General features: G+C 35.7%; 49 protein-coding genes, 8 tRNA genes and 1 other RNA gene (2 of these 58 cut by a window edge). 36 read left to right on the top strand and 22 right to left on the bottom strand.

Features of this window, described 5'->3' with window-relative positions; translation table 11 throughout:
- The 6 genes from ACKX2A_RS08925 to ACKX2A_RS08900 form a co-directional block, all read right to left on the bottom strand.
- Nucleotides 1–903: the 5' portion of an NHLP bacteriocin system secretion protein gene (locus ACKX2A_RS08925; RefSeq protein WP_415329008.1), read on the bottom strand. 366 nt of this gene lie to the left of the window's left edge; the window shows 903 of its 1,269 coding nt (coding positions 1–903); the start codon lies at nt 901–903; its stop codon lies off the left edge, out of view.
- Nucleotides 904–925: 22 nt separating this feature from the next.
- Complete coding sequence (locus tag ACKX2A_RS08920; RefSeq protein ID WP_415329007.1) at nt 926–2,500, bottom strand: TolC family protein; 1,575 nt, start codon at nt 2,498–2,500, stop codon at nt 926–928.
- A 13-nt stretch (nt 2,501–2,513) separates the two neighbouring features.
- Nucleotides 2,514–3,035 (bottom strand): cyclic nucleotide-binding domain-containing protein, encoded by a 522-nt coding sequence (locus ACKX2A_RS08915; protein ID WP_415329006.1) that lies wholly within the window; start codon nt 3,033–3,035, stop codon nt 2,514–2,516.
- A gap of 102 nt (nt 3,036–3,137) precedes the next feature.
- Entirely contained in the window at nt 3,138–3,452 is a 315-nt protein-coding gene (locus ACKX2A_RS08910) for an NHLP leader peptide family RiPP precursor (RefSeq protein ID WP_415329005.1), read from the bottom strand.
- Between the two features lie 50 nt (nt 3,453–3,502).
- Nucleotides 3,503–4,141: a helix-turn-helix domain-containing protein gene (locus ACKX2A_RS08905; protein WP_415329004.1), complete on the bottom strand. Its 639-nt coding sequence runs from the start codon at nt 4,139–4,141 to the stop codon at nt 3,503–3,505.
- Nucleotides 4,142–4,226: 85 nt separating this feature from the next.
- On the bottom strand, nt 4,227–4,850 hold the full coding sequence (locus tag ACKX2A_RS08900; protein WP_415329003.1) for a hypothetical protein: 624 nt from the start codon (nt 4,848–4,850) through the stop codon (nt 4,227–4,229).
- 241 nt (nt 4,851–5,091) lie between these two features.
- Here ACKX2A_RS08900 and ACKX2A_RS08895 point away from each other — a divergent pair, with 241 nt between their 5' ends.
- Nucleotides 5,092–5,853, top strand: coding sequence for a response regulator transcription factor (locus tag ACKX2A_RS08895; RefSeq protein WP_415329002.1), 762 nt, complete (start codon nt 5,092–5,094; stop codon nt 5,851–5,853).
- A 24-nt stretch (nt 5,854–5,877) separates the two neighbouring features.
- Here the strand turns inward: ACKX2A_RS08895 and ACKX2A_RS08890 are convergent, their stop codons facing one another.
- The 13 genes from ACKX2A_RS08890 to ACKX2A_RS08830 all read right to left on the bottom strand — a co-directional run bounded on the left by ACKX2A_RS08890 (nt 5,878) and on the right by ACKX2A_RS08830 (nt 15,365).
- On the bottom strand, nt 5,878–6,618 hold the full coding sequence (locus tag ACKX2A_RS08890) for a DUF3667 domain-containing protein (RefSeq protein WP_415329001.1): 741 nt from the start codon (nt 6,616–6,618) through the stop codon (nt 5,878–5,880).
- Nucleotides 6,619–6,729: 111 nt separating this feature from the next.
- Nucleotides 6,730–7,383: a hypothetical protein gene (locus tag ACKX2A_RS08885; RefSeq protein ID WP_415329000.1), complete on the bottom strand. Its 654-nt coding sequence runs from the start codon at nt 7,381–7,383 to the stop codon at nt 6,730–6,732.
- A 24-nt stretch (nt 7,384–7,407) separates the two neighbouring features.
- Nucleotides 7,408–8,589 (bottom strand): hypothetical protein, encoded by a 1,182-nt coding sequence (locus ACKX2A_RS08880; RefSeq protein ID WP_415328999.1) that lies wholly within the window; start codon nt 8,587–8,589, stop codon nt 7,408–7,410.
- Nucleotides 8,590–8,645: 56 nt separating this feature from the next.
- Entirely contained in the window at nt 8,646–10,205 is a 1,560-nt protein-coding gene (locus ACKX2A_RS08875) for a type 2 lanthipeptide synthetase LanM (RefSeq protein ID WP_415328998.1), read from the bottom strand.
- A 92-nt stretch (nt 10,206–10,297) separates the two neighbouring features.
- The gene (locus ACKX2A_RS08870; RefSeq protein WP_415328997.1) at nt 10,298–10,495 is read right to left on the bottom strand and encodes a hypothetical protein; all 198 of its coding nucleotides are present in this window, start codon (nt 10,493–10,495) and stop codon (nt 10,298–10,300) included.
- 107 nt (nt 10,496–10,602) lie between these two features.
- The gene (locus ACKX2A_RS08865) at nt 10,603–10,953 is read right to left on the bottom strand and encodes a class IIb bacteriocin, lactobin A/cerein 7B family (RefSeq protein WP_066440811.1); all 351 of its coding nucleotides are present in this window, start codon (nt 10,951–10,953) and stop codon (nt 10,603–10,605) included.
- Nucleotides 10,954–10,998: 45 nt separating this feature from the next.
- On the bottom strand, nt 10,999–11,337 hold the full coding sequence (locus ACKX2A_RS08860; RefSeq protein ID WP_415328996.1) for a class IIb bacteriocin, lactobin A/cerein 7B family: 339 nt from the start codon (nt 11,335–11,337) through the stop codon (nt 10,999–11,001).
- Between the two features lie 29 nt (nt 11,338–11,366).
- Nucleotides 11,367–11,735: an NHLP leader peptide family RiPP precursor gene (locus tag ACKX2A_RS08855; protein WP_415328995.1), complete on the bottom strand. Its 369-nt coding sequence runs from the start codon at nt 11,733–11,735 to the stop codon at nt 11,367–11,369.
- Nucleotides 11,736–11,763: 28 nt separating this feature from the next.
- Nucleotides 11,764–12,132, bottom strand: a complete 369-nt coding sequence (locus ACKX2A_RS08850) for an NHLP leader peptide family RiPP precursor (RefSeq protein ID WP_415328994.1) — start codon at nt 12,130–12,132, stop codon at nt 11,764–11,766.
- Nucleotides 12,133–12,163: 31 nt separating this feature from the next.
- Nucleotides 12,164–12,490, bottom strand: coding sequence for an NHLP leader peptide family RiPP precursor (locus tag ACKX2A_RS08845; RefSeq protein ID WP_415328993.1), 327 nt, complete (start codon nt 12,488–12,490; stop codon nt 12,164–12,166).
- 18 nt (nt 12,491–12,508) lie between these two features.
- Nucleotides 12,509–12,841 carry an NHLP leader peptide family RiPP precursor gene (locus ACKX2A_RS08840; protein WP_415328992.1) on the bottom strand — a complete coding sequence of 111 codons (333 nt, stop codon included), beginning with the start codon at nt 12,839–12,841 and terminating at the stop codon, nt 12,509–12,511.
- An 84-nt stretch (nt 12,842–12,925) separates the two neighbouring features.
- The gene (locus tag ACKX2A_RS08835; RefSeq protein ID WP_415328991.1) at nt 12,926–14,932 is read right to left on the bottom strand and encodes an adenylate/guanylate cyclase domain-containing protein; all 2,007 of its coding nucleotides are present in this window, start codon (nt 14,930–14,932) and stop codon (nt 12,926–12,928) included.
- Between the two features lie 94 nt (nt 14,933–15,026).
- Complete coding sequence (locus ACKX2A_RS08830; protein WP_415328990.1) at nt 15,027–15,365, bottom strand: NHLP leader peptide family RiPP precursor; 339 nt, start codon at nt 15,363–15,365, stop codon at nt 15,027–15,029.
- 205 nt (nt 15,366–15,570) lie between these two features.
- Here ACKX2A_RS08830 and ACKX2A_RS08825 point away from each other — a divergent pair, with 205 nt between their 5' ends.
- The 3 genes from ACKX2A_RS08825 to ACKX2A_RS08815 are packed head-to-tail and all read left to right on the top strand — an operon-like array spanning nt 15,571 to nt 17,825.
- Nucleotides 15,571–16,467 (top strand): oxidoreductase, encoded by an 897-nt coding sequence (locus ACKX2A_RS08825; protein WP_415328989.1) that lies wholly within the window; start codon nt 15,571–15,573, stop codon nt 16,465–16,467.
- A gap of 57 nt (nt 16,468–16,524) precedes the next feature.
- Nucleotides 16,525–17,331 (top strand): AraC family transcriptional regulator, encoded by an 807-nt coding sequence (locus ACKX2A_RS08820; protein WP_415328988.1) that lies wholly within the window; start codon nt 16,525–16,527, stop codon nt 17,329–17,331.
- An 8-nt stretch (nt 17,332–17,339) separates the two neighbouring features.
- On the top strand, nt 17,340–17,825 hold the full coding sequence (locus ACKX2A_RS08815; protein ID WP_415328987.1) for a thermonuclease family protein: 486 nt from the start codon (nt 17,340–17,342) through the stop codon (nt 17,823–17,825).
- A 42-nt stretch (nt 17,826–17,867) separates the two neighbouring features.
- On the opposite strand, the gene ACKX2A_RS08810 is transcribed toward ACKX2A_RS08815, so the two are convergent.
- Nucleotides 17,868–18,329: an Lrp/AsnC family transcriptional regulator gene (locus tag ACKX2A_RS08810; RefSeq protein WP_415328986.1), complete on the bottom strand. Its 462-nt coding sequence runs from the start codon at nt 18,327–18,329 to the stop codon at nt 17,868–17,870.
- Between the two features lie 953 nt (nt 18,330–19,282).
- Between ACKX2A_RS08810 and ACKX2A_RS08805 the strand changes: the two genes are divergently transcribed.
- Nucleotides 19,283–21,277, top strand: coding sequence for a T9SS type B sorting domain-containing protein (locus ACKX2A_RS08805; protein ID WP_415328985.1), 1,995 nt, complete (start codon nt 19,283–19,285; stop codon nt 21,275–21,277).
- A 139-nt stretch (nt 21,278–21,416) separates the two neighbouring features.
- Here ACKX2A_RS08805 and ssrA read toward each other — a convergent pair.
- Nucleotides 21,417–21,817: a transfer-messenger RNA gene (ssrA, locus tag ACKX2A_RS08800) on the bottom strand.
- Between the two features lie 364 nt (nt 21,818–22,181).
- Here ssrA and rpsU point away from each other — a divergent pair.
- The 16 genes from rpsU (at nt 22,182) to ACKX2A_RS08720 (ending at nt 33,816) form a co-directional block, all read left to right on the top strand.
- Nucleotides 22,182–22,379 carry a 30S ribosomal protein S21 gene (gene rpsU / locus ACKX2A_RS08795; RefSeq protein WP_062697349.1) on the top strand — a complete coding sequence of 66 codons (198 nt, stop codon included), beginning with the start codon at nt 22,182–22,184 and terminating at the stop codon, nt 22,377–22,379.
- Between the two features lie 224 nt (nt 22,380–22,603).
- Nucleotides 22,604–23,491 carry a tyrosine-type recombinase/integrase gene (locus tag ACKX2A_RS08790; RefSeq protein ID WP_415328984.1) on the top strand — a complete coding sequence of 296 codons (888 nt, stop codon included), beginning with the start codon at nt 22,604–22,606 and terminating at the stop codon, nt 23,489–23,491.
- The gene (locus tag ACKX2A_RS08785; RefSeq protein WP_039365235.1) at nt 23,488–23,778 is read left to right on the top strand and encodes an HPF/RaiA family ribosome-associated protein; all 291 of its coding nucleotides are present in this window, start codon (nt 23,488–23,490) and stop codon (nt 23,776–23,778) included. The genes ACKX2A_RS08790 and ACKX2A_RS08785 overlap by 4 nt, the downstream gene beginning before the upstream one ends.
- Before the next feature lie 111 nt (nt 23,779–23,889).
- Nucleotides 23,890–23,963 (top strand) — tRNA-Thr (locus ACKX2A_RS08780).
- A 20-nt stretch (nt 23,964–23,983) separates the two neighbouring features.
- Nucleotides 23,984–24,064: transfer RNA gene (locus ACKX2A_RS08775), tRNA-Tyr, on the top strand.
- A gap of 87 nt (nt 24,065–24,151) precedes the next feature.
- Nucleotides 24,152–24,224, top strand: a tRNA-Gly gene (locus tag ACKX2A_RS08770).
- Nucleotides 24,225–24,314: 90 nt separating this feature from the next.
- Nucleotides 24,315–24,388, top strand: a tRNA-Thr gene (locus ACKX2A_RS08765).
- Between the two features lie 19 nt (nt 24,389–24,407).
- A tRNA-Tyr gene (locus ACKX2A_RS08760) sits at nt 24,408–24,488 on the top strand.
- A gap of 88 nt (nt 24,489–24,576) precedes the next feature.
- Nucleotides 24,577–24,649: transfer RNA gene (locus ACKX2A_RS08755), tRNA-Gly, on the top strand.
- A gap of 43 nt (nt 24,650–24,692) precedes the next feature.
- Nucleotides 24,693–24,764: transfer RNA gene (locus ACKX2A_RS08750), tRNA-Thr, on the top strand.
- A 210-nt stretch (nt 24,765–24,974) separates the two neighbouring features.
- Nucleotides 24,975–25,532, top strand: a complete 558-nt coding sequence (locus tag ACKX2A_RS08745; protein WP_415328983.1) for a chorismate mutase — start codon at nt 24,975–24,977, stop codon at nt 25,530–25,532.
- A gap of 116 nt (nt 25,533–25,648) precedes the next feature.
- Nucleotides 25,649–26,329, top strand: coding sequence for a response regulator transcription factor (locus ACKX2A_RS08740; protein ID WP_415328982.1), 681 nt, complete (start codon nt 25,649–25,651; stop codon nt 26,327–26,329).
- A gap of 1 nt (nt 26,330) precedes the next feature.
- Nucleotides 26,331–27,695 carry an ATP-binding protein gene (locus ACKX2A_RS08735; protein WP_415328981.1) on the top strand — a complete coding sequence of 455 codons (1,365 nt, stop codon included), beginning with the start codon at nt 26,331–26,333 and terminating at the stop codon, nt 27,693–27,695.
- Between the two features lie 411 nt (nt 27,696–28,106).
- Nucleotides 28,107–29,348: a TolC family protein gene (locus ACKX2A_RS08730; protein WP_415328980.1), complete on the top strand. Its 1,242-nt coding sequence runs from the start codon at nt 28,107–28,109 to the stop codon at nt 29,346–29,348.
- Between the two features lie 3 nt (nt 29,349–29,351).
- Nucleotides 29,352–30,437, top strand: a complete 1,086-nt coding sequence (locus ACKX2A_RS08725) for an efflux RND transporter periplasmic adaptor subunit (protein ID WP_415328979.1) — start codon at nt 29,352–29,354, stop codon at nt 30,435–30,437.
- Nucleotides 30,438–30,717: 280 nt separating this feature from the next.
- Entirely contained in the window at nt 30,718–33,816 is a 3,099-nt protein-coding gene (locus ACKX2A_RS08720) for an efflux RND transporter permease subunit (RefSeq protein WP_415328978.1), read from the top strand.
- Between the two features lie 89 nt (nt 33,817–33,905).
- On the opposite strand, the gene ACKX2A_RS08715 is transcribed toward ACKX2A_RS08720, so the two are convergent.
- Nucleotides 33,906–35,405, bottom strand: coding sequence for a DUF4394 domain-containing protein (locus ACKX2A_RS08715; RefSeq protein WP_415328977.1), 1,500 nt, complete (start codon nt 35,403–35,405; stop codon nt 33,906–33,908).
- Nucleotides 35,406–35,734: 329 nt separating this feature from the next.
- Here ACKX2A_RS08715 and tuf point away from each other — a divergent pair, with 329 nt between their 5' ends.
- The 15 genes from tuf to ACKX2A_RS08640 form a co-directional block, all read left to right on the top strand.
- Nucleotides 35,735–36,946 (top strand): elongation factor Tu, encoded by a 1,212-nt coding sequence (gene tuf, locus ACKX2A_RS08710; RefSeq protein ID WP_415328976.1) that lies wholly within the window; start codon nt 35,735–35,737, stop codon nt 36,944–36,946.
- Nucleotides 36,947–37,000: 54 nt separating this feature from the next.
- Nucleotides 37,001–37,071, top strand: a tRNA-Trp gene (locus ACKX2A_RS08705).
- Nucleotides 37,072–37,083: 12 nt separating this feature from the next.
- A complete protein-coding gene (gene secE / locus ACKX2A_RS08700; RefSeq protein ID WP_029295580.1) occupies nt 37,084–37,290 on the top strand; it encodes a preprotein translocase subunit SecE in 207 nt (68 codons plus the stop codon).
- Nucleotides 37,291–37,311: 21 nt separating this feature from the next.
- Complete coding sequence (gene nusG / locus ACKX2A_RS08695; protein WP_415328975.1) at nt 37,312–37,854, top strand: transcription termination/antitermination protein NusG; 543 nt, start codon at nt 37,312–37,314, stop codon at nt 37,852–37,854.
- A 377-nt stretch (nt 37,855–38,231) separates the two neighbouring features.
- A complete protein-coding gene (locus tag ACKX2A_RS08690) occupies nt 38,232–39,095 on the top strand; it encodes a hypothetical protein (RefSeq protein WP_415328974.1) in 864 nt (287 codons plus the stop codon).
- A gap of 243 nt (nt 39,096–39,338) precedes the next feature.
- The gene (gene rplK, locus ACKX2A_RS08685; RefSeq protein WP_076390708.1) at nt 39,339–39,785 is read left to right on the top strand and encodes a 50S ribosomal protein L11; all 447 of its coding nucleotides are present in this window, start codon (nt 39,339–39,341) and stop codon (nt 39,783–39,785) included.
- A 14-nt stretch (nt 39,786–39,799) separates the two neighbouring features.
- Nucleotides 39,800–40,492, top strand: coding sequence for a 50S ribosomal protein L1 (rplA, locus tag ACKX2A_RS08680; protein ID WP_027380917.1), 693 nt, complete (start codon nt 39,800–39,802; stop codon nt 40,490–40,492).
- A gap of 18 nt (nt 40,493–40,510) precedes the next feature.
- The gene (rplJ, locus tag ACKX2A_RS08675; RefSeq protein WP_415328973.1) at nt 40,511–41,110 is read left to right on the top strand and encodes a 50S ribosomal protein L10; all 600 of its coding nucleotides are present in this window, start codon (nt 40,511–40,513) and stop codon (nt 41,108–41,110) included.
- A 44-nt stretch (nt 41,111–41,154) separates the two neighbouring features.
- The gene (gene rplL / locus ACKX2A_RS08670; RefSeq protein ID WP_027375534.1) at nt 41,155–41,523 is read left to right on the top strand and encodes a 50S ribosomal protein L7/L12; all 369 of its coding nucleotides are present in this window, start codon (nt 41,155–41,157) and stop codon (nt 41,521–41,523) included.
- Between the two features lie 555 nt (nt 41,524–42,078).
- Nucleotides 42,079–43,287 carry a hypothetical protein gene (locus tag ACKX2A_RS08665; RefSeq protein WP_415328972.1) on the top strand — a complete coding sequence of 403 codons (1,209 nt, stop codon included), beginning with the start codon at nt 42,079–42,081 and terminating at the stop codon, nt 43,285–43,287.
- A gap of 35 nt (nt 43,288–43,322) precedes the next feature.
- Nucleotides 43,323–45,911, top strand: a complete 2,589-nt coding sequence (locus tag ACKX2A_RS08660; RefSeq protein WP_415328971.1) for a T9SS type A sorting domain-containing protein — start codon at nt 43,323–43,325, stop codon at nt 45,909–45,911.
- Nucleotides 45,912–46,451: 540 nt separating this feature from the next.
- A complete protein-coding gene (gene rpoB / locus ACKX2A_RS08655) occupies nt 46,452–50,273 on the top strand; it encodes a DNA-directed RNA polymerase subunit beta (protein WP_415328970.1) in 3,822 nt (1,273 codons plus the stop codon).
- 107 nt (nt 50,274–50,380) lie between these two features.
- A complete protein-coding gene (gene rpoC, locus ACKX2A_RS08650) occupies nt 50,381–54,646 on the top strand; it encodes a DNA-directed RNA polymerase subunit beta' (protein WP_415328969.1) in 4,266 nt (1,421 codons plus the stop codon).
- Between the two features lie 87 nt (nt 54,647–54,733).
- Nucleotides 54,734–55,039 carry a DUF3467 domain-containing protein gene (locus ACKX2A_RS08645; protein WP_415328968.1) on the top strand — a complete coding sequence of 102 codons (306 nt, stop codon included), beginning with the start codon at nt 54,734–54,736 and terminating at the stop codon, nt 55,037–55,039.
- Between the two features lie 226 nt (nt 55,040–55,265).
- Nucleotides 55,266–57,671, top strand: the 5' portion of a protein-coding gene (locus ACKX2A_RS08640; protein WP_415328967.1) for a T9SS type A sorting domain-containing protein. 426 nt of this gene lie beyond the right edge of the window; 2,406 of the gene's 2,832 nt are visible here — the first part of the coding sequence; it begins with the start codon at nt 55,266–55,268; its stop codon lies beyond the right edge, outside the window.

Raw genomic sequence — 57,671 nt, 5'->3', positions numbered from 1 at the left:
ACCGTCTTTCGATGGAATGTAAAGAACTCCTTTTAAACCTGCTAATTTTGTGTTGGCTGTACCTTCATTTTTTACTTTAAATAAAGGTGTTCCCAATCCTACAACAACACCTCTGTCGGTAAGAACCTCAACAACATCGCCATCGTATGGACTTCTGATGTTTTTCTGAGTGTCGTATTTTTCGGTTAAAAATTGTAATGTTCTTTCTGCTTCTGCAATTCTTTGATTTTGTAAAGTTACTTTCTGCTGAAGATCATAGCCCAAAGTATGTTGTTGGCTGGAAGTTTCCACCATTTGACCTTTCAGTCTTTCGATGTTGTTTTTGGAAGCTTCTATTTGTTGTTTTGTATTGGCTACCTGAGATTTTACAATTAATCCTTTTGATAATAATCCGTTTTCAGATTCTAGCTGATTGTTTAAAAAAGCTAATTTTTTTCTTTCAGATTCTATTTCTCCCTGAATGCTTACTCTTGTCTGGTTGATGTATTCACCCTGTAAATGATTTCCCTGATTTCCATAAGAAACTAGTTTTCCCATTTCAAATTTTCTGTCGGAAAGGACTGCTTTAGCATCTTCAATCTGCTGAGAAAGTTCCGGTTGCTGAATAGTTGCAATGATGTCACCTTTTTTTACTTTGTCTCCGATGGCTACTTTTAGTTCAACCAATTGCCCCTGTGCTGTAGAAACCACTTCATGAACATCGCCTCCTAAAACCACACCCACTACATCCAGCTTGGTTTTTACTCTGCCGAAGACAGACCAGGTAATTCCTACACCTAATGCCAAAGCGATAGTGACAAGAGCGATCCATGCTTTTGGACCGGTAACTTTAATGAGCTGATCCAGCTTTTCCGGAGTGGAGAGCTTTTCTAATGCTGATTTTCTAAAAAAACTTGCTGACATCGTGAATATATTTATAAGGTTATTAGTTATTTGGAATAGTATAATATGATTTTGGATCTACAGTAAAACCTTTTTCCTGTTGAGAAATAAGCGTCCCTGTATCGTGTCTTAAAGTAACAATCTGGGTGGCAAAAATCTGTTGTGCCTGAAGATAATCCAGCTCGGATGAGGTAAGACGCTCCTGAAATAAAATGACATTCAAAAGTGTTGTAAGACCTGTCTGGAATTTTTCCTGTTCGTTTTTAAAAGCTTCTTTGTAAAACATTAAAGCCTGTTCTGCTTTGTTTAAAATAATAACACTGCTGTTGAGATTATTAATATCTGTATTAATATTCAAAGCGATGTTTCGTTTCAAGTTTTCGTTGTTTACGGTCTGATCTTTTGATGCAACGACAGCTTTAGCATAATTTCCTTTTGCCAAATTGTTATTTAATGGGAAATTAAAAGTCAATCTTGCGCCTCCGCCAATATTTCTTCCGTGATAATTTGAGAAAGAATTAAAAGTATTTTCAAGACCATTTCCTACGCTTGCACTTCCGTAGAATACAAATCCTGAAAGATCAAGTTGAGGTCTGAGATTGTTATGGGCAATATCCACTTCCATTTTGATGGCCTCTGCAACATTGGCTACAGCTTTTATATCTGCTCTTTTATCTAAGGCGGTATTAATTAAAGCTTCTTTATCAATCGTTCCTCCAAATCCGGATTCTGCAACGGACGGAAAATCATTAACCGGAATATCCAACATTGCACTTTCATTTTCCGAAAGTCCGACTGCTCTTCCTAAATTTAATTTGGCATTAAATAAATTCTGTTCGGCAGCAATCGTTAATCTTTCCTGATTGGCAAGGTCTGCATTTACCTGGGCAAGATCTCCCGCAGGTTTTTTGTCTGCTTTTACCAATTCTTTGGTCATTTCCAACACATTTCGAACTCTGGATTCGTTTTGTCTGTAAATGTCTAAACTTTTATAAGCGGTGTAATAGCTCCAGTAGGCGTTTGCGATCTGAAGAATTTCATAAGAATTAGAAAACTCAAAATTGTGCTTTGAGTTTTCGATGTATAAAGAAGAAATTTTCTCGTAAAGTGTATTTACATTTCCTCTTCCTCGCAGTAAAGGCTGGCTTAGTGTAAAACTCATGTAGCTGGAATGATTTCCAACATTGGGTCCTACAAACTGGCTGAAATCGTTAAAAGGGTAATTGTTTTTGTTGTATGAATACTGCAACCCAAATTCTGCAGTCTGTCCGGTACGGAACTTTTTGGATAATGTACTGGTAAGATCTACATTGTCGGTAAGTATTTTATTGATGTATTGGTTTCTGGGATCATTTTCAAAAAGATTATATCGACTTTTCTTATATGATAATTCTGATCCTAGATTGAAATCGAACATGCTTTTTTGTATCAAAAGACCAGCTTCGGCATCTTTAATGGAAAGGAAACTTCTTTGGATTGATGGATTTTTATCAAAAGCCATTCCTGATAATACAAACAAATCGCATGTGATTTTGGATTGAGCCACAACATGACCGCCAATACAAAATACAGAAGCAATACAGGCACATTTTGCAAGTACCCCTTTAAAATTTTTCATCCTTAGTAAATATTTAAACTTCCGAAAATCTGTTTAAAATTTGTCCGAATCTCGATCCTGCCTGTGCAACACCGTCCAGAACATTAACGTCGATTAAATCCTCTTCTTCAGGTTTTCCGTATCCCATCTGGTCTGTTGTTTTACGAAGCCTGTTGGAAAGGAAAAGTGCTAAAGCGTAATAGAAATTGGCTCTGAAATCTGAGTTGGTAGAAAGCCTTGAATCCATGGCGTTTCTGGAAATTACATAAGCAATAGTTGGTTGTGTAGCAATCACAGAAACGGAAGGCGATCTCGATTCCAGGAAAGACATTTCACCTACGATTTCACCTGCTCCAAGTGTTGCAATTGTTTCGTTATTCGCACCGTCCGTACATACAACTAGCTGTCCGGAAAGTACGATATATAAATTGTCGATAGGCTGCCCTTTTTGGATAAGTTTGCTGCCTGTTTTTAATTCAATTTTACTTCCATTTTTGATCATCCACTCCACATCAATGTCGTTTAATTGTCCTAAGAAAAAAAGTACGCGTTTCATTATCTTTTAGTTTAAATGGTTATGCCAAATTATTTAATTATCAGTTTACGGATTTGCCATATTGTATGAGATAACGGACATGGTTTTCCGTTTTTTTTGTATTTAATTTTTACTCAGATCATCAAAATCAGGCGATTCTGTTCTTTGTACACTGCTTACCACTTTATTCAGTTTTTTTTCTTTTATTTCAAAATCTGAATAAGGCTTAATAGGAATGTTGATGTACAGATATTCGGGATCTGACTGATCTGTCACCTTGATTTTTTTACCATTAGGAAGACTTTTTCCGAAGAATGCCTCTAATGTTTTTTCGGGATCGGAGAGAAGAGACTGTTTGAAAGTCTCGTTGTTCCATGCCTCTTCAATAATTTTGTGGAGCACTTCTTTTCCTTTCCTTTGTTCATTCGTTAGTTTCATATTAGTAGATATTTTGTGTAATGCTTTTCTTCGCACTACCTGAAATTCTTTTATTTCAAAGAATGAATAAGCTCTTTCGGGGAGACATTGTACTGGGCTACAAAAAGTTTAGAGAAATAATGAACATCGTTGTAACCGACAGCATATGCAACCTGCGAAATAGAATTTTGGATATAATTATCGATCAATTCTTTGGCTTTGTGCAGGCGAAGAATTCTGATGTATTTATTGGGTGAAAGAGACAGCAGGCTGTTAATTTTTCTGTGGAGCTGTCTCTCACTCACTGCCATTTTGTAAGATAAATCGTAAATGTTGATATCATTTTGGTTGATGGATCTGTAAATTTCTTTCTCAAGATTTACCAGCCAGTTTTGATCCAACTTTGTGATTTTGGCAGGGTTGATTTTTTTGGTACACATGCACTGAACATTTTCATTGGCTTCATAAATACTGAAGATATCGGGAAGCTCGTGGAAAGTCAGGCTAACAGATTTGGATTTTATCTCTGTTAAAATTTCCTCTATAAGATTATTAATTTGTTTACTGCTGTTGAAAATGATTTCATTACCCAGCTTTTCGTTGTGTCTGCTTGCCGTGATAATTGTTTCCAACGGATTTTTGATGGTAAGAACAATCTGGCTCAATACATCCGGAGAATTCCAGTCAATAGTGTTAGTAATGGTGTTCATAGCCTAGTGCTTTTTATATATTTGATTCGGTTATTGGCTCTTTTCTATATATTTCAGAGGTTTTGGCTGAAACTTGAAACTTATTTTAAGCTACAGAAGCAAGTTTTCTGCGTCTTATTAATTTTTTGTTTTGCTGATAGAATTCTTTTAAACCTTCATAATCCAATGAAATAGGAATGGTTTCTGATCCTAAATAATTGATGGATTTTCCTAAAACTTTTGCTTTTATTCCTAAAAGTCTCATTACTTTCAGAAGCTTGCTGTCGCATTCTGCAAAGGCAAATCCTCTTTTCTTTTTGCATAAAGGTGCAATGGCGCAAACCATTAATTTTTTAAATAAAAATCTGTCACCAATATCTTTTTTCGTTGCAAACCTACCGATGTGCCAAATCGGAGTACGGCGTTTGCTGTTGGTTACCTGTAAAGGATTGATCTGGAATAATTTCTGAATAGGCAATTCCTGATTATAATCCCACTTTACAATTCTTATAGCTCCTTCTATTTCCCCGGAAGATCCTTTGGAAACAAAAAATTCGGAATTGAAAAAAAGGTTGAGATCTTCGTAGTAAATTTTTTTCACAAGGTCTTGGATGTTTTCCGTTTCCTCTTCTTCGCCTGTGTGGTGCGTCATGTTCTCATTAACTACAAAATTTGCTAACTCGGACAATTGCTCCATTTCAAGCCTTTCTAAATAGTTTTGTGATTTCATGGTTATCAGTTTATATAACAAATCTATCTCATGAAAAAATCAAAGTCATTACACTAAATGGTAGTATGTGTTTGGGAATCAGAAAACTATTCTTTAGTGTAGTTTTTCATTTTAGTGTGAAAAATGTGAGAGAAAAATTTTAATTAATAAATATTTAATTGCGAATTAAAAAGAGTTAAAAATTTGAAAAAAATGTAAAATTTTAACTTCTTTTCACTACTTTTGGAAAAAACCTAAGCGGATGAATTCAAATAATATAAACTCTTTTTTCGACTCGAGAAATACGGTCGAGCCTTCACCAGATTCGGCAGATGAAACGCTGAGCTATCTAGAACCCATAAAGTCTTTTGCACGCGCAACATACACCAGTATCTATGTAATTGATTACGAAAAACAGGGTTTTGAATTTGTCTCGGACAATGCACTTTTTCTTTGCGGAAATACCCCTGATGAGGTACTACAAATGGGATATGCTTTTTACTTTAAGCATGTTCCGGAAAATGATCTCCAAATGTTATTGAAAATCAATACGGCTGGGTTCGATTTTTATGAAAAAATTCCTTTTGCAGAAAGAAAAGAATATAGTATTTCTTATGATTTTCATATTAAAAATCAGGAAGGAAGAATGATTTTAATTAATCATAAACTGACTCCGATGTTTTTAACGAAACAAGGAAAGATCTGGAAAGCGATCTGCATCGTTTCTCTGTCTTCCGGAAAAGAAGCGGGAAATGTAAAGATTTATAAAAAAGGAGAAAATAAAGTCTACAACTACGACCTGAAAGCCGACGCATGGAAGGTTTCTGAGCAGGTTTCTTTATCGAAAAGAGAAAAAGAAATTTTGCAGCTTTCTACAAGAGGTCTTACCATCAATGAAATTGCAGATACGATTTTCGTTTCACCGGATACTGTGAAATTTCACCGAAGAAAACTGTTTGATAAACTGGAAGTTACCAATATCTCAGAAGCAATTATTTTTACGACGAATAATATGTTGATTTAAAATTTTAGTTTAAACTTTAATGCATTAATGATGTAAAAATACGCCTACTTTATTGGCTAAAACATTGATTGCTCCGTTGATTAATAAGATACAAATTGTGATAAGAATTGTTCTGATAATCAATGAAACCTTTTTATATTCAAACGCTGAAAAATATTGATAATAAAACCAGAATATATAAATAATATTCAGGATTGGCGTGATGGCTTTTAAATAGTATAAAGCATCTACATTCGTATAAAATATGGTGATAATGGGAAAAACAAGCCCTAAAATCAACATTCCGATGGTAAGATACGTATTCAGAACAAGATTTTCGGTATAATTTTGCTTTGTCTTTTTGAAAAGAAAATAGCTTACCAACGCATAGAAAGGAATACCCGATAAAATAATTAATTTATAATACTCCTTTAGAACTTTAGAATATTCACTCAATTGTTCCTGATTATAAATTTCAGCGGCCTTTACTTTTGTCGCTCCGGTAATTACCAAAGTAATGGTAAGGACAAAAATAATCGCTGTAAAAGCATTGAAATGTTTTACTCTTTTCCCCTGAACATATTCTCTGATGCTGTGTCCTGGTCTTGTAAATAGCTCTTTAACAGTAAACAGGAAACCTTTATCCAAATGAAATACACCATGAACAAGATCATGTGCCAAAAAATGTTGCAGTGAAAAGCGGTGTGTAGAAGTTTTTTGTCCGCAATTAGAACAATAGTTGTTTTGTATTTCACTATTGCAGTTCAAACATTTGTTGTGATTCATGTGGTATTAATTTTTTGTGGCTTTGCGAAAACAATGATGTTTGTTGCAAAACTATTAAAAATTTTTATTTAGACGTTTAAGAATTGATTAATTAAATTCTATGATTTTTCATTAGGATGTAAAAATTTCGAATCTATATTTTCTGTCAAAATATAATTGTTCTTCTTCGGTTCTTTTGGTAATAATGATGCAATTTTGTCCGTAAGTGACTGTTGAGATCTTCAGTGTATTCTGGATTTTCGAAAATTCATGGTTAATCATATCCGGAAAAGAGCTTATGCTTTTTATTAAATTAAAATCTCCGACAAAACGTCCGTAAAGTCCGGCATTAGGTTTCCAGTAATTGGTTTCAATATCTTCGATAATATAAATGCCACCTTCTTCTAATAGATTTTCAAACAAATACATAAAAGTATCGAACTGATGTCTGGGATTGTGACTTCCATCATCAATGATGAGCTTTGCAGATCTTATCTGTCCTGTTATTTTTTTTAAATCCTCTTTCCTGGATTGGTCTGCTTTTATTATTCGGCATCGGTCACTGTGTACAGCTTCAGTATCAATATCAATACAGAAAAAGTTGGTGTAAGGAAAATATTCGCACCACATTTTTGCAGATTCCCCGGAACCATATCCAATTTCCAGCATGGTGAAGTTCTCATTTCTTAGTTTTTCTAAAAAAGGAGGATAAAAAAAATGATAGCCATGATGCATTACCTTATCGGTACCGGCATCTTTACACAATTCGTAAAATGATTTTTTCATGGTAATAATTTTGTTTGATTGGGATTATGCTAAGGCGTATTCGATAACTTTTTCTATTTTGAAACCGGACATTATTTCTTCTATTTCAGTTTTTAGCTGATCCATCATTTCGTAATCGACTAATGTATTTTTTTCAAATTTATCTACCATATCAAGAAAAATATTCCAATAATCGGAATTATCGTCGGGATGAGGAATATGTGCGGAAACTCCAAGCTCCTGCAGTCTTAGTGCAACATCTTCGCGGTCGTAACATTGTGTTCCTACCGTAAGAGAAGGAACCCGGTTCATAATAGGATAGTGGTACATGCCGGAACCGCATTGGTGGATAACCAGATTTGAAATTCCGCAGATGTAATTCAGTGGAAGCAATTTATTGTATAAAACTTCCTGTTTATATTTTTCGTTGACAGGATGATCGCAGGTTGTAATCACCGCATAATTTTTTTGAACAAAGAACTCAATATAATTTTCAATTGGTGTTTTGTCTATTGTACCCGTTGTGATAAATACAACGGATTTTTTTTCATTGATCTTTAAAAATTCATCTAGTCTTTCGCTTAAATTTTTTGAAGGCTTATCCATTACAATAAGAGGTCCAGAATAGAAATAAGAATCTTTGTTTTCTATATTTTCCGGCAACCGTTCGATGGAAGGTATTCCCGGGACGATTTTGGCTTTTGGCTTTGCATATTGCTGAAGAAAATACAGGTCAGATTCCATATTTGTTTCTGTTTCTGTTTCGTGAGAGCCAGAAAAACCATCAGATTTGCTGCTGTTATTTCCTTTTTCCAGAGAATGAACATGATTGGCATTTCTAAATCGCTTGTCGATGGATCTAAAAATTCCCGTCCTTTGAATTGAAATTCGAGGCAGATTATTTTTTTCAGCAATAAGAGGAGTAAAAAAAGAAGTATCTTCAATAATTACTGATGGTTTCACCATTTCATAGGCTTTTTTTTCCATTTCCAGCAATTGCCCTTTTATTTTCTCCGAGTTCTCGGGAATCAGTGGATTTTCTTCTAAACTATAATTTAGTGGTACACAGGCGACTCCCTGCATGGTTAGAAAATTTTGAGAACCGCTGTTTACTAAAAAATGATTTTTTATTCCGATGCTGCGTTTCAGGTATTTCTGCTGCAAAACATATAAGGGAATCAGGTGTGAAAGCCCTCCTGCGAAATAAGGAATGGTAAGAATATTCATCAGAATTAATTATAAATGTTAAAAAAGGAATGATGTTTTTTTGAATTTAATTAAATCTATACAGAGGTGTTGATGTTCAGCCAATTGCTGATGAATTCTATCTGCTCCTCCTTATGATTTGTAGAGAATAGGTTTATTCTCTGTTCAATATTTTCAATACAGTTTTGGCTGAAGATCTTGAAAGTGTCATTTCCTCCAAGATGATGATCCAGGCTCTCCAGATTGAAGAAAGGAATATCCCCTTTCAGCATTTGCTGCATTTCATGATTAAGAATGAATTTATAATTTTCACAATCTTCTTTTTGGTAAGCTTTCGACATCAGCTCATATAATTTAGATTCGTATGCTTCGAAACTTCTCATAAAAACAGAGCCTCTCATATATTTTAAAATCCTGAAGTACACAAATGTCGGTCGCCATACATACCTTATTTTTTGTTTTTTGAAAATCTGAATCGGAGAATCTGTAGACATCAGTTCATCTTTTGAAGATATAAACAGATCATAAGCTTTGGTAAAGCCTTCAACGAAAAAAGTTCGATAATCATCGGCAAATAGATGCTTGTCTTCGTAGAAAGGAATGTTTTCCTTGACCAGTTTTCTGAAAACAAAACGGGTATCTCTTTTAGAATCTATCGTATTGGGATGTATAACCTTTTTTTCCAGATCCATCACTTCGATATTGCCCTTAATGCCGTATCCTGCATATTCCGTTGGAACTCCGGTATCCTTATTAATAATGAGCATACTTTCCAATACAGAGAAAGGAGCTATTTTATGCTGCTCATCCCAGGTACGGATAGACTGCTGTGATAAAACCGGTTGAATAATCGTTTCATGATCTATAATGACAGGGTTTTTTCCTGATGCAATTACATTTTCATAATGACAATCTTTGCTTCCTAAAAGAAGAGTAACCGCTAAAAGGACTCCGGCTTTTTTATAATACTCCTGAAGGTCGGTGGCAGAGTCTGCAGGATGATGATCTGCAAATTCCAGCCAGCCATAATGTTCAAAATTTAGACATCTTAAAGTTTTTAGATTAAAATTTAATTTTTGATTTATCCAATCGATAAACACATTGTATGATTTGGCAGTATCAATATTTCTTGGTTTATAAATGAGTTTCGTATCATCGGATAATGTTACGGAAGCTGTACTTTCCCCACCATGTCCGTCACCAAGACTCAGATTGATGTCTTTAATGATAATATCACTGTCTAATGCTAAAGAAAATGTCTTTGAGATAAGATGAAGATCTTTGCTGAAATTTGAAAAAATATTTTGAATGTGGATGAGATAATTGTTGACAACCGTTTTTAAAATTTTATCTAAAACAGGATATTTTAAGGCTAATGTTGAATACATTGTTTCTACAAATTCACTGTAAATACTTAGGCCATTCTTTTTAAGCTCATTTAGTTCATCCTGTAATGTTACTTCTGCGACCATACTCATTTCATTCAAAAGTCCTGTATGAAGTTTGTTTACTAGTAAAACCGAAATATCTGTTTTTTTAAGTTCATTTACAAAACCTTCGGTATATGGTACCAGAACGTCTACAAAAGGTATATCTGCATGCTCATCTTTTATCAGATTTATTGTTGGATTATCCATTTTCAATTTGTGATTTTTAGGCATTAGTAATAGAATCAATAGATGATGTAATCTACTGACAGATAGAGTGAAAAGGATTTTTTATTTAAATCTTATTTTTCCAGTTCTTTTGAGCTTTGTCCTCTGCTTCTGAACAGCAGGAAAAGACAGATAACAAAAGTGATGATGTATAAAGTATCCATCCAAGGATCTTTCAATGTCATTGTGCGAAGATCGAGGTGCTTATATATTACAAAGCCTAAGATTATTGCAATAAGTCCTAAAACAGGTTTGAAGGCATTTTTATTCATGATTTCGGTATTATTTTTTTGTAAATATACAGTGAAAAAACTATCAAACAACCACTCAAAAGGGTGGTTGTTTGATTGATATAAAATTAAAAAAGGATCGTATTATCTTACCAGTGAGAAACCACCCAGCTCACACCAATACCTAGAGCAACACCTGCTACATAAGCTGCAGCGATAGGAGTAGCTCCTCCGGCGATCATTTCCAGCTGCTCTTCTGTTAATTCCAATTCATCCAAACTTACTTTTGTAGGAATATTTAAATAGATTACAGATTCATCTGTTTGGTCTTCAACGATAATTTTCTTATCTGTCGGTACAGCCTTTCCTGTAAGCTGCTCGATTGTAGAAGCAGGATTTTTAATTAACTGCTCTTTGAAAGAAGCACTTTCCCACGCTTTTTGTGCCAAGGTTTTTAAAAGCTCAGCCCCTTTTTCTTGTTGTTCTATTGTTAAGTTCATTGTTCTTATTTTTTTTAAATGATTAATTTTTTTAGTGGACGTTTTTTATTGGTGTGTTGCAGCCCATACTGCTACTCCAGCCATAAATCCGTAACCAACAGCGATGAATGTTGGCGTAAGTCCACCAGCTACCTGCTCAAGTTGCTCTTCGGTAAGCTCCAAAGTATCAAGATCCAGTTTTTTCGGGATGTTGAAATAAACTGTAGAATCATTTGATTGATCAACGACTACCAGCTTTTGGCCTTCCGGTAAGTTGATTTTATGACCTGTAAGTTTTTCCATTGCCTGTACAGGATTTGCAATTAATTCGTTTTTGAATTCAGCATCTTCCCATGCTTTTTGTACTACTTGAGCGTTCAGTTTTTGTTCTAGTGTTAATTCCATGTTTGTAATATTTTGTTGTTAGTTTTAAATTAAATTGTTGTTAAAATTGGGATAGTAGGAATGAAAGGTCCTGTTGTTCCGCCAGGGAAAGGAAAAGTAGTATCTCCACCTTTTGGAGGCCAGATTACATTTGCCCCACCAGAAACAGCTTCCAGTTGTTCTTCGCTTAGCTCTGCATCTACAGTGCTTTTAGCAGCGGGGATATTAATGTAAACCACAGACTCATCACTTTGATCTCTTACAACTAGTTTTTTACCTTCCGGTAAATTCAGTTTTTTCCCTGTGAATTTTTCGATAGTGGCAACAGGATTGTTTACAAGCTCATTTTTGAACTCTGCATCGTCCCATGCTTTTTGTACGATTTCTGCGTACATTTTTTGTTCTTGAGTGAATTCCATGTTTGTAATATTTTGTTAGTTTTATAAATTACATAGTTTCTGTAAAAATGATGGGTGGGAAAGGATTGAAAGGTCCTGTCGTTCCACCACCAGGGAAAGGATAATCTGGAAGGCATCCTCCCGGACCGATTCCTCCTGCTACTGCTTCCAGTTGTTCTTCGCTTAGTTCTGTATCTACAGAATTTTTAGGAGATGCCGGAAGATTGATGTATACGACAGATTCGTCGGTTTGATCTCTTACTACCAATCTCTTTCCTTCCGGTAAATTCAGTTTTTTGCCTGAGAATTTTTCGATAGTGGCAACAGGATTTTTTACAAGTTCATTTTTGAACTCCGCATCTTCCCATGCTTTTTGTACGATTTCAGCGTACATTTTTTGTTCTTGAGTGAATTCCATGTGTATTAATTTTTTTGTATTTGATTTTAAATTATTTTGGAGAAAAAAGGCTGAATGAGTATAAAAAATCAACAACATCCTTTACTGTTCCTATTGTTCCTCCCGAAACCATTTCCAGTTGACTTTCACTAAGTTCAACATCTTCATTTGGTTTTGCAGGAATATTGATGTAAATAGCAGAATTATCCATTTGATCTCTCACTACCAGTTTTTTACCTTCAGGTAAATCTAATTTTTTACCTGTGAATTTTTCAATAGCTTCAATCGGGTTGTGTATAAGCTCATTTTTGAACTCAGCGTCTTCCCATGCTTTTTGTACAATTTTAGCGTACATTTTTTGTTCTTGAGTAAATTCCATAATATTTGTTCCTTTGTGTTATAGTTTTATAAAATTTTGTATTGTAGGAAACAGAGTATCAACAATGTTGCTCATAATATTTTGTCCTCCTCCGGCAATGGCTTCCAATTGATCTTCGGAAAGTTCCATATTTTCTAAATCCGGTTCAGAAGGAATGTTTACGAAAATCTTAGAATTGTCAGATTGATCTGCTACCACCAACTCTTTTCCTTCCGGTAAGATGATTTTTGCTCCGGTGAAATTTTCAATTGCAGTTACCGGATTCTCAATTAATTCTTTTCTGAAGTTTTGGTCTTCCCAAGCTTTAGAGATCACTAATTGTAATACTTGTTGTGCAGTTTTTACTTCCATTGTTTCGTTGTTCTGTTGATGTAAAACTACGCAGAATATTCATGATAAATTTGCCAAAATTGCCGACAAGAGTGTCAATTTAAATTAGATTTTTTCATTCCCGATAAAGGCTACAGCAGCGTAAGAAGCCGATGTTTCCACGTTTCTTTCTACAAAATACATCTTGATTTCGCCCTTTCCTTTCACCTGTATGTTCCCTCTGTAGTGAAATGAAAAGTCTTTTTCATCTTTAATATGATCATATAAAAACTCGCTGATATTTACTTTCCCGATCATTCCGTTGCTCTCCATTCTGCTTGCTGTATTTACAGTGTCGCCCCAAACATCATACTGGAATTTTTTTACCCCAACAATTCCGGCAACAATCGGTCCTACATGAATTCCAAGACGCATTTCAAAAACAGGTTTATTGTCATTATTTTCCTGCTTTCTTTTAAGCATAAATTCCTGCATTTCGATTCCGGCCGAAACGATATTTTTTAAAGAGTCTTTGTGTGGCTGAGGAATTCCGCCTGCTGCCATATAAGAATCGCCGATGGTTTTTATCTTTTCAATCTTGTATTTTTCTGAAATATTATCAAATGCCTTAAAGCAGATATTAATTTCCTCAACCAATTCCTGAGGTGAAAGTTTTTCTGAAGTTTCTGTAAACGATTTAAAATCTGTAAATAAAATCGAAACCATGCTGAAATTTCTGGCATCAACATAGCCTTTTTGCTTTAATTCATCCGCAATTTCCTGTGGAAGGATATTCAATAACAATCTTTCAGAATTATCTTTTTCCACACGAATGGCTTCTCTGGATTTTTTCATGAAAGACAAACGGTTCAGTAAACCTGCTGCAATAATTAGAATAAATATTAAAGTAAGAATGATATAATTTTTCTGTCTTTCCTTTTTCTCAACTTCTTCTTTGTGTTTGGTTTCAATTAAATGTTCTTTTTTAACGAAAGAAATGCTGTCCAACAATTGTTTCTGTTGAAATTCCATGCTCATGATTTTGTTGGAAGTCTGCTCCGATTGTAAACTATCTTTGAAAGCCTGATTTTTTTCGTAATAATCCAGAGCTTTTTTATCGTTTCCTAATAATTTATAGGTTTTGTAGAGACAATCGCACGCATCTTTTTTTACACTCACAGCACCTAATTTTTCCGCCATTGAAAGGGCTGTTTCGCATTTTATTTGGGCTTCTTTGGCTTTGCCTTTTTGTAAAAAAATATTACCGATCGCGATTTGCGAGATACTTGTGTATTGAAGATTATTGATTTTTATCGCAGTATCTAAAGATTGATTGTAATAATTCTGAGCTTCTTCAAAATTGTTTTGCATTCTGAAAAGTTCTCCAAGATTGAATAAAACTTCCGTTATTTTCTGTTTATCGTTTAAAGATTTTGCAATGTTTAAGGATTTTAGAAAGTTATCATGAGCGTTTTTAAAAAAGTGTTGTTTCATGTAAATTTCACCAATTCCGTTGAGGTTTTGAGCCAAAGATTTATTATCCTTTAAGTTTTGATAAATAGCATTCGCCTTCTTGTAATACTTCATCGCATTGTTGAAATCTTTAATGTTCAAATAGATTCCACCAATATTCTGAGTTGTCGCCGCAATGATTTTCTGATCCCCAAGCTTCTCTTGAATCGCAACTGCTTTTTTATAATATTCCAACGCTTTAAGATGATTTCCCAGATAATAATGAATTGCTCCAATATTATTCATCGCAGAAGAAACGCCTTTAATATTGTTGATTTTTTGATAAACGACAGCACATTGATTAAAATAATTCATCGCCTCCAAGTATTTTCCTTGATAATAATACATGGTTCCGATCTTATTTAAAGCGTCTCCTATCCCTTTTTGGTTGTGATTTTCTTTGTAAATATCAAGGCTGTTTTCAAAAGAAATCAATGCTTCTGCATAATTTCCGGCATTTTGAAAGTCTTCACCTTGCTTATATATTTCATCTCCATTTTGTTTTTTATTTTGGACTAATTTTTTTGCCGGATCAGCACTTACCTGACCGAAAAATCCTAATTTCTGAGTTCCCAGAATCAGAAAAAAGATAAGCATTAAAAGTATCTGAAACTTTTTCATAATTGTTTTGTACTTTAAATTTTTAAACAAAAACGTATACATTCAAGGCTGAATATATACGTTGAGTTGTTTTTAGTAAATGGAATTTTTTTCATTAATTCCCACCAAATAAATCGCCATTCGAATTGCTTACAATAAGAATTACCGGTGGCGGATCAGCCTGTCCTGTACCTCCGGCTACGATATCCAATTGGTCTTCGTTCAGTTCCATGTCGTCCATATTAGGCTCTGCCGGTATATTAATGAATATTGTTGACGGATTGGATTGGTCAACCACAGCAATGTTTTTACCTTCAGGAATAATCATGGAACGGCCTAAAAAACTTTCGATCGTTTGTTTAGGATTTGCAATCAGATTCTGCTTGAATACAGGATCGTTCCACGCCTTCTGTACGATAGACTGTAGAACTTCTTGTTCACTCTTAGTGCTCATTATGCTAGTTTTTGGAGATATTTACATGTGTAAAATTACCCTAATAACGACTGACATACCCGCCAATTAATCTGATGAAAATTTTTAATTGGACTATTTTTTTAGTAAAAAATGACTTTTTAAACAAACCAATATTGAGCTTTTCAACAAAATAAACACCTCTTGTTTTAGCGGAACTTTGTCTCAATAAAAATCAGTAAATACAATGAAAAAAGTTTGGTTTATCACAGGAAGCTCAAAAGGATTAGGAAAAAGCCTTGTAGAAGCAGTTTTATTAAAAGGAGACAACGTTGTAGCGACAGCAAGAAATCCTCAACAATTGAATGATTTGGTTGAAAAATATCCGGAACAAATTCTTGCGCTGGAATTGGATGTTCAAAATAAAGAACAAATTTATTCAACAGTAGAAGAAGCTGTAAATCATTTTGGAAAAATTGATGTTTTAGTCAATAATGCAGGTTTCGGAATTACAGGTGCGGCAGAAGCATTTACCAACGAACAGGTAAGAAGCCAGCTTGAAGTCAATTTATATGCGCCAATTGAAGTTACAAGAGCCGTTTTGCCTTATATGAGAAAAGAAAGGTCAGGGAGTATATTGCAGATCAGCTCAATTGGAGGTAGAGTGGGGAATGCCGGACTTTCCATTTATCAGGCAGCGAAGTTTGGTTTGGCTGGTTTTTCTGAATCTTTAAGCAAAGAAGTTGCCCCGCTTGGAATAAAAGTTACCTGCATTGAACCGGGTGGCTTCCGTACAGAATGGGCAGGCTCTTCCATGAGTTTTGCCAAAGATATTGAAGGGTATGAATCGACTGTTGGTGGAATAAAAGAACATTTAACTTCAGGGAAATTCCTTCCGATGGGTGATCCTGAAAAAGCAGCAAAAGTAATGACAGAGCTTGTTGATAAAGAAAATCCACCATTACATTTGGTTTTGGGAAGTGAAGCAGCTGCAATTTTGAGAGCAACCGACGAACAAAGAAAACAAGAATTTGAAAAATGGCTGGATGTAACAATTTCTACAGATCATGATGAAGCAGTAAATTTTTTTGATTCGGAGTATGGTGAAAAATATTTAGCCAATAAAGGGTTGAATATGAAATAAATTTTAATATTGAGACTGTAAATATTGCAGTCTCATTTTAATTATCTTTGTACTACAATGAAATCTAAAAGAGAAGACTTCGGAAATATTGTTTATTCATGCTACAATCAGGTGAGTCGGCAGGGAGAACATTTTGTGTCTGATCATGTTTTGAGTTATCAGATTGCAGGTGATTTGGTGCTGAATGACGGTTTTAAAGATTATTCCGCAAAAGACGGATCGATTCGTTTTTTGAAGAGAAATCAGTTGTTAAAATTTACAAAACAACCACCTCCGGATGGAGATTTTAAATCGTTATCGATTTATTTGGATCAGCAGATTTTAAAGGATTTCAGTCTGGAATATGGAATTATTTCGGAGAAGAAACATTTTGATCAACCTTTATTAATGTTAACTGAAAATCCGGTTTTGCAGAATTTTATGCAGTCTTTACTAGTGTATCAATTTTCGGATAAATTATCGGATCCAAGATTGGTTGAAGTGAAAATAAAAGAAGTTTTAATCTTATTATTACAAGAAGAACCGGATTTAAAAGATATTTTATTCGATTTCAACGAACCCGGAAAGATTGATATCGAAGCTTTTATGAATAAAAATTATCATTTTAATGTTAATTTAGATCGTTTTGCGTATCTCACTGGAAGAAGTTTGGCAACTTTTAAAAGAGATTTCGAAAAAATATTTGGAAGTACACCTGGAAAATGGTTGCTTCAAAAAAGGTTGAAAGAAGCACATTATCTTTTAGAAAAAGGAAAAATGGCTTCGGATATTTATTTAGATCTTGGTTTTGAGGATCTTTCACACTTTTCATTTGCTTTCAAAAAGCAGTTCGGGATGTCGCCGAGCAAAATTATTTCAGCTTAAATTTATTGATGAAGAAGATTTTATATATTACTTTATTTTTTATTTCGAATGTCGTTTTTTCTCAGCTTAAAGGAAAAATTATAAAAATCAAAGATGGAGATACTGTGGTCATTTTATTATCAGACAAAACTCAGGAAACATTAAGATTGGCAGATGTTGATTGCCCTGAAAACAAACAGGCTTTCGGGAAAAATGCAAAACAATTTACAAGTTCGCAGGTTTTTGGTAAAAATGTAACTTTTTACAGAACCGGAAAAGACCGTTACAGAAGAACGATTGCGAAGATTTTTTATGATAAGGATAAATATTTATCCAAAGAAATTATAAAAGCAGGTTTCGGTTGGTGGTATTTTAAAGCATCAAAAAATACAGAGCTACAGAAATTTCAGGATGAAGCAAAAGCGAAAAATCTGGGACTTTGGGCAGATCAAAATGCGATGTCCCCGTGGGATTACAGAGCGAGTAAAAAGAAAAAGAAAAAAGAGGTTTCATAATTTGGAACCTCTTTTTCTTTATTTTATAGTATTTTATGAAGGTTAAATCGTTAATCCATGTGTATTTTTCACCTGAGCCATTACAAAAGTACTGTGCGTACTTCCGATTGACGGAACTGCTCCCAAAATGTTGAAAACAAAATTCTGATATTGCTTCATATCGCGAACATATACTTTTAGCAGAAAATCAAAATCTCCGGAAATACTGTAGCATTCGGCAACTTCTTCAATTTCTAAAATTTCCTGTTCAAATTCTACTGCAAGATAGCTGTCGTTACTTTTTAATTTCAACTGACAAAAAACTGTAAAACCAAGATTAAGTTTTTCAGCATCTAAAATAGCTGCATATTTTTTTACATATCCTTCTTGTTCAAGACGTTTTACTCGTTCGAAAACTGGTGATGGAGAGAGGTTTACTTCTTTCGCGAGTTCTTTTACGGTCAGTTTAGCATCTTTTTGAAGTAATCTAAGTAACTGCAAATCTTTATCATCGAGGTGCTCCATAGAATATTATTCTTTTAGGTGTTAGTATTTTGTCAAAGATACAGAATTATATTCTGTTTAATTTTTGTTTTAAAGGTTAATTTGCTTAATTTTTATATAATCGTTATTATTTTGTTCTTTATATCTATTTTTAAACAAGCAAAACGCAGAATGACAATGTTGTTTGGAATTAAATGAAATAAATAAAAAGTAAAAAGGGAATATTTTATAATAAGAGGTCACTCCTCGTAAAGGAGTGGTCTCTTTTTAAAGAACCCGCTCATAGCAATAAATTTAAAGTTTTACTTATTAAATAATCTTAGGGAAGGCAGCCGTACAGTGTATGGCTGCTTTTTTATTAATATGTTTATAAAATTACATTGATGTCATGTTTTGTGTATTTTTTATTAAGGTCTAAGTCTTTGTAAACCTTTATTTTATAATGATATTCAGAATAATATTCTACTAAGTATTAATTTTTATTAATGTTAAAGAATTATATCCTTTTTCGTGTGGTATTTGCAGATTAATTTTCTTATTTATTATCGAATTTTAATTGAATTATTCTTTCTGTTTATTTTTAGCCAAAATAATTAACTGCGATTTGAGAATTTGTGAATGAAGTTTATTGTTTTAATATAAAATTCAGATGTTAGTTGTGCCACGGAAGATTTTTATAGATAAACTTATTTTCAATTTATTTTTACAGTTTCCTATTTTATCAACGAAAATATGATTCATCAAAGTTGATATTTAAAATTTATGTTGTTGAACATAGAAGATTGTACCGGAAACAATGTTATTAAATTTTCTAATAAATAGATGTGGATCGAATGAAAATGATAAAAATGATAGGGTTTAATTTCTAAAATGAAGATACAGAATCTTTTACATTGTCGTAAAATATATATTCAGCAAAAAAATATGAATGATATTTTCAAATTAATAAAAAGAATTAAACTAAATTTTTGTGTATGAAGAAAATATCCCCCTTATTTTTACTCATTTTACTCTCGTTTTTCAACCAATTAAAATCACAAACGTATCAGCTTGCCGGAAATCCTGTGAATACAACGGGTTGGACGATGGTTGGCCCGACAACTGTAAATACTGATTTTATTCAACTGACTCCAGATGTAAATGATAATTCCGGATCCATTCGTTTAAATGAACAGATCAACTTAAAATATTGTGACAAATGGAGAGTGGAATTCGATATGAGAATGGATTCCAACCAAACCTATAATGGTGACGGTATTGCATTTTGGTATCTTGCTAATCCTCCGATTGCCAGTGTTTTGGGATCGGGAATTGGGGTTTCTCAAAATGCAGTAGGTTTTATTGTAGGATTTGATACGTATAATAATGCTACCGGAAGTTCAGGAATGAGCAAAGTGCATGTCGCATATGGACAGGTTCCTAATACAACCGATACCAATAATGTTGAATTTTTCAACGTTCCCGGAAGTTCTTTTCACTCACCGGATCTGAATGCAACAATTCCGTTTCAGGGAACAACTTACAAGCATGTAGAAGTAAGTGCAGAAGTAGATCCTGCAGCTCCGGCAAACTGGATTGTGAAAATTTCCATTAATGGGACAGTAATTTGTAATAACATTTCTTTCGCACCATCGGGTGCAGCAGCCGGGATGACGATCGGATATTTTGGTTTCTCTGCTTCTACAGGAGGTGCGAGATCGAGACATTCTATTAAAAATGTAAAAGTTTTTGTAGATAAAATCCCTTTATTAGAAAGTGCAATTAATAAAAGTATCTGTCCGGATTTGGCAGGGATGGTAACAGTTGATTTAACGACTTATAATTCTCAACTTACTACAAACCCGAACAATTACAATTTCAGCTATTATATTACAGGAAGTGGAACTCCAATTGCGAATCCAACGAATTTTCAGTATAATTCAGATACCAATATTTCTGTTGTAATTAAAGATCCTACGCAGGTTTTATGTGATAATAATGATGCAACAATCACCTTGAAGGTGGCCCCAACAGTGACGGTAAATGACGCTACTCTAAGGGAATGTTTTATTGAAACAAAACCTTCAACAGCACTTTTCAACCTTACAACAGCTGCAGTAACGGGAATGACGGGAGTAACGAAAGAATATTATCCATCATTAACGGATGCTCAGAATCAAACCAATCCAATTGCAAATCCTTCAAGTTATATTGCTCCAACAGGTGTTGCGTACATCAGAGTGAGTAATACTTTCGGATGTTTTGCCATTGCTAAAGTAATATTACAAGTCATTCCACCTGTTTTCTCAAAGGTTTTGGTGGATAAAATTATTTGTATTGAAGACAAGACGACATTGGATGCCGGTTCTGGCTTTACAAGTTATGAGTGGAGTACAGGCGCAACAAGTCAGGTGATTACAAATGTTGGAGTAGGAACATATTGGGTTAAATTAAAAACCGGAAATTGCGTTGCAACCCAATCTGTAAAAATTTATCCATCCGAACAGCCGGTGATTGCAAGCGTTGATATTGCAAGTACAACGGTTACGGTTCAAACGGTAGGAGGTACTGCTCCTTATCAATATTCAATGGATGGAATTCATTGGCAGGACTCGAATGTTTTCACAAACGTACCGAGAGGAGACGCTCAGATTTTTGTAAAAGATGATTATAATTGCGATCCTATCACAATCACGATTGTTGTTCCGAATTTAATTAATGTGATTACTCCAAACGGAGACGGGGTGAATGATTTTATTGATTATTCAGCATTGGCAAGTAAGCAAAACCTTGTATTCAATGTGTTTGATAGATACGGAGCGCAGATTCATAAAGCTGATAAAACCAATAATTACAGATGGGATGGAACAGTCGGTGGAAGAAAAATTTCCACAGGAAGCTACTGGTATTCAGTTTCATGGAACGAGAATGACAAGAAAAGCACGCCAATTAAATATTCTGATTGGATTTTGGTGAAAAACAGAGATTAGAGAAGATTTAAATTTTTAATATTAGTATCAATTAATTAGTCATTAGATTAATAATTTTGCTGGAGGCAACTGCATTTTGTGGTTGCCTTTTTATTGATATTGATATAAAAAAATAAACCACCGATGCGGTGGTTTGTTTTTGTGGAGTTGGAGGGATTCGAACCCTCGTCCAAACAAGCAATACATAAGCTTTCTACATGCTTATTCTGCTATTGGTTTTCGACTAGAGGCAGAGAGCAGACGCCCAACTTCCAGCTTATCTTCTAAATTTTCGTGTTTTGGCCGAAGCTTCCAAAACCTTATTTCTGCATTCCTATATCCCAGGATCAAACGCCGCAGAACAGAGCATTTGTGGAATATCTTGCTTCCCTACTGAAATCTTCGGGAAAACGCTTGATCTACTATACTTCGATATTAAGCTGCAAGAGCGAACTCTTCGTTGCCAGTTAAAATTTTGTAGCAAGGGATTATAGAGATCGCGCTACGGTTCTCTGCATGCTTACTTACCCATTGACCTTGCTGTCGAAACCAGTCAACCCCATAAATAAAGTGAATGCAAAGATAATACTTTTGTTCAAATACCATTAATATAGATGAGCCCTTTTTAATTAATTTTTTTATTAGGAGCTTAATCCCGCTTTCTGCTATATCTTTTGTGTTACGGGCTACGCTACGCTCCGCCCGCAACACAAAAGGATGCCGCGCCAATCGGGGCTAGGGTGGAGATCATTAATTGAAATATTTGAAAAAATCAAGAAAATCTATTCATTTTCAATACACCAGAAAGTAGAAATAATAGTCTCAGATTGTACTTTTATAATTCAAAATTAAGTAATTTATCGTGATTAATTTTGTAGTTCAATAAAAAATCCCTAGTTTTGCAATCCAAAATGAGATGTAAAATATGTTAATAATTCCAGTAAAAGACGGAGAGTCTATCGACAGAGCATTAAAGAAATATAAAAGAAAATTTGATAAAACTGGTACAGTTCGTCAACTAAGAGCTAGACAACAGTTTATTAAGCCTTCTGTAACTTTAAGACAAGCTAGATTAAAAGCTGCTCACAAGCAAAGAAATCTTAGCAAAGAAGAACAGGCTTAAGAAATTTTTCTTAAACACATACTAAATTCACTCTTTAAATAGTTATATTTGAAGAGTGAATTTTTATTTTTATACCTAGACTGTCTTGTGATCTAATTTGTTTATTGTGTAAACACAGCATATTTAGTTAATATAGCCAGATTGACCTTGAAAAGGTGTTTTAAAACAAACTTAGCAGTCTTTGTATTAAAATAATTCAAGCACAAACAATATTCAAAAATAACATGCTAGATAAATTTTTAGAATATTTACAATTCGAAAAGAGGTATTCACCTCACACCATTACAAGCTACAGAAAAGACCTTGAGGACTTTTCCCATTTCTATCTTAGAACAGAATCTTCAGAAGATATTTCCAAAGCCGATAAAAAAATCATCCGAAATTTCATTGTTGATTTAAGCGAAAATGACATTTCCAAACGAAGTATCAATCGCAAATTGTCTTCACTTCGTAGTTTTTATCTTTTCCTTTTAAAGATCGGTGAAATAAAAGTTTCACCAACTGAAAGTATTTCTTCGTTAAAATTTTATCCTGAAAAGCAAATTCCAATGTCTCAAGATGAAATGCAAAAGCTTAATGATCAGGTTTTTGAACAAATCACGGATGTCCTCGATCACTGTATCGTGGAGGTTTTATACCAAACCGGAATCCGAAAGGCAGAGCTTTGTGGTATGACTTTTGAGAATGTAAACTTAGGCGGAAACGAACTAAAAATAATAGGAAAGGGGAATAAAGAAAGATATATCCCAATCTCCGAAGATTTGTCGGTTCTGCTTAGAAGTTATTCGGAAATAAGGAACCCACAGACAGAATATCAATCCTATTTTTTTGTCAACAAGAAAGGCAAAAAACTCACTGAAAAATTTGTTTATGTGGTAGTTAATAAGTACCTTAGTCTTATAACAACGAAAGAAAAAAGAAGTCCTCACATCCTTCGTCATAGCTTTGCTACACACGTTTTGGATAATGGGGCGGAGATCTCCAAAGTAAAAAAAATATTAGGGCATTCCAGTCTTGCAAGTACTCAAGTCTATACGAATGCTAATATTGAACAATTGAAAAAAGTGTTTAATCAGGCTCATCCAAGAGCGTCTAAAAAAGAAGAATTATGAAGATCACAGTACAATCAATTGGTTTAACTCCACACGAACCACTAGAATCACACATTGAAAAAAAAGTAAGCAAATTGGATACATTTTATGATAAAATTGTAGAGTGTAAAATATTTTTAAAAGTAGAAAATAACTCGGATAAAGCAAACAAAACTGCCGAAGTTATATTGGCGGTTCCGGGAGACGATATCGTAGTAAAGAAGACAACTACAAGTTTTGAAGAAAGTTTAGACCTATGCGTTGATACTGCTAAAAAGCTACTAATCAAGAAAAAAGAGATGGCATAGAAAAAAAAGATAAAAAAAGTCATTAAAAAATTTGAGAATTCAAAAAAACCGTTCTATATTTGCACTCGCAAAAAGGGAACAGCGTTCTTTTGAATTCTTTTTGATTTAAAGGCTTCCATAGCTCAGTTGGCCAGAGCACGTGATTTGTAATCTCGGGGTCGTGGGTTCGAATCCCTCTGGAAGCTCATTTTAAGATAAAAAACCTGGGGAGATTCCAGAGTGGCTAAATGGGACTGACTGTAACTCAGTTGCTTCGGCTTCGTAGGTTCGAATCCTGCTCTCCCCACAGTTTTTTTATTAAAAAAAGACTTGCAGGTTTCAAGAATTCTTCTTAGATTTGCAAACCGTTACCAATGATTTTGGAAACAAAATTGCGGAAGTAGCTCAGTTGGTAGAGCGTCAGCCTTCCAAGCTGAATGTCGCGAGTTCGACCCTCGTCTTCCGCTCAACAAAATACTCGGGTAGAGTATTTTTTTTAACTGCTGAAAAGCTCAGAGTAGAATTTTCTCAACAGCTTTCAGTCTAAATATTAAAACGCTTCCATAGCTCAGTTGGCCAGAGCACGTGATTTGTAATCTCGGGGTCGTGGGTTCGAATCCCTCTGGAAGCTCTATTAATATAAAATATCTGGGGAGATTCCAGAGTGGCTAAATGGGACTGACTGTAACTCAGTTGCTTCGGCTTCGTAGGTTCGAATCCTGCTCTCCCCACGTTTTATATTTGAAAAAAAATCTTGCAAGATTCAAGAAAATTTCTTAGTTTTGCAAAGCGTTTACCAATAATTTTGGAAACAAAATTGCGGAAGTAGCTCAGTTGGTAGAGCGTCAGCCTTCCAAGCTGAATGTCGCGAGTTCGACCCTCGTCTTCCGCTCAACAAAAATCACTCTATTATTAGCGTGATTTTTTTGTTTAAGGCCGACTTAGCTCAGCGGTAGAGTGCTTCCTTGGTAAGGAAGAGGTCACGGGTTCAAGTCCCGTAGTTGGCTCGATTCAATCCCGATTTCTTCGGGATATTTTTTTGCCTAAACTTTCCTGGATTTATTTTAAAATTTATTTGGATTAACCTTAATTAAAACCGTTCAGTTTTTATTTATTAAGAAATGTGGGATATTTAGATTTATTTCCTATAATTGGTTAAACGGATAATTTAAAAAAACATTTATTTTTAATTTAATATTTTTGAAAAAACAGAGATAGTGAAAACAGTTTTAAATATTCTTTTAACAGCATTTTTTTTATCTATTATTTCATGTATAAATCAGAAACAGACTTTCAAGGAAAATGAAAATAATGTTTTACTGAAATTAATAAACACAAGACTTCAGGTTGCTCCATTAGTAGCAAAAAGTAAATGGAATACAAAAAAGGCAATATATGACCCTGTACGAGAAAAAATAATTTTGGACAGCATCGAAGTACAATCAAAGAAATTAGGTGTAAATAATATGTTTGCCCATCATTTTTTTCGGGCTCAATTTGAAGCTGGAAAAATCAAGCAACGACAATTACATCATAAATGGCAAACTGAACATCAAGAATTGTTTAGACCGGCTCCGGATTTAGCAATAGAAGTTCGTCCAATTTTAGATAGCTTAAATCCACTTCTATTATTAAGTTTAAAAAAAATAAATTGTAATAATCAATCATTAAAAGTATTTAGGCAAGAGGCTCGAATGATAATTGATAATTCATTCGACGATCGAATTGTAGAAACTGCGATAAAGCCAATTGAAGACTACTGCAAAATGAAATGATCCGTTTTTTTAATAATGTTTTCTGAAACTTAAAATTCAATTAAAACTATTCCCAATAAATCTCTATTCTTTTTAGTCCTAAAAATTTTCTTTACATTCGTATAAAATAAACTTCGATGAATATTCTTTTACTGGAGGACGACCTTATTTTGTCTGCGGAACTTTGCAAGTTTTTAGAATCAAACAATTTTACCTGTGATAAGATCTATGATGGGGAAACATTTCTACGCCAGATTAAAAGCAGTTCTTACGATTTGTACTTATTAGATATCAATGTTCCGAAGATTAACGGACTGGATGTTTGCCAAACCATACGGTCATTCGATAAAAATACACCGATTATCATCATTTCAGCTTACGGAGATCTTTCGGATAAAAAAGATGCCTTTACAAGATTGGCTGATGATTACTTGGTAAAGCCTTTCCAGTTTGAAGAATTGCTGTTGCGTATCAATTCTCTGTTGAGAAGAAAAACACCTTCAGATTCCACGGATCAGGATATCATCCGAATCGATGATTTAATTATCAACAAAACCGAACAAAAAGTTTTCCGCGCAGGAAATGAAATTACTCTTACTTTAAAAGAGTTTCAGTTATTGGTTTATCTGGCGGAAGCACAGGGAAGGACGGTCTCCAAGCAACAGATTACAGAACACGTTTGGGAGCACAATTTCAATACGAATACCAATACTGTGGAAGTTTATATCAACTTTTTAAGGAAAAAAATAGATAAAGATTTCAAAATTAAGCTCATTCACACCCGTTCCGGATTCGGATATTACTTAAGCCCGTTGTAGTATGTCTTTAAAAAGGAAGATCGCACTCAATCTCAGCATTGCCTTTTCATTGCTTTTTGGTATTGTAATGGCGGTTATCTATATGTCTTTCAATGATTTCCGAAGAGAGGAGTTCAAAGAGAGATTCAGACAGAGGTTAGAGTTTACCTCTCATTTCATTGCCAAATCAAAGGATTTTGAAGAGGAGGCGCCCGTTTTTTTTAATGAAAATTCGGATAATATCCTTTTAAACGAAACAATTCTTATTTTCAATGCCGAGAAAGAACTTATCTACAGCACCATAAAAGACAGGAATGTAAGTTGGGATACTTCCTTGTTAAAAGAGCTTGATGATAAGAAAATCGTTTATTCCGAGAAAACAGTTCCTGAAATTTACGCTGCACTTCGAACCATCAATGGCGAAAATTATTATATTCTTACCAGTGCTTATGATACCAATGGAAACTCTAAGCTGGCTTATCTGAAATATCTTTTGATCACGGCTTATGTAATGAGTACGCTGCTTATCGGATTTTTCAGCTATTATTTTATGGGACAGTTTTTAAAGCCCCTCGAAGATCTCAACCAGGAAATTTCTGAAGTTACGGCTCATAAGCTGACTACCCAAATTCCTATCCGAAATTCCAATGATGAGATCGATGTTCTGGCCAAATCTTTCAACACAATGATTGGGCGATTAGATGATGTTTTCCAGTCGCAAAAGGATTTTACTGCGAGTGCATCTCATGAAATTCGAACACCGATTACAAGAATGGCTTTTCAACTGGAGAATTTAATTAAATTTAATGAACATTCTCCCGCAACTTTGTCTTCTTTAAAACAGATTCAAAGAGATGTTTACCAATTGTCGGATCTTACCAATTCGCTTTTGCTATTAACGAAATTCGACAGAGAAAATATCCAGAGCATCTACGAAGAAGTGAGAATCGATGAAGTTATTTTCGAATCTTTTGAAGCAGTGGAAAAAAGTTATCCCAAATTAAAGATGGATTTCCTCATTTCCGAAAACACCTCCGAGAATGCTTTATTAACGATAAAAGGCGTTCAGTCTCTGCTTGATATTGTTTTCATTAATTTGCTTAAAAACGCAGCAGTATATTCAGACGACGCCGAAGTGGATGTTTTAATTACTGAAACGGATGAACATCTCATCGTTGATGTCATTTCCCACGGAGATACGATTCCTCAGGAGGAACAGTCGAAATTGTTTGAAGCTTTCAAAAGGGGCAAAAATTCCCAAAATATCTCGGGCTCCGGTCTCGGACTGCGGATTGTCAAAAGAATTCTGGATTATCACGGAGCCGGAATTCAATATTCTTCTCCGGCGGATTTATTGAACAAATTCAGTGTAATTTTCAATAAATAATTTTATTAGGAGCTTTTTCCCGCTTTCCGTTACAATCTTTTTTTTCAAAAAAGGATTTTTACTGCAATCGGGGCTAGGATGTAGGATTGGCGGTTTCGAGAGCCTCAACCACCATAGAAGTTTTGTGTTTTTTATCGACGTTTTTATTTGTACTCTTAAATGCTTTTAGCATGACAAACTGTATGGAGCTAATAAAAAAAACTCATTTCAATAAAATTTCTAATCATTTTCTCGTTAAACGAACAATTAATTTTCAAATAAAATTCAACACTCAGGGATTAAATATTATCTTTAAATTAAAATATTAACATTTCAAAACCTGCATCAAAAGGGAAATTTAATTTTTTTTTAAGCATTCTTTAAGAGCATTTTAATGCAGTAAAAGCATTTTTGTATCATAAAATCAATAAAATGAACAAATTTGCAGGACTGTTGATTGTCGTTTCCTCCCTTACCGCGGCACAACAGAAAATGTCTCTTTCGGATTGCGAAGAAGCATTCCAGAAGAACAATTTGCAACTGCTTGCCGAACAGTACAACATCAACATGGCTGATGCAGACATTTTGCAGGCCAAAATCTGGGAACTTCCGCAACTGAGCGGACAAATCAATGCGTACAATCCTGAAGACAGAAAAGTTTTCGACATAGGACACGCAAAAGGAGCACAGGTAACGCAGTTAATTTACATGGGAGGGAAAAAGAAAAACGAAATTGCTTTTGCAAAATCGAATAAAGAACTGGCTCAGCTTCAGTTTTCACAACTTCTCGTGGATTTAAGAGCCCAGCTCCGTACGACATATTTTAATCTGTATTACGAAAAATTAAAATTAGAAAATACCGATAAGCAATTGGGGTACATGAACGACCTTCTTGCTGCTTATAAAGTACAGTCTGCAAAAGGAAATGTTTCCCTGAAAGACGAAGTAAGATTGCAAAGCATCGTTATTCAACTGAATAATGATAAAATTGGAATCAATAAAAATATTCTGGAATTCGAACAGAATCTAAAAGTTCTTACCGGAATTGCAGAAGAAATCAATCCACAGCTTTCAGAAACAGAAGCAAAAGAGATTCTGGCTTCACAGCCTTTTGGAGATGAAGCCGAGCTACAGAAAAAAGCATTGGAAAACAATGCCGATTATCAATACAATTTAAAATTGATCGAGAGCAGCAAATTATACGCTCAATGGCAGAAATCTTTAAACGTTCCCGATTTAAATCTTGGGGCGGGATGGGATCAAAACGGCGGAACCTTCAAAAATGAAGTCAATTTAATGGTCGGAATTCCTCTACCGTTGTGGAAATCGAATAAAGGAAATGTGGATAAAGCCAATTTCGCGATTCAGCAAAATCAGAAAAATGCAGATTTCCAGAAATTAAATCTCGAAACAAAAGTTCAGTCGGCTTACAGAACCTGGAAAGTACAATACGATCAGCTTTCGCAGATAAAATCCAATGATCTTAATAATATGGAACTGGTCTATAATGGGATGCTGAACAACTTCAGGAAAGGAAATATCAGCCTTATCGAATTTGCGGATTTCATGGACAGCTACAGAGAAACGGCTCTTCAGATTTACGATATGAAAAACGAAATTATGCAGTCCGCAGAACAATTGAATCAACTAGTACAAACGAAAATCTTCTATTAAAACATGAAAAAATATATAATTACGGTAATGGTGGCTTTGTCCGTTTTATCCTGTTCAAAAAAACAGGAAGAGGCAAAACCGCAGGCAAAAAAAGGCTTCGAACTAAGCAATACCATGCTTCAGTCGATTTCTTTAGCAAAAGTCGAAAAAAAATATATAGAAGACGACTACAATTTCTATGGGAAAATTTCGGCGGATAAAAACAGCTATATCGATGTTTATCCGCTGGTTGGCGGAAATGTTTTAAGTGTAAATGTAGAATTGGGAGATCATGTTACGAAAGGGCAGGTTTTAGCAACAATCCGAAGTACGGAGTTGGCTGAAATTCAGAAAGATGTAAGCGATGCAAAAACAGATATGGTTGTTGCTCAAAACAATCTCCGTGTTGCCAAAGAAATGTATGAAGGAAAACTGAATACCGAAAGAGATGTTTTAGAAGCGAAAAGCCAGTTGCAAAAAGCGCAGGATCAGTTGCAGAGAGCAAGTGCGGTGAGTACGGTTTATAATGTGAAGAAAGGGAATATTTACAGTGTTGTAGCACCGATTAGCGGATATATTGTTCAGAAAAACATCAATAAAGATATGCAATTGAGAAGCGACAGAAGCGAAAATATTTTTGATGTTGCGAATACGACCAATGTTTGGGCAATTATGAACGTGAATGAATCGGATATTGATAAAATCAGTTTGGGAATGAAAGCTCAGGTTTCCACATTGTCTTATCCGGATAAGGTTTTTGATGGAAAAATTGATAAAATCTTTAAAATCATCGATCCGGAAACCAATGCAATGCAGGCCAGAGTGGTTTTAGATAACCAAAATGGGTTATTGATTCCTGAAAGTAAGGCGACAATAAAAGTAACCAGCTCAGAAAACGCCATGGCATTGACGGTTCCTTCAAAAGCAGTAATTTTTGATGATAACAGAAGTTTTGTAGTGATTTTTAAATCCAGAACAGATGTAAAGGTGAAAGAAATAAAGGTTTTAAAGCAAGTTGGTGAAACAACATATATTTCCGAAGGTTTGTCTGAAGGAGAGCAGGTAATTACCAACAATCAGTTGTTAATTTATCGCTCTTTGAATAGTTAAATTTATTTTAACCATTAAGATTTTTAATAATGTACAATTAAGAAGTTAAGTTTAATTAAGTCAATATCTAAAGATATTTTAAAACGAAACACTTAATAATTCTTAACTCCTAAAACATTCTTAATGGTTCAAAATTAATATTTAAATAAATTTTCAGCGCCTTTGCTGAGTGAAACGTCTTAGCGAACAAAAATATGCAGAAAGATGGTCATGAAAAATCTTTGTGAGCTTTGCGTTTAAAAAAATTCAACGACTTTTTTAGGTCATCAAAAAATCTATCATGAATAAATTCATAAAAAATATAATTGCTTTCTCATTAAAAAACAAAGCATTTACCTTTATTTGGGTAGCGATTTTGGCTGTTGCAGGATTTATAAGCTTTAAAAATATGCCTATTGAAGCTTTTCCTGATGTTACCAATACCCAGATCGTCATTATCACCCAATGGAATGGGCGAAGTGCAGAAGAAGTCGAGCGTTTTGTAACGACACCTATCGAATTGGCGATGAGTCCGGTTCAGAAGAAAACCAGCGTGAGAAGTACCACGATGTTTGGACTTTCCATTGTTAAAATTCTTTTTGATGATGGAGTAGACGACACTTTTGCGAGAAATCAGGTTAATAATCAATTAAGAACAGTTAGTCTTCCCGATGAAGTTGACCCCGAAGTTCAGCCGCCTTACGGACCGACAGGAGAGATTTTCCGATATACTTTACAGAGTAAAAAGAAAGATTCCCGTGAGTTATTAACTTTACAAAACTGGGTCATCGACCGTGCGTTGAGAGGGGTCCAGGGAGTTGCGGACATCAACGTTTTCGGAGGTCAGGATAAAGTTTTTGAATTAAGTATCGATCCGAGAGCTTTAGATAAATACAATTTAACACCGCTTCAGGTTTACGATGCCGTTACAAAAAGTAATTTGAACGTCGGCGGTGATGTTATCGAAAAAAACGGACAGGCATATGTTGTTCGGGGAATCGGTTTGGTGAAGTCTATTAATGATATTCAAAACATTACGATTCACAATGATAATGGAAACCCAATTTTGGTTAAAAACGTTGCTGAAGTCCATGAAAGTGAAAGACCAAGAGTAGGACAGGCGGGACTAAATAGTCAGGATGACACCGTTGAAGGAATCGTAGTGATGAGAAAAGGAGAGAATCCTCGTGAAGTTTTGGTAAATGTAAAAGCCAAAATTAAAGAGCTCAACGAAAAAATTCTGCCGAAAGATGTGAAAATGGTCACTTTCTACGACCGCGATAATTTAATGGATTTCACAACCGAAACGGTAATGCACAATTTATTGGAAGGAATCGTTCTGGTAACTGTTATCGTTTTAATTTTCATGGCGGACTGGAGAACGACCTTAATTGTTTCCATCATCATTCCGTTATCCTTATTATTTGCCTTTTTATGTTTGAAAATGGCAGGAATGAGTGCTAATTTACTATCATTGGGAGCTGTCGATTTTGGAATTATTATCGACGGAGCCGTCGTCATGGTTGAGGGGCTCTTTGTAATGCTCGATCATAAAGCGCATAAATACGGTGATGAAAAGTTCAATAAAATGGCGAAAGGTGGCTGGATCAAGCAAACTGGAACTGGATTGGGAAAAGCAATTTTCTTCTCAAAACTGATTATCATTACTTCATTAATTCCAATTTTCTCATTCCAGAAAGTGGAAGGAAAAATGTTTTCACCATTGGCATTTACACTTGGTTTTGCATTAATGGGGGCGTTAATTTTCACCTTAACATTAGTTCCTGTTCTTTCGCATATCCTTTTAAATAAAAACGTAAAAGAGAAAAACAATCCTTTCGTGAATTTTTGGGACAGAATTGTTTTAAAGGGTTTCAATTTTACATTTAAACATAAAAAACTCAGCCTGATTGTTTCTCTGGCTTTCTTGGGAGTCACTTTATTTTCCGGAAAATTCCTGGGAACGGAGTTTTTACCACAATTAAATGAAGGTTCGCTGTGGATCACTGCCGAAATGCCGATGAGTTCATCATTAAAAGAATCATTAAAAACAGCCGATCTTTTAAAGAAAGACATCATGAGCTTCTCAGAAGTGACGGATGTTTTGGCTCAAACAGGGCGAAGCAACGACGGAACCGACCCGAACGGATTTGGATTTGTACAGTTTGCTGTAAATCTACAGCCAAAATCGGAATGGAAACGAAAAATTACCTATGAAGAATTAATTGAAGAAATCGATAAAAAACTACGAAATTATCAAGGAATCACATTCAATTATTCTCAACCGATTTCTGATAACGTTGCTGAAGCTGTTGCCGGATTTAAGGCTGAAAATGGTATTAAAATTTATGGTGATAACCTTCAGACCTTGGATATTCTTGCTGAAAAAGTTTTAAAAGAAGTAAAAGATATCAACGGGGTAAAAGATGCCGGAATCATTAAGAATATTGGTCAGCCAGAAGTAAATGTTGTTTGGGACAGAGATAAAATGGCGGCTTATGGAGTAATGCCCGAAGATGCACAAACTGTTCTGGAAATGGCTTTTGGAGGAAAAACCGCATCGGAAATGTTTGATGGAGAAAAGAAATTCCCGATTCGTCTTCGTTATTCTCAGGAATACAGAAAAAATGAAAATGATATTGCTTCGCTGATGATTCCGACTCAAGACGGATCTCAGATTCCTTTAAAGGAAGTTGGAAATATTGTAAAGGATAATGGTGCAGCCTTTATTTATCGGGATGACATTAAAAGATATATCGGAATTAAATTCTCCATTCGCGACCGAGATTTAGGAAGCACAATCGCCGATGCGCAGAAAGCGGTTGCAAAAATTGATCTTCCGGACGGATATTCTATCGGCTGGACAGGTCAGTTTGAAAACCAGCAGAGAGCTTCAAAACGTTTGACGCAGGTGGTTCCGATCAGTATTTTAGGGATTTTCTTCTTATTATTTATTCTTTTCGGAAACATGAAAGATTCTCTTTTGGTTTTGGCGAATGTGCCATTTGCGTTAATTGGAGGGATTATTGCGCTTCACTTAACGGGCATCAATTTCGGAATTTCCGCCGGAGTAGGGATGATTGCTCTTCTCGGAATCTGTATTCAAAATGGAGTTATTCTTATCACCGAATTCCATCAAAATGTGAAAAATGGATTAAGTTTAGATAATGCTATTTTAAATGGTGTAAAATCCAGAACCCGTCCTGTAATCATGACCGCTTTAATGGCATCGATCGGATTAATGCCTGCTGCACTGTCGACCGGAATTGGCTCGGAGTCTCAAAAACCTTTGGCAATTGTGATTATCGGAGGATTGGTGACTGCGACAGTTCTCACGTTGCTTATCTTCCCGATCATCTTCTGGATCTTCAATAGAACGAAGAAATCACAGCAGATATAGCGATTCTTTCATTTATATTATATTAAACAAGAGGGCGGAAAACAAAGTTTTCCGCCCTCTTCCATTATTGAAATAAAAATATTATGAGGTTAAAATCCTAATCCCACTGCAAAAGCTTTTACCGCATTGGGATAATCTGAAACTGAAGTGGCAGCTCCTGTTGTTGTGTTAATAGTATAAAGTTTAGTTGCTGAACCCACAGAAGCCATTAAATAAGCTTTCTGGCTCATGCTTCCGATGTCGAAACCATTGGCACTGGTAATATTGATTCCTAAAGCACCTGATTCTACCAAAGTTCCGTTATTCGGCGGGTTTTGTTGATATAGTTTATCGGTATTATGATCTATTACAAACAAAGTAGTGGTCGTTGCACCTGCGAAATTATTGGTGTAAGCAGCAGCACCGATCATTGGAGTTCCGGGGTTTAGAGGAAGGTCTGTTGCTGCAATTGTTCCGTCGATAGGATTCAAACGAAGATTTTGTCCTGTATTGCTTACGACACGAATTCTGTCAACAGTTGGATTAAAATCAAACCCAAAATCAGTTCCGGACAATAAAGTGGCAAAAGGAGATGTTCCAACTGCTGTCGCCGCACCTGTTCCTAAATTAATAGTATAAATTCTGCTGGAGCTTCCCAAAGCATATAGCTGTCCGTTTAAAGGTCTGAAATCTATACCTAAAATATTTTCACCGCTCTGCAATCCTGCTACTGTTTTAGAAATTGGCATTGGGTTATTTGGATTAAATATCTGGAGATTATTTGAATTATCTATTGCATACGCTACAGCTTCTGTAGGAATTGCGAGATCAATAATCGCCTGCTGAAGAGATCCGATGTTGGTTGCTTTACCATTATTCAGATCCAATAGATGCAGTTTATCATTTAAGGCTAGTAAGGCTGTGCTGTTATCATGCTTGATATCAAAAGCAGCCTGCCCTGTAAAAGTGGCTCCAATATTTCCTATTTCTACCAAAGTACCATTGTTTGGAGGGTCTTGTTTAAATAATTTTCCGGATGCTGGATCAATATCATACAATACTGTTGTTGAAGCACCTGCTTTGCTGTTGGTATAGGCAACTCCGGTAATGGATGGATTTCCTGTCCCGCTTATATTGGTATCGGTTCCTGCCATAGCTCCTGTTTCAGGATGCAGACGAAGATTTTGTCCTGTATTGCTTACCAAACGTATTCTGTCGACAGTAGGATTAAAATCGATAGATGCTATTGTTCCCGAAATGGAAGGAGAGAATGCTGTTGAACTTACTACTCTTGCAGAAGCATTGGTAGTATTAATGATATACAGCTTACTTGCATTGGATAACGCATACAGTTCTCCCGTGGCAGGTCTGAAATCAATGCTTAATAATTTTTCTCCTGAAACAACTCCCGTCACTGCCGTTTTAGACGTAAACATTTTTGGATTATTCGAGTTGAAATAAACAAGCTCATTCATAGAGGTTAATCCGTAAACCATAAGGTCGGGTCCCTGAGTCATATTGTCCGGCATATTGTAATCATCCGAATCGTCGCAAGAAAAAATTGCTGTAAAGACAAATAATCCCATGCAGATGTGTAATAGTTTTCTCATAATATTAATTTTTATTGGTTGTTTTTATATGTACGAGAAAAAATATAAGCCGGATTTACGAAAGATCTATTTTGCGGTAAAATCTTTTTAAATCCCTATTGTATTCAAAATTAGCAAGATAGTTTGGAATTTTAATAAAAGGTTTACATGGATTTTTTAAATTAAGAAAAATGTGTAAATTTGCAGTCTCAATACTTTGAAATAAGCGGTTTGTATTTCATCGAATTTGAATATTGAAACTTTTTTTAATAAAAAGGTTTTGGTATTTAAAAATTCATTATATTTGCACACCGAAAATTTGAAAAACAATAAATAAATAATTTTAAATCATGGCAAAGGAAACGTTTAATCGTAACAAACCACACTTGAACATTGGTACTATTGGTCACGTTGACCATGGTAAAACTACTCTTACAGCTGCTATTTCTGCTGTATTAGCTAGCAAAGGTCTTGCTGAGAAAAAAGACTTCTCTGCGATTGACTCTGCTCCAGAAGAAAAAGAAAGAGGTATCACTATCAATACTGCTCACATCGAATACGAAACTGAAAAAAGACACTATGCTCACGTTGACTGTCCGGGTCACGCCGACTATGTTAAGAACATGGTAACTGGTGCTGCTCAGATGGATGGAGCTATCGTAGTATGTGCTGCAACTGATGGACCAATGCCTCAAACAAGAGAACACATCCTACTTTGCCGTCAGGTAAACGTACCTAGAATTGTTGTTTTCATGAATAAAGTTGACATGGTAGACGATGCTGAATTATTAGAGCTAGTTGAAATGGAACTTAGAGACTTATTGTCTACTTACGATTTCGACGGAGATAACTCTCCAGTAATCCAAGGTTCTGCATTAGGAGCTCTTACTGCAGCTACTGCAACTCCTGCTAACACAGAAGATCAGTGGTTCAAAACTGTTGAAGCTCTTATGGATGCTGTTGACGAGTGGATCGAAGAGCCAACAAGAGATACAGATAAGCCATTCTTGATGCCAATCGAAGACGTATTCTCTATTACAGGTAGAGGTACTGTAGCAACTGGTAGAATCGAAGCTGGTATTATCAACACTGGTGACCCAGTTGATATCGTAGGTATGGGTGATGAAAAATTAACTTCTACTATTACAGGAGTTGAGATGTTCAGAAAAATCCTAGACAGAGGTGAAGCTGGTGATAACGTAGGTCTATTGTTGAGAGGTATTGAAAAAACTGACATCAAGAGAGGTATGGTAATCGCTAAGAAAGACTCTGTGAAGCCACACAAAAAATTCAAAGCATCTGTATATATCCTTTCTAAAGAAGAAGGTGGACGTCACACTCCATTCCACAACAAGTACCGTCCTCAGTTCTACGTAAGAACTACTGACGTTACAGGTGAGATCTTCTTACCAGAAGGTGTAGAAATGGTAATGCCTGGTGATAACTTAGAGATCACTGTAGAATTGTTACAACCAATCGCTCTTAACGAGGGTCTTAGATTCGCGATCAGAGAAGGTGGTAGAACAGTTGGTTCAGGTCAGGTAACTGAAATCTTAGACTAATCATCTTAAAATAATTAAAGCTTCCGAAAGGAAACTCTCGGAAGCTTTTAATCTACGGGCATCGTCCAATGGTAGGATACCGGTCTCCAAAACCGTTGATCAGGGTTCGAATCCTTGTGCCCGTGCAAATAAAAATTATGAGTTCATTTATCGATTTTTTAAAAGGTTCTTATAACGAATTCAGACATAAAGTTGAATGGCCAAAATGGTCTGATCTGCAATCTTCTACAATTGTAGTTACTATTGCAACAGTAATCTTGGCTCTATTTACTTTTGGGGTTGATGAATTGTTTTCTAAAGCAATCAGCAACATAATAGGAATGCTAATCAACTTGTTCAATTAATAATAAAAGTATTTTCCCACAATGAGCGAATTGAAATGGTATGTGCTGAAAGCAATCAGCGGACAGGAAAATAAAGTGAAAAACTATATTGAGACAGAAATCAAGCGTTTAGGGTTTGAGCAGTACGTTACTCAAGTGGTTATTCCTATGGAAAAGGTAATTCAGGTTAGAAACGGAAAAAAAGTTCCTAAAGAAAGACCTTACTATCCTGGATACCTAATGATTGAAGCTGATCTGATGGGGGAAATTCCTCACATTGTTAAGAATATTCCCGGAGTTATTTCTTTCTTAAGTTTAACAAAAGGTGGTGATCCAGTTCCAATGAGAAAATCTGAAGTAAACAGAATGCTTGGAAGAATGGATGAGTTATCAGAATTCGCTAGTGATGTTGAAATTCCTTACGTAGTTGGAGAAAACGTTAAAGTAATTGACGGACCATTCAATGGATTCAACGGAACAGTTGAGAAAATTCTTGAAGATAAAAAGAAAATTGAAGTATCAGTGCTTATCTTCGGTAGAAAAACTCCAATGGAACTTAGCTATATGCAAGTTGAAAAAGTTTAAAACAGATATTACATCTTACATATAAGACTGCTTGAAAAAGCGGTCTTTTTTATTTTTGTATGCAATCTTAATTACAAATTATGGTTCTGCGTTTAAGCTTAGTATAAATTTAATGATTTTCCTTTTATTGTAGTATTTTTTATAGATTAGAGTTTTTTTCTTTAATTTGAAAAATATTCTATATTAATATTTATCTTATATTTAAGTTTCATTTGAAATTCAAATCTCATTTACTTTAATTTCCCTTTGTATTGATTTATGAAATTAATTTAATTTAACATATTATTTCAGATAACTTTTTGAATAACATTTCTTTATATTTTTTTGTTTAAGTATTTACTATTTCTATTTTTGCTTAATTAATAATTCAAACAGGGATGAATAAAAAATTATTATTTTTAAGCTTTTTCGGTTTATTATCTTTATTTTTTGCACAAGTAGGGATAAATACTCCAAATCCACAAGGTATATTTCATATTGATGGAGGAAAGGACAATCCGAAGACTGGTATTCCTTCGGCAGTACAGCAATCTAATGATTTTACTTTAATTGCAAATTCAGGAGTTGGACAAGGTGCAATTTCTGTCGGAATTGGAACAACAAGTCCAACAGAGCGTTTGGATATTGCAAATGGAAACTTAAGAGTGAGAGATATCAATAATAATGTAGGGCTTGGTAATGATAAATTATTGGTTGCTGACAGTAATGGCGTGATAAAAATTGCTGGAGGTGATGCTTTTTCTGTGACAGATTCGGGGAACAGAGTTTTGTATGCTACAAGCGGAATTCCATTATCAGCAGACTCCGATTGGAATGATAATGAATTTACAACATTAAAATTGAATCAACAATATGATGCATTAAATGCTTATAATCCGAATACAGGAGAATTTATAGTTCCAAAAGACGGACTTTATTTCATGTACGGAGTTTGCGGATTCATTACACCTGCAGAAGGATCAGGAGTTTTTGATGGTACCTCAGGAGATGCATTTACAGCTTTGGTTGTAGATGGAAGTCGGGTATCAACGGCTCATAATGTAATTTACAGAGGAACTAAGAACCCGGGAATGGCAGCAAGCTTATTTTTCCTGGTAACAAATGCCACTCTTTGGCTTAAAGCAGGACAGAAAGTGACATTACAGTTCCTTACTTATGGTACAGATAATATGGTGGATTCTCTTTCTGATTTGAAGATTGATAAGTCGTCATCTAGATTTATTATCAATAAAATATTATAAACAGTTTTTTTTGAATATGTGTGTGATCCTTTCCTGCCTGTTTTGGGTAGGGAAGGTTTTTTAATTTAAGAATGAAAATTTTTGTAAAACTTTTTAAAAATCAACAGTTTCCATTTGCTAATTCAAAAATATTTCATAATTTTGCAGTCCGAAAAGTAGGATTATCTAAGGTGAGATATGGATAACCTGCTGAATAATAAATGCTTCCAAACTCATTAATTATTCAAATTTAAAAAACAAACAATGGCTAAAAAAGTCTTTAAAATGGTAAAGCTTCAGGTGAAAGGTGGCGCAGCTAACCCTTCTCCACCAGTAGGTCCAGCTTTGGGTTCTGCAGGTGTGAACATCATGGAGTTTTGTAAGCAATTTAACGGAAGAACTCAAGATAAGCCAGGACAAGTTTTACCTGTAGTAATTACAGTATACGAAGACAAATCTTTTGAATTCGTAATTAAAACTCCTCCTGCAGCAATCCAGTTGATGGATGCGGCTAAGATCAAGGGTGGTTCTGGTGAACCGAACAGAAATAAGGTAGGTGCTGTAACTTGGGCTCAGGTTCAGAAGATCGCTGAAGACAAAATGGCAGACCTTAACTGCTTTACAATGGATTCTGCTGTTTCTATGGTTGCAGGTACTGCAAGATCTATGGGATTAAGAGTAACAGGAACTAAACCAACTTTTAACGCTTAATACTTAAAGAAGAAATGGCAAAATTAACAAAAAAGCAAAAGGAAGCTTTAAGCAAAGTAGAAAAAGGAAGAATCTATAACCTTGAAGAAGGTTCAGCTCTTGTAAAAGAAGTAAACACTGCAAAGTTTGATGCTTCTGTAGACATCGCTGTAAGATTAGGAGTAGATCCAAGAAAAGCAAACCAAATGGTAAGAGGTGTTGTATCTCTTCCTCACGGAACTGGTAAAGATGTTAAAGTTTTGGCTTTAGTAACTCCAGATAAAGAAGCAGAAGCTAAAGAAGCTGGTGCTGACTATGTAGGTCTTGATGAATATTTACAAAAAATCAAAGACGGTTGGACAGATGTAGACGTTATCGTTACTATGCCGGCTGTTATGGGTAAATTAGGACCATTAGGTAGAGTATTAGGACCAAGAGGTCTTATGCCAAACCCTAAATCAGGTACTGTAACAATGGAAATTGGTAAAGCAGTAACTGAAGTAAAAGCTGGTAAAATTGACTTTAAAGTAGACAAATACGGTATTATCCACGCTGGTATTGGTAAAGTATCTTTCGATGCTGCTAAAATCAAGGAGAATGCTCAGGAATTGATCTCTACTTTGATCAAAATGAAGCCAACTGCTGCTAAAGGAACTTATGTGAAGTCTATCTATTTGTCTTCTACAATGAGTCCTGGTATTGCAATCGATACTAAATCTGTTAACTAATACTAAATCCTTAAGACAATGACAAAAGACCAAAAAGTTGTAGCGATACAAGAGATCAAAGATTTGCTTCAGGATGCTAAGGTAGTATATGTTGCAGATCTAGAAGGATTGAATGCTGGTAAAGCATCAGACTTCAGAAGACAAGCTTTCAAGCAAAACATCAAAGTAAAGGTTGTAAAAAATACACTTTTACAGAAAGCAATGGAGCAAATCGAAGGAGTAGATTACTCTGAAATGTTCCAGTCTTTCAAAGGAAACTCTGCGATTATGATTTCTGAGACTGCAAATGCTCCAGCGAAATTAATCAAAGATTTCAGAAAGAAAGACGAGAAGCCGGCATTGAAGTCTGCTTTCGTTCAGGAAACTTTCTATATTGGTGATAACAACCTTGATACTTTAGTAAGCATCAAGTCTAGAGAAGAAATGATCGGTGAAATCATCGGATTACTTCAGTCTCCAATCCAAAGAGTTGTTTCTGCTCTTCAAAACAAATCTGAAGCTGTAGAAGCTACAACTGAAGAAGTTGCTGCTCCTGCTGTAGAAGAAACTCCTGCTGCTGAGGAAGCTCCTGAAGCTCCAGCTGCAGAAAGCACTGACGAAACGCCAGCTGCTGAATAATTACACTCAAAAAATAATAAATAATCAACAAAAACATTACAACAATGTCAGATTTAAAAAATTTAGCTGAAACGCTAGTAAACTTAACAGTAAAAGACGTAAACGAATTAGCAACTATCCTTAAGGATGAGTATGGAATTGAGCCAGCTGCTGCTGCTGTAGTAGTTGCTGCAGGTGGTGCAGGTGAAGCTGCTGAAGAAAAGACTGAATTCGACGTAATTCTTAAGTCTGCAGGTGCTTCTAAATTAGCTATCGTTAAATTAGTAAAAGATTTAACTGGTGCTGGTCTTAAAGAAGCTAAAGATATCGTAGACGGTGCTCCTGCTCCAATCAAGCAAGGTGTATCTAAGGACGAAGCTGAAGCTCTTAAGAAGCAATTAGAAGAAGCTGGTGCTGAAGTAGAATTGAAATAATTCTAGTTTACCTAAAAATACTAGGCCTGAGCAATTTGCTCGGGCTTTTTTTATTTTATACTTTTTTGAAATGAGTGTAGAATGTTTAAATGTATTTCAATATTGTTGATGTCTAAATATAAGTAAATAATTATTTTTAATAATTTCGTATTTTAAATATTATTTTAAGAATAATAAATTATGTTTTTACATATTCGCTTAATTATTTAATAATAAAATTAAAAATTAGTTAAAAATTTACTATATTTGTACTGAAAAAAGACACACACTTTGGATACAAATTATTTTCTATTACCAAGTTATGCTTTGGCGTGGCTTTGTATTTTGCTTGTCATGAGTTTGATTGCTTTCATAATTTATCATAGACTTTCTGTCATAAGGCAATTTAGATTTTCTTTCATTAGATAAATCCTTTTTTTATACTGAACTTTATTTGGCTTAAAATAATTCAATTTTAGCTGAATTCCTATAAATTTCATTTTAATCTAAAATGGAACGGCTATCCTTCTGTCTTTTTCAAAAAAACACATAAAAAAACAACAAATATTACTAAAAATGAGGAACAAATTATTCGGAATTGCAGCTTTGGCTTTTGTCGGTTTCCAGGCAAACGCACAAGTTGGAATCAATACAAATCAGGGACAGGCTACATTGGATGTGGTAGGATTTCCTTCTAATACAGCCAAACTCGACGGAATTATTGCGCCAAGATTAACCGGGAATCAATTAAGAGCAAAAAACTATACAACAGCTCAAATTGGAGCATTGGTATATGTGACTGCGGCAGATCCTGCTCCGGCTGGTCAGACGGTGAATGTAACAAATTCAGGATATTATTATTTTGACGGATCGATTTGGGTTTCTTCGGGTGTAGATCAATCTACAGATTGGAAAACGAATGGAAATTCAGGAAGTACAGGAACAACGGTTACGAGTACAGCTTTAGGATCAACAATTTCATCAGGAAATTTTTTAGGAACGACAGATAATCAAAATTTAGTGATAGGAACTAATAATTCTGTGAAAGCCATTCTTGATGTCAGTGGAAATTTAAGAGGCGGTAATTCAAACACTTCTGCGCCATATGCTTCAATAACTTGGGGTTCAAATAATATTTTATCAAATAATACTTCATCCAATATAGCTTTAGGAAAAGATAATACAGTTGCGGCACAGGCTGCCAATTTTCCAGGAGCGGCAGTTGGTTCGGGAAATAGTGCTTTGAGCGGTGCGAAAGTTATTGGTAACACAAACTTCGCAACGGGTGCAAATACTTTTGTTTTGGGAAATAATAACGGAACATCAAGTGCAAATGTAAGCGGAATAAATGTAGGAAACTCAAATGTGAATTCTGGCGGATTTGCTTTCGGAACGGGAAATAATGTTTCTACCAATAATTATGCTTTTGGAAATGCCAATACAGCAAGTGGAGCAGCAGGTGCTGTTGCCTTTGGATTTAGTGCTAATGCAACAATTGCCAATCAGACAGTGTATGCCAACACAGCTCATGCTTTTTCAGGACAAGGTGCGATTGGAACTGCGATTACTGATGTTGGAATTAATATGACGCCAAGTTCTACCAACATTCCTGATTTGGAAGTAAGCAAAGGAATTTTAATAAAACCAGCCACTGCAAATCCACCAGCTTCTACAGATTGTAATGCAGCTAATGAAGGAACAATTGTTTATGGAAAAAGTGGAACAACAGGGAATTTCTACGGCTGTAAAATTTCGGCAGGAGTTTACGCATGGCAACAATTCTAAAAAACAACACAAACTTTAACATAAAACAAACTAAAATGACTAAAAAATTATTCGGAAAGATGACAACATTGCTGATGCTTTTCGCAATGTCTGTGATGGCTTTCGGACAAGGTTACACACCAATTCGAGGGATGGGTGTAGAAGCAAAACCTGTTAACGGAAGCGGAATTTGTCTGGCGTGCTACAACGGAAGCATGAATCCTGTTATCGATGCAAATCTTGATAACAGCGTAAGTATGGGAAGTTTTGCAACTTTAGTAAGTGGAAACGGAATCTCTGTAAAAAACACAAATACGATATATCCTGCCGGCTTTATTACCGGTTTTAATGTTGATTTGGGAACAAGCGTGATTACGGCAAGTTTTTTAAGCAATTTAAGAATCAGTACGTACAAAGGCGGCGTTCTTCAGGAGACTTCAAATAGCTCGACTTTACTTTCTGTTCCTGCTTTTGGTGGGACGAAGACAAGGATTTTCTTACATTTTAAAACTACAAAAGCTTTTGATGAAGTAAGATTGTATCAGGTAAATGTACTTTCTGTTTTCAGTGCATTGAATATTTATTACGCGTTTGCCTTTGATCCAAATAAGGTTCCTGTAGAAAACAACGGAATTTGTGACGATATCATTGCTGGAAACGGAGTAGATGGAAATGTTTCGGGAAGCAGTAATTTCTTAGCACCACTTTCTTATGTGAATGACAGAGAAAAAATAGGTGACGGAGACAAGAATTCTTACGGATCTATCGTTCTGCCGGTCGGATTATTGGGATCTTATTCTGTCGGAGTTTTAGACAAAAATCAGGTGTATCCTTCAGGAAATAAAGCCGGATTTGTTATTGAACCTGATGATCAGGGCAAATTATTAAGTGCCGAGTTTTTAAAAAATATAACCATTGAAACTTATTTATTCGGGCAACTACAGGATTCTAAAAACCTATCTGATGGAGGAGGACTGATTAATATTAAAGTATTAAGATTCGGTTCCAACAAACAAAAAATTTCCCTTACCACGACAAAACCTTTTAATGAAGTTAGATTAAAAATAACGCAGACTGTAGGTGTTAACTTCGGTGCATTGAAGGTTTTTTATGCATTTGAAGAACCTCAGAGTTGTGACTGCAACGAATATATTCAAACTACGGGAACAACAAGATTGGGAGATATTGTTCCGGGAGCTTCATGGACGGGAACTTCAGGTACAATTTTCGGATTAACGAATATTACGAATACGGGAAATGTTGTTGATACTAACATATCAAACTTTTCTACGGTAAATTTTTCGCCTATTAATTTATTACTTCCAACTGCAAGATTAACGGTGAAAAGCAATACCGGAGATTACCCAGCTGGAACTTTCGGAGGCTTTACGTTGACGAAAAGTGCGAATTTATTTTCCATTAATGCTTTAGATTATATAACTATTACTTTTTATAAAGGCACAACGGCTACAGAAAGTCGAACTGCGGGCGGATTATTCAGCGGGCAGTTCTTTACCTCGGCAACCAATCAGTTTTATGTAGGTTTTACAGCTACAAAACCGTTTGACAGAATGAAAATTGAAATTAATCCAGGAATTGGAATCACCCTAGCTCAGCAGTATTATATTTATAATGCTTTTGTGCAGTTGGATGATGATCAGGACGGAGTTCCGAATTGTAACGATAAATGCCCTAATGGAAATGATAGTATTGATAATAATGGAAATGGTATTCCGGATTGTGCTGAAGGTTGTTCTGCAGTAAACGACAAATCACCAATTTTAGACAGCGACGGCGACGGAATCCCGGATGCTTGTGACGGAGACTCTGATAACGACGGAATTCCAGATGTGTTGGAAGATCTCAACGGAAACGGAAAATTTGAAGATGATGATGTAGACGGAGATAAATTAATTGTTGCTGAATTAGGCGACGGAATTTCAAGTTATCTTGATTTGGATTCTGATAACGATGGAATTTTAGATTTATTTGAATCAGGAATTCCAACTTCAATCATTGACCAGATCGATGTCGATCATAATGGAGTAATTGATGCTAATGTTCCGACCGGAAATAACGGAATTGCAGATGTTTTAGAAACTTCACCAGATTCCGGAATTATGAAATATCAGTTGAAAAATATAGATGGAGACGACAAACCGGATTTTATTGATTTAAAATCTAATAATATTGATTTCGATCTTTATGCCATCGGAAAAGACAATCTTGATACTTTGGGTGGTGGATTTATTTCAACAATAAATGATGCCGATGCCGACGGAATTCAAGCAGTTGTAGATACAGATCTTGTGAAAAAAGGTTCTCCAAATTCACCACTTTCTCCGTACGCTTCTTTTGCTAAAAATGCAGGATTAATGGCAAAATCGATTTCGGAATCGGATGTGAAAAATGTGATTAATGATGTTAAAATATATCCAAATCCTGTAAAAACTGGTGAAAATTTAAACATAAAAACAGAAGAGGAGGGAACTTTCACGATGTTCTCGGCTCAAGGACAATTAATCAAATCGGGCAAATTCTCAGGAAATGCTGAAGTAAATACCGCTTCTTTGCCTACAGGTGTGTATATTATTAAGGTAGAAACGAAAACAACTGTAAAATCATATAAGGTTATCGTGAAATAGTTTTCAAAAGCAAAGTTCTACTGTTTAGCCATCCGAAAGGGTGGCTTTTTTGTTTTAATTATTTTTAAGCGAAAATTAAACTGGCAATTGATGTACCAAGTAAAATTCTGATCTCAAAACAATAAAAGGTTAATAGAAAATAAAAAACGTAATTACTTCAAAATGAAATAATTTATTTGTGAATATCAGAAAAATATTGTAAATTTGCAGTCTCTTTTGGCGCGAATAATTGTTTGTAAATCTATAAAATATTGAATATCATCTCTTTCATTAAAATGAAAGGGTTTTCGTGTATATAGATATTGCGGCGATTTCTGCCTCAAAAGTAATAAAAATATTTTGCATTACGCTGTGAAAAGATATACCAGCGTTGCAGTTAGAAGTCGGATAAAGACTTAAAAGATTGATAATAAAGATTAAAGACTTGATCATTGCGCCAAAATTTTCTTACTTTTTTCTTTCTGTTAGTCGATTTTTCTTTACTTCTTCTGATATTTTTGTAATAAATCAAAATATTTTTTAACCTTTCTTAAAAGTTTTATGAGTAAAACAACACCTACAACTAGGGGAAATCAAAGAGTTAATTTCTCTTCAGCGAAAGGAAAGATCATCACTCCGGACTTCTTGGATATCCAAATCGAGTCTTTCAGTGAGTTTTTTCAGCTTGATACGCTTCCTGAAGACAGAACTAACGAAGGTTTGTACAAAACCTTCCAAGAAAATTTCCCGATTACCGATTCTAGAAACCAATTTGTATTGGAATTCTTGGATTATTTGGTAGATTCTCCACGTTATTCAATCGATGAGTGTGTGGAAAGAGGATTAACGTATTCAGTGCCTCTTAAAGCAAGACTTAAATTGTATTGTACAGACCCTGAGCATGAGGATTTCCAAACTGTGGTTCAGGATGTATATTTAGGACCTGTTCCTTACATGACTCCGTCTGGTTCATTCATTATCAATGGAGCAGAGCGTGTTATCGTAACTCAGTTACACAGATCTCCGGGGGTATTCTTCGGACAGACTTACCACGCTAACGGAACAAAACTTTATTATTCAAGAATTATCCCTTTCAAAGGATCTTGGATGGAATTTACGACAGATATCAACAGCGTAATGTACGCATATATCGATCGTAAGAAAAAATTACCATTAACGACTTTATTAAGAGCAATCGGGTATGAATCTGATAAGGATATCCTTCAGATCTTCGACCTTGCTGAAGAAGTAAAAGTTTCTAAAGCTGCCCTTAAAAAAGTAGAAGGAAGAACATTGGCTGCGAGAGTATTGAACACTTGGTTCGAGGATTTCGTAGACGAAGATACAGGTGAAGTAGTTTCTATCGAAAGAAACGAGATCATCCTGGATAGAGAAACGATTCTTGAAAAAGAACATTTAGATCTTATTCTTGATGCTGGTGTGAAGTCTATTTTGATTCACAAAGAAAACAGCAACGAGTTCTCTATCATCCAGAATACATTACAAAAAGACCCTACAAACTCTGAAAAAGAGGCAGTAGAGTACATCTATCGTCAGTTAAGAAATGCAGATCCGCCAGATGAGGAAACTGCAAGAGGAATCATTGAAAAATTATTCTTCTCTGAGCAAAGATATTCACTTGGTGAAGTTGGACGTTACAGACTAAACAAAAAATTAGGTCTAAACATTCCTACTACAACTGAGGTTCTTACAAAAGAAGATATCATCGCTATCGTAAGACACTTGATCGAGCTTGTAAACTCTAAAGCTGAGGTTGATGATATCGACCACTTATCAAACAGAAGAATTAAAACTGTTGGTGAGCAATTGGCAGGACAGTTCGGTGTAGGTCTTTCAAGAATTGCAAGAACAATCAAGGAAAGAATGAACGTTAGAGATAACGAAATCTTTACTCCGCTTGATCTTGTTAATGCTAAAACTTTAACATCTGTTATTAACTCGTTCTTTGGTACCAACCAGCTTTCTCAGTTCATGGACCAGACCAACCCGCTTTCAGAAATCACGCACAAGCGTAGACTTTCTGCACTAGGGCCTGGAGGTTTATCAAGAGAAAGAGCAGGTTTCGAGGTTCGAGACGTTCACCATACTCACTACGGAAGAATTTGCCCGATTGAAACTCCGGAAGGACCAAACATCGGTTTGATTTCATCTTTAGGTATTTATGCTAAAATCAACAGACTTGGTTTCATCGAAACTCCGTACAGAAAAGTAGAAGAAGGTAAGATTGATCTTGCTGCAGATCCTATCTACTTAAATGCTGAGGACGAAGAAGACAAAGTAATTGCTCAGGCAAACGTTGAATTGAGCGATAATGGTGATTTCTTAACAGACAGAATTATTGCAAGATTGGATGGTGACTATCCGGTAGTTGAGCCATCTCAGGTTAATCTAATCGATGTTGCACCGAACCAGATTTCTGGTATTTCAGCTTCATTAATTCCTTTCTTGGAGCATGATGATGCGAACCGTGCATTGATGGGATCGAACATGATGCGTCAGGCAGTTCCTCTATTGAAGCCACAAGCTCCAATCGTAGGTACAGGTCTGGAACAACAAGTTGCAAGAGATTCTAGAATTTTGATCAATGCTGAAGGTACAGGTACTGTAGAGTATGTAGATGCTGATAAGATCATTATTAAATATGAAAGAAGTGAAGACGAAGATTTAGTACAATTCGAGTCTGCTACTAAAACATATAACTTAACTAAGTTTAGAAAAACTAACCAAAGTACAACAATTACCCTAAGACCAAACGTAAGAGTAGGTGATGTAGTGGAAAAAGGACAGGTACTTTGCGACGGTTATGCTACTGAAAAAGGAGAATTGGCTCTTGGTAGAAACTTAGTGGTTGCGTTCATGCCTTGGAAGGGTTACAACTTCGAGGATGCGATCGTAATCAACGAAAAAGTGGTTCGTGAAGACTGGTTTACTTCAATCCACGTGGATGAATATTCTCTTGAAGTTCGTGATACTAAATTAGGTATGGAAGAGCTTACAGCAGATATTCCAAACGTTTCTGAAGAGGCTACTAAAGATCTTGACGAAAACGGTATGATCAGAATCGGTGCTGAAGTGAAGCCTGGAGATATCATGATTGGTAAAATCACTCCAAAAGGTGAATCTGACCCGACTCCTGAAGAAAAACTTTTGAGAGCAATCTTCGGTGACAAAGCTGGTGATGTAAAGGATGCTTCATTGAAAGCAGACTCTTCATTAAGAGGTGTTGTGATCAACAAAAAATTGTTCTCAAGAAACATTAAAGATAAAAAGAAGAGAACTGAAGAAAAACTTAAACTTGAAGAAATTGAAAACACTTACAAGGCTAAGTTTGATGATTTGAGAAATACTTTAATTGAAAAATTAAATACACTGGTAAGCGGTAAAACTTCTCAAGGGGTGAAAAATGACCTTGATGAAGAAATCATCGGTAAAGGTGTGAAGTTCACTCACAAATTATTAACATCAGTTGAAGATTACGTAAACGTTAGTGGTTCAGACTGGACTGTTGATAACGATAAAAATGAATTAATCAAACAATTAATTCACAATTATAAAATCAAATTCAACGATATTCAGGGAGTTAAAAACCGTGAGAAATTCGCAATTTCAATAGGAGACGAATTACCAGCAGGTATCATGAAGTTGGCTAAAGTTTATATCGCTAAAAAACGTAAACTAAACGTAGGGGATAAAATGGCGGGTCGTCACGGTAACAAAGGTATCGTTTCGAGAATCGTTCGTGAAGAAGATATGCCATTCCTTGAAGACGGAACACCAGTAGATATCGTATTGAATCCACTAGGGGTACCTTCTCGTATGAACATCGGTCAGATTTATGAAACAGTTCTTGGATGGGCTGGTCAGAAATTAGGATTGAAGTTTGCTACACCAATCTTCGATGGAGCAAGCTTGGATCAAATCACTGAGTATACTGAGAAAGCAGGTCTTCCTAAATTCGGTCACACTCACCTTTATGATGGTGGTACTGGAGAAAGATTTACTCAGGCTGCGACAGTAGGTATCATTTACATGTTGAAACTAGGACACATGGTTGATGATAAGATGCACGCACGTTCTATCGGTCCTTACTCATTGATTACTCAGCAGCCGTTAGGAGGTAAAGCTCAGTTCGGAGGTCAGAGATTCGGGGAGATGGAGGTTTGGGCTCTTGAAGCATTCGGAGCATCGAATATCCTTAGAGAAATCTTGACTGTGAAGTCGGATGACGTGATTGGTAGAGCAAAAACTTACGAAGCAATTGCAAAAGGTGAATCGATGCCTGAACCAGGTATTCCGGAATCATTCAACGTATTACTTCACGAGTTACAAGGTCTTGGATTAGACGTAAGATTGGAGGAGTAAATTAAGATTTAATTATTTAAAAATTAAAGTATTAATTAACTCCGAGATGATAAGAGCGAAAGTGTAACAGCTTTCAATCTTTAATCTTTATAATCAAAAATAAAATTATGTCAAATAAAAATAAATCAAGTAGATTTAATAAAATAACCATCGGTTTAGCTTCACCGGAGTCTATTTTACAAGACTCAAGAGGGGAGGTTCTTAAGCCGGAAACTATTAACTACAGAACGCATAAGCCTGAAAGAGACGGTTTGTTCTGTGAAAAGATCTTCGGTCCTGTAAAGGATTACGAATGTGCTTGTGGTAAATACAAGAGAATTCGTTACAAAGGGATCGTTTGTGACCGTTGTGGTGTAGAAGTTACGGAGAAAAAAGTAAGAAGAGAGAGAATCGGGCACATCAACCTTGTTGTTCCAATCGCTCACATCTGGTATTTCCGTTCTTTACCGAACAAAATCGGTTACCTTTTAGGAATTCCTTCTAAGAAATTAGATATGATCATCTACTACGAAAGATATGTAGTGATCCAGCAAGGTATTGCTAAGAAATTAGACGGTTCTGATTTCGAAAGCATGGAGTTCTTAACAGAAGAAGAGTATCTTGACATCATGGAAACTCTTCCAATCGAGAACCAATATCTTGATGATTCTGATCCAAACAAATTCATCGCTAAAATGGGTGCTGAAGCTGTTGAGGAATTATTAAAAAGAATCGATCTTGATGCATTGTCTTTCGACTTGAGACACAAAGCTCACAATGAAGGTTCAAAACAAAGAAGAACTGAAGCTCTAAAAAGATTGAACGTTGTAGAAGCATTGAGAGGTGCTAATACAAGAATGATCAACAGACCAGAGTGGATGATCATGCGTGTACTTCCAGTTATCCCACCAGAACTAAGACCATTGGTTCCGTTGGATGGTGGACGTTTCGCTACTTCCGATTTGAATGACCTTTACAGAAGAGTTATTATCAGAAACAACCGTTTGAAGAGATTATTGGAGATCAAAGCTCCGGAAGTAATCTTAAGAAACGAGAAGCGTATGCTTCAGGAATCAGTAGATTCATTATTCGATAATACAAGAAAATCTTCAGCTGTAAAATCTGAATCAAACAGACCATTGAAATCTCTTTCAGATTCATTGAAAGGTAAGCAAGGTCGTTTCCGTCAGAACTTATTAGGGAAAAGGGTAGATTACTCTGCACGTTCGGTAATTGTTGTAGGTCCAAACTTACAACTTCACGAGTGTGGTATTCCTAAAGATATGGCTGCGGAACTTTACAAACCGTTCATCATTAGAAAACTAATTGAAAGAGGTATTGTAAAAACAGTAAAATCTGCAAAGAGAATTATTGATAGAAAAGAACCAGTAGTATATGATATCCTAGAAAACGTGATGAAAGGTCACCCTGTTCTATTGAACAGAGCACCTACGCTTCACAGACTAGGTATCCAGGCTTTCCAACCTAAGATGATCGAAGGTAAGGCAATCCAGCTACACCCGTTGGTAACAACAGCATTCAACGCCGATTTCGACGGTGACCAGATGGCGGTACACTTGCCGTTAGGTCCTGAAGCGATCCTTGAAGCTCAGTTATTGATGTTAGGTTCTCAAAACATCTTGAACCCTGCAAACGGTTCTCCAATTACGGTACCTTCTCAGGACATGGTTCTTGGTCTTTATTTCATGACTAAAGAATTAAGCTCTACAGAGACGATGAAAGTAAAAGGAGAAGGTCTTGCATTCTATTCTCCTGAAGAAGCGGAAATCGCGTATGCTGAAGGTAGGGTATCTTTAAATGCTAAAGTAAGATGTAGACTTCCTGTAAAAGAAGATGGAGAAATCGTTACAAGATTGATCGAAACTTCTGTAGGTAGAATTTTGTTCAACCAAATTGTACCTAAACAAGTAGGATATATTAATGAACTTTTAACTAAAAAATCATTAAGAAACGTTATCGGTAAGATCCTTGCTGATACAGATTTCCCTACAACAGTGAAGTTCTTGGATGCAATGAAAGATTTAGGGTATTCAAATGCATTCAAAGGAGGTCTTTCTTTCTCATTAGGTGACATCGTAGTTCCTGTTGAGAAAAAGCAGATGATTGCACAATCAATCGAAACTGTAGACGAAATTAGAGCTAACTATAACATGGGTCTAATTACCGATACAGAACGTTATAACCAGGTAATCGACGTTTGGACAAACACAAACGCAGGATTAACTGAAATGATCATGAGCAGAATGAAAACTGACCAAGGTGGTTTCAACTCTGTATATATGATGCTTGACTCTGGGGCGAGGGGTTCTAAGGAACAGATCCGTCAGTTATCAGGGATGAGAGGTTTGATGGCGAAACCGCAAAAAGCTGGTTCTACCGGTGCGGAGATCATCGAAAACCCGATCCTTGCAAACTTTAAGGAAGGTCTTTCCATCCTAGAATACTTTATCTCTACCCACGGTGCTCGTAAAGGTCTTGCGGATACCGCTCTTAAGACTGCCGATGCAGGTTACTTAACGAGAAGATTGGTAGACGTTGCACAGGACGTTATCGTAACAGAAGACGACTGTGGAACTTTAAGAGGTACAGAAGTTACTGCACTTAAGAAAAATGACGAGATCGTTGAAAGAATCTCTGAAAGAATCTTAGGTAGAGTTTCTTTACATAATATCTATGATCCTGAAAGTGATGAAATCATTGCTGAGGCAGATCAGGTAATCAACGAAGCATTAGCTAAGAGAATTGAAGAAGCTGGATTGGAAGCGGTTGAAGTTCGTTCACCACTTACTTGTGAAGCTAAGAAAGGTATCTGTGCAAAATGTTACGGTAGAAACTTAGCTACTGGTAAAACAATCCACATGGGTGAAGCAGTAGGGGTAATTGCAGCACAATCAATCGGGGAACCGGGAACTCAGCTTACGTTGAGAACTTTCCACCAAGGGGGTACTGCAGGTAACGTTTCTGAAAACCCATCAATCGTTGCAAGAAGAGACGGTATCGTAGAAATGGATGAGGTAAGAACAATTAGCTCTGAAGACGAAAACGGTAATGTAACTGAGGTTGTAGTTTCTCGTTCAACGGAATTCAGATTAGTTGCTGATAATGAGTCTAGAACTCCATTGATGGTGGCTAACGTACCTTACGGTTCGATATTATCTGTAAAACCAGGTGATAAAGTGAAGAAAGGAGATACAATCTGTAGATGGGATGCGTATAACGCGGTTATCATTGCAGAAACTTCCGGTAAGGTAGAATATGAGGATATCATCCAAGGTATTTCATTCCAGTTGGAAATCGACGAAGCTACAGGTTTCGAAGAGAAAGTAATCTCTGAATCTAGAAATAAGAAAGCGGTACCTACTTTAAAAGTAGTAGATTCTAAAGGTGTTGAACAAAAAGGTTACAACTTACCGGTAGGAGCCCACTTAATGGTTAACGACGGTGAAAAAATTAAAGCGGGTAAAGTTTTAATCAAGATCCCAAGAAAATCTGCAAAAGCAGGGGATATCACAGGAGGTCTTCCGAGAGTTACCGAATTATTCGAAGCAAGAAACCCTTCAAACCCGGCGGTTGTTACAGAAATCGATGGGGTAGTTTCTTACGGAAAAATCAAGAGAGGTAACCGTGAACTTATTGTTGAGGCTAAAACTGGAGAGAGAAAAATTTATTTAGTTAAATTATCAAACCAGATCTTGGTACAGGAGAATGACTTCGTAAGAGCAGGTTCTCCACTTTCTGACGGTTCTATTACACCGGAAGATATTCTAAGAATTAAAGGTCCAACTGCGGTTCAGGAATACCTGGTAAACGAGATTCAGGAAGTTTACCGTCTGCAAGGGGTAAAAATCGACGACAAGCACTTCGAAATCATCGTAAGACAGATGATGACAAAAGTATCTATCGTTGATGGAGGTGATACTCAATTCCTTGAAGGAGCTCTTGAGCACAAATATGACTTCTTAGAAGAAAACAACAGAGTATTCGGTCTTAAAGTAGTTGTTGATGCTGGAGATTCTAAAGTATTCCAACCAGGTCAGATGATTACTGCAAGAGAATTAAGAGACGAAAATTCTAAATTGAAGCGTGAAGATCAGGCTTTAGTTGAAGTAAGAGAAGCTTTACCTGCTACAGCAACGCCTGTACTTCAAGGTATTACCAGAGCAGCTCTTCAAACTAAATCATTCATGTCTGCTGCATCATTCCAGGAAACAACTAAAGTTCTAAACGAAGCTGCAGTTGCTGGTAAAGTGGATGATCTGAACGGTCTTAAAGAAAATGTAATTGTAGGACACAGAATTCCTGCAGGTACAGGTCTTAAAGAATACCAAAACGTGATCGTAGGTTCTAAGAAAGAATTCGAAGATCTTAACTAAAATTAATGATTCGGAAATTTGAGGTTTGAAATTATTTTTATATTTTCACAACCTCAAAATTTCGAATAAAAAAAATATTTTATAACAATGGACAACAATCAAAATCCGCAAGACGGAAACATCAACATCGAATTAAACGAAATGGTAGCTGCTGGAGTTTATGCAAACCTAGCTTTAGTAAACCACTCTCCATCTGAATTCGTTGTAGATTTCATCCAATTAATGCCAGGTGTACAACAAGCTAAAGTAAGATCAAGAATCATTCTTGCTCCACTTCACGCTAAGAGAGTACTTACTGCTCTTCAACAAAACATTACAAACTACGAGCAGCAATTCGGAGAAATCAAAGAAGTTGAACCTTTCGTATTAGGAGGAAACAACGTAAACGCTTAAGATTTTTCTTAATCATAATAAAGAATGCTTCAATTTCTATTGGGGCATTTTTTTTGTACTATATTTTTTGCATTATCATTGAAAAAATAATATGAATTTAGATTTATAGAGTAAAGATTAATTCATTATGTTAATTTTGTTTGTTTTAATTTTAATTTAATAATTTTTCTTGTGTTTTTGTGTGATTTTAATACTTACTGAAGTATATTTGCTGAAAATGTAAAAAATGAAACGGTACTCTATTTTTTGTGTAATGTTGTGTGTTGCCGGAAACGTTTATGCACAGCAAAATCCTACACTTCAGGCTAATCAAAAGCGACTTCAGGACTTATATGCCAAATATGATAAAAGTCTTAAAAAGAAACATAAAGCAGGAAAATCTGCTGGCATTCCACCAGATTTGTACAATGAAGAAGATTATAAAAGAACAATGGATCCTGTTACCGGGGGAACCAATTTCGATAAACTGGTAAAACTGAATAAAGAAATCGTTCAGGGAAAATATGCTCCTGCAAAACCAATGTCTTTCCTTTCCGGAGGAAATTCTTCAACCAATAAAATTGTAAACGAACCATGGATAGAAAGAGGTCCTTATAGCGTTGGCGGTAGAACCAGAGCAATTATGTACGATCCGAATGATGCGACAGGAAAAAGAGTTTTTGCAGGTGGAGTTTCTGGTGGTCTGTGGGTAAATCAGGATCCTTCTGTAGCCTCTAATGAATGGCAGCCTCTAAGTACGTTTTGGGCAAATACTTCCGTTTCATGCATTACATATGATCCAAATAATCCACAAGTTATATACGTAGGAACAGGAGAAGCTTCAACTGCAGATGCCATAGGTTCCGGAATCTGGAAATCGGCAGATGGAGGAAGTACATGGACTCAAATTTTCACCATTCCGGTAACGTATTCCAACGGCATCCGAAGCGGAAATTTCTATATTAATGATATTAAAGTAAGAAATAATGCAGGGGTTTCGGAAGTTTACGCGGGAGTAAGCGGTAATTATAACGACGGTGCATTTCAGGGATTGAGCCAGGCCGGATTATATAAATCGACGGATGGAGGAGTTACCTTCACAAAAAACACAAGTTTACTGGCACTTAATACAACTACGAATGCAACAAGTAGTACGGGATATTCTATTCAGCAAATAGAGATTGGAGCAGATAATTCTGTGTGGGTCTCTACAAGAAGCTCGAGATTTTCGAATATAGATTCGGGAGGTAGAATTTTGAAGTCAGCAGACGGAAATACGTTTACTCAGGTTTACAATGTTGGAAGTGCCGGTGCGAGGGTAAATTTTACACTTTCCAGAACAGACGCGAATAAAGTGTATGCTTTTATGCAGGGAGCCACAACTTCGGAACCGATACGTATTGCAAGATCTACAGATGGAGGAGCAACATGGCAGGCTACCAACGATGCATCGCCGGCTGTTACGCTTCCTACAGCGACAGATACAAGTATTCCTGCTAATGACTTTACCAGAGGACAATCTTTCTATGATCTTATTATTGCCACAGATCCTATGGATGATAATACGGTTTATATCGGAGGTATCGATTTGTATAAATCTACAAATGGTGCTGCAAGCTGGACGCAGATCTCAAAGTGGTCAAATAACAATAACATGGCTGCATTACAGGTTTCGACGGTACATGCAGATCAGCACGAGATTGTTTTCAATCCATTTAATAATTATTCTACCAATCAGATGCTGTTTGGAAACGATGGCGGAATTTATTTTGCGGCGAATAAAAATAATATTGCTACGACTTCAGGCTTTGCGGCGAGAAATACGAGATATAACGTTACTCAGTTCTACGGCGCTATGTTGAACCCGATTAAAACTCCTGCTGATGAGGAATTACTGGCAGGAGCACAGGATAATGGTTCTTGGTGGCTGTATGGAGCTCCACAGACAAATAATTTCCTGACAAGTCAATCTGCAACTTCAGGAGACGGAATGTATACAGAATATGATGATCAGGATAATTATGAAATTGCAAGTTATGTGTACAATAACCATTATTTATTAAATAGTACTACAAGTTATTTAATTTCTAGTGCGAATAGGAATGCTTACGGGCATTTTGTCAATGAAATTGCTTTAGACAGAATTAATAATGTTTTCTACTCTTACCGTTCAGGATTAACATTATTCCGAACAAGTGGATTATCGGCTACTTCCACATCATTTACCAACAATATAGTTACCGTAGGAACGGCACAAACAAGCGAACAGATCTCTTGGATGAAAGTTTCTCCTTATACAACGGCTTCTACAACATTATTTGTGGGAACAAGTTTGGGAAGAATCTTTAAAATTACCAATGCCAATACAACGTCTTATACGTCTACAGCAATCTCTTCGCCTGCGACAGGTACCATCTCTGATATCGAATTCGGAGCCAATGAGAATGAGATTATTGTAACATTGTCCAATTATAACCTTACAAGTATTTTCTACTCTACAGACGGTGGAGCAACATGGCAAAACAAAGAAGGAAATCTTCCGGATATGCCTGTAAGAACTGTCTTAAGAAACCCTGATGATGCTAATGAGGTTATTATAGGAACAGAAATGGGCGTTTGGGGAACAACGAACTTCCTTGCTTCCTCGCCAACA

This window comes from Chryseobacterium sp. MMS23-Vi53, from assembly GCF_047651245.1.
Lineage (GTDB): Bacteria > Bacteroidota > Bacteroidia > Flavobacteriales > Weeksellaceae > Chryseobacterium.
This window is presented reverse-complemented; position numbering and strand designations above follow the sequence as displayed.

Excerpts from the sequence above, each read along its gene's own strand:
- ACKX2A_RS08920 (WP_415329007.1), bottom strand. The coding sequence starts at position 2,500 with ATGAAAAATTTTAAAGGGGTACTTGCAAAATGTGCCTGTATTGCTTCT.
- ACKX2A_RS08915 (WP_415329006.1), bottom strand. The coding sequence starts at position 3,035 with ATGAAACGCGTACTTTTTTTCTTAGGACAATTAAACGACATTGATGTG.
- ACKX2A_RS08910 (WP_415329005.1), bottom strand. The coding sequence starts at position 3,452 with ATGAAACTAACGAATGAACAAAGGAAAGGAAAAGAAGTGCTCCACAAA.
- ACKX2A_RS08905 (WP_415329004.1), bottom strand. The coding sequence starts at position 4,141 with ATGAACACCATTACTAACACTATTGACTGGAATTCTCCGGATGTATTG.
- ACKX2A_RS08900 (WP_415329003.1), bottom strand. The coding sequence starts at position 4,850 with ATGAAATCACAAAACTATTTAGAAAGGCTTGAAATGGAGCAATTGTCC.
- ACKX2A_RS08895 (WP_415329002.1), top strand. The coding sequence starts at position 5,092 with ATGAATTCAAATAATATAAACTCTTTTTTCGACTCGAGAAATACGGTC.
- ACKX2A_RS08890 (WP_415329001.1), bottom strand. The coding sequence starts at position 6,618 with ATGAATCACAACAAATGTTTGAACTGCAATAGTGAAATACAAAACAAC.
- ACKX2A_RS08885 (WP_415329000.1), bottom strand. The coding sequence starts at position 7,383 with ATGAAAAAATCATTTTACGAATTGTGTAAAGATGCCGGTACCGATAAG.
- ACKX2A_RS08880 (WP_415328999.1), bottom strand. The coding sequence starts at position 8,589 with ATGAATATTCTTACCATTCCTTATTTCGCAGGAGGGCTTTCACACCTG.
- ACKX2A_RS08875 (WP_415328998.1), bottom strand. The coding sequence starts at position 10,205 with ATGGATAATCCAACAATAAATCTGATAAAAGATGAGCATGCAGATATA.
- ACKX2A_RS08870 (WP_415328997.1), bottom strand. The coding sequence starts at position 10,495 with ATGAATAAAAATGCCTTCAAACCTGTTTTAGGACTTATTGCAATAATC.
- ACKX2A_RS08865 (WP_066440811.1), bottom strand. The coding sequence starts at position 10,953 with ATGAACTTAACAATAGAACAACAAGAAAAAGGGGCTGAGCTTTTAAAA.
- ACKX2A_RS08860 (WP_415328996.1), bottom strand. The coding sequence starts at position 11,337 with ATGGAATTAACACTAGAACAAAAACTGAACGCTCAAGTAGTACAAAAA.
- ACKX2A_RS08855 (WP_415328995.1), bottom strand. The coding sequence starts at position 11,735 with ATGGAATTCACTCAAGAACAAAAAATGTACGCAGAAATCGTACAAAAA.
- ACKX2A_RS08850 (WP_415328994.1), bottom strand. The coding sequence starts at position 12,132 with ATGGAATTCACTCAAGAACAAAAAATGTACGCTGAAATCGTACAAAAA.
- ACKX2A_RS08845 (WP_415328993.1), bottom strand. The coding sequence starts at position 12,490 with ATGGAATTTACTCAAGAACAAAAAATGTACGCTAAAATTGTACAAAAA.
- ACKX2A_RS08840 (WP_415328992.1), bottom strand. The coding sequence starts at position 12,841 with ATGGAAGTAAAAACTGCACAACAAGTATTACAATTAGTGATCTCTAAA.
- ACKX2A_RS08835 (WP_415328991.1), bottom strand. The coding sequence starts at position 14,932 with ATGAAAAAGTTTCAGATACTTTTAATGCTTATCTTTTTTCTGATTCTG.
- ACKX2A_RS08830 (WP_415328990.1), bottom strand. The coding sequence starts at position 15,365 with ATGAGCACTAAGAGTGAACAAGAAGTTCTACAGTCTATCGTACAGAAG.
- ACKX2A_RS08825 (WP_415328989.1), top strand. The coding sequence starts at position 15,571 with ATGAAAAAAGTTTGGTTTATCACAGGAAGCTCAAAAGGATTAGGAAAA.
- ACKX2A_RS08820 (WP_415328988.1), top strand. The coding sequence starts at position 16,525 with ATGAAATCTAAAAGAGAAGACTTCGGAAATATTGTTTATTCATGCTAC.
- ACKX2A_RS08815 (WP_415328987.1), top strand. The coding sequence starts at position 17,340 with ATGAAGAAGATTTTATATATTACTTTATTTTTTATTTCGAATGTCGTT.
- ACKX2A_RS08810 (WP_415328986.1), bottom strand. The coding sequence starts at position 18,329 with ATGGAGCACCTCGATGATAAAGATTTGCAGTTACTTAGATTACTTCAA.
- ACKX2A_RS08805 (WP_415328985.1), top strand. The coding sequence starts at position 19,283 with ATGAAGAAAATATCCCCCTTATTTTTACTCATTTTACTCTCGTTTTTC.
- rpsU (WP_062697349.1), top strand. The coding sequence starts at position 22,182 with ATGTTAATAATTCCAGTAAAAGACGGAGAGTCTATCGACAGAGCATTA.
- ACKX2A_RS08790 (WP_415328984.1), top strand. The coding sequence starts at position 22,604 with ATGCTAGATAAATTTTTAGAATATTTACAATTCGAAAAGAGGTATTCA.
- ACKX2A_RS08785 (WP_039365235.1), top strand. The coding sequence starts at position 23,488 with ATGAAGATCACAGTACAATCAATTGGTTTAACTCCACACGAACCACTA.
- ACKX2A_RS08740 (WP_415328982.1), top strand. The coding sequence starts at position 25,649 with ATGAATATTCTTTTACTGGAGGACGACCTTATTTTGTCTGCGGAACTT.
- ACKX2A_RS08735 (WP_415328981.1), top strand. The coding sequence starts at position 26,331 with ATGTCTTTAAAAAGGAAGATCGCACTCAATCTCAGCATTGCCTTTTCA.
- ACKX2A_RS08730 (WP_415328980.1), top strand. The coding sequence starts at position 28,107 with ATGAACAAATTTGCAGGACTGTTGATTGTCGTTTCCTCCCTTACCGCG.
- ACKX2A_RS08725 (WP_415328979.1), top strand. The coding sequence starts at position 29,352 with ATGAAAAAATATATAATTACGGTAATGGTGGCTTTGTCCGTTTTATCC.
- ACKX2A_RS08720 (WP_415328978.1), top strand. The coding sequence starts at position 30,718 with ATGAATAAATTCATAAAAAATATAATTGCTTTCTCATTAAAAAACAAA.
- ACKX2A_RS08715 (WP_415328977.1), bottom strand. The coding sequence starts at position 35,405 with ATGAGAAAACTATTACACATCTGCATGGGATTATTTGTCTTTACAGCA.
- tuf (WP_415328976.1), top strand. The coding sequence starts at position 35,735 with ATGGCAAAGGAAACGTTTAATCGTAACAAACCACACTTGAACATTGGT.
- secE (WP_029295580.1), top strand. The coding sequence starts at position 37,084 with ATGAGTTCATTTATCGATTTTTTAAAAGGTTCTTATAACGAATTCAGA.
- nusG (WP_415328975.1), top strand. The coding sequence starts at position 37,312 with ATGAGCGAATTGAAATGGTATGTGCTGAAAGCAATCAGCGGACAGGAA.
- ACKX2A_RS08690 (WP_415328974.1), top strand. The coding sequence starts at position 38,232 with ATGAATAAAAAATTATTATTTTTAAGCTTTTTCGGTTTATTATCTTTA.
- rplK (WP_076390708.1), top strand. The coding sequence starts at position 39,339 with ATGGCTAAAAAAGTCTTTAAAATGGTAAAGCTTCAGGTGAAAGGTGGC.
- rplA (WP_027380917.1), top strand. The coding sequence starts at position 39,800 with ATGGCAAAATTAACAAAAAAGCAAAAGGAAGCTTTAAGCAAAGTAGAA.
- rplJ (WP_415328973.1), top strand. The coding sequence starts at position 40,511 with ATGACAAAAGACCAAAAAGTTGTAGCGATACAAGAGATCAAAGATTTG.
- rplL (WP_027375534.1), top strand. The coding sequence starts at position 41,155 with ATGTCAGATTTAAAAAATTTAGCTGAAACGCTAGTAAACTTAACAGTA.
- ACKX2A_RS08665 (WP_415328972.1), top strand. The coding sequence starts at position 42,079 with ATGAGGAACAAATTATTCGGAATTGCAGCTTTGGCTTTTGTCGGTTTC.
- ACKX2A_RS08660 (WP_415328971.1), top strand. The coding sequence starts at position 43,323 with ATGACTAAAAAATTATTCGGAAAGATGACAACATTGCTGATGCTTTTC.
- rpoB (WP_415328970.1), top strand. The coding sequence starts at position 46,452 with ATGAGTAAAACAACACCTACAACTAGGGGAAATCAAAGAGTTAATTTC.
- rpoC (WP_415328969.1), top strand. The coding sequence starts at position 50,381 with ATGTCAAATAAAAATAAATCAAGTAGATTTAATAAAATAACCATCGGT.
- ACKX2A_RS08645 (WP_415328968.1), top strand. The coding sequence starts at position 54,734 with ATGGACAACAATCAAAATCCGCAAGACGGAAACATCAACATCGAATTA.